The organism is Desulfobacula phenolica, from assembly GCF_900105645.1.
Lineage (GTDB): Bacteria > Desulfobacterota > Desulfobacteria > Desulfobacterales > Desulfobacteraceae > Desulfobacula > Desulfobacula toluolica.
On sequence record NZ_FNLL01000010.1, the window covers coordinates 115343 to 173013 of the forward strand.

At 43.4% G+C, this 57671-nt stretch carries 43 protein-coding genes (2 of these 43 running past the window's edge); 25 read left to right on the forward strand and 18 right to left on the reverse strand.

Annotated features, from left to right (window positions below):
* The 5 genes in view from BLT94_RS16245 to BLT94_RS16265 are tightly spaced (at most 8 nt apart) and all read left to right on the forward strand, a layout consistent with a single transcriptional unit that may run on beyond the window.
* Positions 1 to 95 carry the 3' portion of a helicase-related protein gene (locus tag BLT94_RS16245; RefSeq protein ID WP_175530381.1) on the forward strand. 3352 nt of this gene lie to the left of the window's left edge, so only the last 95 of its 3447 coding nucleotides appear in the window; its start codon lies off the left edge, out of view; the stop codon is at positions 93 to 95.
* Positions 95 to 2011, forward strand: a complete 1917-nt coding sequence (gene drmB / locus BLT94_RS16250) for a DUF1998 domain-containing protein (RefSeq protein WP_092236423.1) — start codon at positions 95 to 97, stop codon at positions 2009 to 2011. The genes BLT94_RS16245 and drmB overlap by 1 nt, the downstream gene beginning before the upstream one ends.
* An 8-nt stretch (positions 2012 to 2019) precedes the next feature.
* Entirely contained in the window at positions 2020 to 4065 is a 2046-nt protein-coding gene (locus BLT94_RS16255) for an AIPR family protein (protein ID WP_175530382.1), read from the forward strand.
* Positions 4066 to 4067: 2 nt separating this feature from the next.
* Complete coding sequence (locus BLT94_RS16260; protein WP_092236429.1) at positions 4068 to 5711, forward strand: DNA cytosine methyltransferase; 1644 nt, start codon at positions 4068 to 4070, stop codon at positions 5709 to 5711.
* On the forward strand, positions 5677 to 6048 hold the full coding sequence (locus tag BLT94_RS16265; RefSeq protein ID WP_245743156.1) for a very short patch repair endonuclease: 372 nt from the start codon (positions 5677 to 5679) through the stop codon (positions 6046 to 6048). Before BLT94_RS16260 ends, BLT94_RS16265 begins: the two co-directional genes overlap by 35 nt.
* A gap of 1275 nt (positions 6049 to 7323) precedes the next feature.
* On the opposite strand, the gene BLT94_RS16270 is transcribed toward BLT94_RS16265, so the two are convergent.
* On the reverse strand, positions 7324 to 7815 hold the full coding sequence (locus tag BLT94_RS16270; RefSeq protein ID WP_014959578.1) for a DUF3795 domain-containing protein: 492 nt from the start codon (positions 7813 to 7815) through the stop codon (positions 7324 to 7326).
* A gap of 114 nt (positions 7816 to 7929) precedes the next feature.
* Entirely contained in the window at positions 7930 to 8787 is an 858-nt protein-coding gene (locus BLT94_RS16275; protein WP_092236435.1) for an RNA polymerase sigma factor, read from the reverse strand.
* A gap of 850 nt (positions 8788 to 9637) precedes the next feature.
* Between BLT94_RS16275 and BLT94_RS16285 the strand changes: the two genes are divergently transcribed.
* The 12 genes from BLT94_RS16285 to BLT94_RS16340 all read left to right on the forward strand — a co-directional run bounded on the left by BLT94_RS16285 (position 9638) and on the right by BLT94_RS16340 (position 26226).
* Positions 9638 to 10297, forward strand: coding sequence for a DUF2959 domain-containing protein (locus BLT94_RS16285; protein ID WP_092236440.1), 660 nt, complete (start codon positions 9638 to 9640; stop codon positions 10295 to 10297).
* 27 nt (positions 10298 to 10324) lie between these two features.
* Positions 10325 to 11431, forward strand: coding sequence for an S-methyl-5-thioribose-1-phosphate isomerase (mtnA, locus tag BLT94_RS16290; RefSeq protein WP_014959575.1), 1107 nt, complete (start codon positions 10325 to 10327; stop codon positions 11429 to 11431).
* A gap of 99 nt (positions 11432 to 11530) precedes the next feature.
* Entirely contained in the window at positions 11531 to 12001 is a 471-nt protein-coding gene (gene ahbB, locus BLT94_RS16295) for a siroheme decarboxylase subunit beta (protein WP_014959574.1), read from the forward strand.
* Positions 11991 to 13388, forward strand: a complete 1398-nt coding sequence (locus BLT94_RS16300; protein ID WP_014959573.1) for a B12-binding domain-containing radical SAM protein — start codon at positions 11991 to 11993, stop codon at positions 13386 to 13388. The genes ahbB and BLT94_RS16300 overlap by 11 nt, the downstream gene beginning before the upstream one ends.
* A 181-nt stretch (positions 13389 to 13569) precedes the next feature.
* Positions 13570 to 15243 (forward strand): Na/Pi cotransporter family protein, encoded by a 1674-nt coding sequence (locus tag BLT94_RS16305; RefSeq protein WP_092236443.1) that lies wholly within the window; start codon positions 13570 to 13572, stop codon positions 15241 to 15243.
* Between the two features lie 3 nt (positions 15244 to 15246).
* The gene (locus BLT94_RS16310; protein ID WP_014959571.1) at positions 15247 to 15678 is read left to right on the forward strand and encodes a DUF1178 family protein; all 432 of its coding nucleotides are present in this window, start codon (positions 15247 to 15249) and stop codon (positions 15676 to 15678) included.
* Positions 15679 to 15919: 241 nt separating this feature from the next.
* Positions 15920 to 16567 (forward strand): OmpA family protein, encoded by a 648-nt coding sequence (locus BLT94_RS16315; protein ID WP_092236446.1) that lies wholly within the window; start codon positions 15920 to 15922, stop codon positions 16565 to 16567.
* A gap of 949 nt (positions 16568 to 17516) precedes the next feature.
* A complete protein-coding gene (locus BLT94_RS16320; protein WP_092236449.1) occupies positions 17517 to 18908 on the forward strand; it encodes a TolC family protein in 1392 nt (463 codons plus the stop codon).
* Positions 18905 to 20476, forward strand: a complete 1572-nt coding sequence (locus BLT94_RS16325; protein WP_092236452.1) for a TolC family protein — start codon at positions 18905 to 18907, stop codon at positions 20474 to 20476. The genes BLT94_RS16320 and BLT94_RS16325 overlap by 4 nt, the downstream gene beginning before the upstream one ends.
* Positions 20477 to 20504: 28 nt before the next feature.
* Complete coding sequence (locus BLT94_RS16330) at positions 20505 to 22013, forward strand: efflux RND transporter periplasmic adaptor subunit (protein ID WP_092236455.1); 1509 nt, start codon at positions 20505 to 20507, stop codon at positions 22011 to 22013.
* Between the two features lie 122 nt (positions 22014 to 22135).
* Complete coding sequence (locus tag BLT94_RS16335) at positions 22136 to 25627, forward strand: efflux RND transporter permease subunit (protein ID WP_092236458.1); 3492 nt, start codon at positions 22136 to 22138, stop codon at positions 25625 to 25627.
* Positions 25624 to 26226, forward strand: coding sequence for a hypothetical protein (locus BLT94_RS16340; RefSeq protein WP_092236461.1), 603 nt, complete (start codon positions 25624 to 25626; stop codon positions 26224 to 26226). The genes BLT94_RS16335 and BLT94_RS16340 overlap by 4 nt, the downstream gene beginning before the upstream one ends.
* Before the next feature lie 145 nt (positions 26227 to 26371).
* Here BLT94_RS16340 and BLT94_RS16345 read toward each other — a convergent pair whose 3' ends face one another.
* The 4 genes from BLT94_RS16345 to hcp all read right to left on the reverse strand — a co-directional run bounded on the left by BLT94_RS16345 (position 26372) and on the right by hcp (position 30435).
* Positions 26372 to 27163: a 4Fe-4S dicluster domain-containing protein gene (locus BLT94_RS16345; protein ID WP_092236464.1), complete on the reverse strand. Its 792-nt coding sequence runs from the start codon at positions 27161 to 27163 to the stop codon at positions 26372 to 26374.
* Positions 27160 to 27897 carry an ATP-binding protein gene (locus BLT94_RS16350; RefSeq protein ID WP_092236468.1) on the reverse strand — a complete coding sequence of 246 codons (738 nt, stop codon included), beginning with the start codon at positions 27895 to 27897 and terminating at the stop codon, positions 27160 to 27162. Before BLT94_RS16350 ends, BLT94_RS16345 begins: the two co-directional genes overlap by 4 nt.
* A 67-nt stretch (positions 27898 to 27964) precedes the next feature.
* Positions 27965 to 28699 carry an HD domain-containing protein gene (locus BLT94_RS16355; RefSeq protein ID WP_092236470.1) on the reverse strand — a complete coding sequence of 245 codons (735 nt, stop codon included), beginning with the start codon at positions 28697 to 28699 and terminating at the stop codon, positions 27965 to 27967.
* Positions 28700 to 28791: 92 nt separating this feature from the next.
* Positions 28792 to 30435, reverse strand: coding sequence for a hydroxylamine reductase (gene hcp, locus BLT94_RS16360; protein WP_092236473.1), 1644 nt, complete (start codon positions 30433 to 30435; stop codon positions 28792 to 28794).
* A 242-nt stretch (positions 30436 to 30677) separates the two neighbouring features.
* Between hcp and BLT94_RS16365 the strand changes: the two genes are divergently transcribed.
* Complete coding sequence (locus BLT94_RS16365; RefSeq protein WP_322787298.1) at positions 30678 to 31301, forward strand: Crp/Fnr family transcriptional regulator; 624 nt, start codon at positions 30678 to 30680, stop codon at positions 31299 to 31301.
* A 288-nt stretch (positions 31302 to 31589) separates the two neighbouring features.
* The gene (locus tag BLT94_RS16370) at positions 31590 to 31973 is read left to right on the forward strand and encodes a response regulator transcription factor (RefSeq protein ID WP_092236604.1); all 384 of its coding nucleotides are present in this window, start codon (positions 31590 to 31592) and stop codon (positions 31971 to 31973) included.
* Between the two features lie 40 nt (positions 31974 to 32013).
* Here BLT94_RS16370 and BLT94_RS16375 read toward each other — a convergent pair whose 3' ends face one another.
* From BLT94_RS16375 to BLT94_RS16415, 9 genes are all read right to left on the reverse strand, one after another.
* On the reverse strand, positions 32014 to 33504 hold the full coding sequence (locus BLT94_RS16375; RefSeq protein WP_092236476.1) for a hybrid sensor histidine kinase/response regulator: 1491 nt from the start codon (positions 33502 to 33504) through the stop codon (positions 32014 to 32016).
* Positions 33494 to 34966 (reverse strand): ATP-binding protein, encoded by a 1473-nt coding sequence (locus tag BLT94_RS16380; protein ID WP_092236479.1) that lies wholly within the window; start codon positions 34964 to 34966, stop codon positions 33494 to 33496. Before BLT94_RS16380 ends, BLT94_RS16375 begins: the two co-directional genes overlap by 11 nt.
* Before the next feature lie 24 nt (positions 34967 to 34990).
* Positions 34991 to 35914: a methylenetetrahydrofolate reductase gene (locus tag BLT94_RS16385; RefSeq protein ID WP_014959556.1), complete on the reverse strand. Its 924-nt coding sequence runs from the start codon at positions 35912 to 35914 to the stop codon at positions 34991 to 34993.
* A gap of 41 nt (positions 35915 to 35955) precedes the next feature.
* A complete protein-coding gene (locus tag BLT94_RS16390) occupies positions 35956 to 36342 on the reverse strand; it encodes a (Fe-S)-binding protein (RefSeq protein ID WP_092236482.1) in 387 nt (128 codons plus the stop codon).
* A 63-nt stretch (positions 36343 to 36405) separates the two neighbouring features.
* Entirely contained in the window at positions 36406 to 37107 is a 702-nt protein-coding gene (locus BLT94_RS16395; protein ID WP_014959554.1) for a hypothetical protein, read from the reverse strand.
* 95 nt (positions 37108 to 37202) lie between these two features.
* Entirely contained in the window at positions 37203 to 37874 is a 672-nt protein-coding gene (locus tag BLT94_RS16400) for a methylenetetrahydrofolate reductase C-terminal domain-containing protein (RefSeq protein WP_092236485.1), read from the reverse strand.
* Between the two features lie 34 nt (positions 37875 to 37908).
* Positions 37909 to 38328 (reverse strand): cytochrome c3 family protein, encoded by a 420-nt coding sequence (locus BLT94_RS16405; RefSeq protein ID WP_092236488.1) that lies wholly within the window; start codon positions 38326 to 38328, stop codon positions 37909 to 37911.
* Between the two features lie 411 nt (positions 38329 to 38739).
* Entirely contained in the window at positions 38740 to 38925 is a 186-nt protein-coding gene (locus BLT94_RS16410) for a hypothetical protein (RefSeq protein ID WP_014959551.1), read from the reverse strand.
* A 195-nt stretch (positions 38926 to 39120) separates the two neighbouring features.
* On the reverse strand, positions 39121 to 40113 hold the full coding sequence (locus BLT94_RS16415) for a YhdH/YhfP family quinone oxidoreductase (RefSeq protein WP_092236490.1): 993 nt from the start codon (positions 40111 to 40113) through the stop codon (positions 39121 to 39123).
* A gap of 332 nt (positions 40114 to 40445) precedes the next feature.
* On the opposite strand from BLT94_RS16415, the gene BLT94_RS16420 reads away from it, so the two are divergent.
* The 3 genes from BLT94_RS16420 to BLT94_RS22055 all read left to right on the forward strand — a co-directional run bounded on the left by BLT94_RS16420 (position 40446) and on the right by BLT94_RS22055 (position 43090).
* Complete coding sequence (locus tag BLT94_RS16420; protein ID WP_245743154.1) at positions 40446 to 41549, forward strand: MFS transporter; 1104 nt, start codon at positions 40446 to 40448, stop codon at positions 41547 to 41549.
* 96 nt (positions 41550 to 41645) lie between these two features.
* Positions 41646 to 42851, forward strand: a complete 1206-nt coding sequence (locus BLT94_RS16425) for a THUMP domain-containing class I SAM-dependent RNA methyltransferase (RefSeq protein ID WP_014959547.1) — start codon at positions 41646 to 41648, stop codon at positions 42849 to 42851.
* 71 nt (positions 42852 to 42922) lie between these two features.
* Positions 42923 to 43090 carry a hypothetical protein gene (locus tag BLT94_RS22055; protein ID WP_175530383.1) on the forward strand — a complete coding sequence of 56 codons (168 nt, stop codon included), beginning with the start codon at positions 42923 to 42925 and terminating at the stop codon, positions 43088 to 43090.
* A 111-nt stretch (positions 43091 to 43201) separates the two neighbouring features.
* On the opposite strand, the gene BLT94_RS16430 is transcribed toward BLT94_RS22055, so the two are convergent.
* From BLT94_RS16430 to BLT94_RS16440, 3 genes are all read right to left on the reverse strand, one after another.
* Entirely contained in the window at positions 43202 to 44209 is a 1008-nt protein-coding gene (locus BLT94_RS16430) for a molybdopterin-dependent oxidoreductase (protein WP_175530384.1), read from the reverse strand.
* Between the two features lie 85 nt (positions 44210 to 44294).
* A complete protein-coding gene (locus tag BLT94_RS16435) occupies positions 44295 to 46466 on the reverse strand; it encodes a TonB-dependent receptor (protein WP_092236496.1) in 2172 nt (723 codons plus the stop codon).
* 441 nt (positions 46467 to 46907) lie between these two features.
* Positions 46908 to 47993: an alkene reductase gene (locus BLT94_RS16440; RefSeq protein WP_092236499.1), complete on the reverse strand. Its 1086-nt coding sequence runs from the start codon at positions 47991 to 47993 to the stop codon at positions 46908 to 46910.
* Between the two features lie 497 nt (positions 47994 to 48490).
* Here BLT94_RS16440 and recC point away from each other — a divergent pair, with 497 nt between their 5' ends.
* The 3 genes in view from recC to recD are tightly spaced (at most 2 nt apart) and all read left to right on the forward strand, a layout consistent with a single transcriptional unit that may run on beyond the window.
* On the forward strand, positions 48491 to 51997 hold the full coding sequence (gene recC, locus BLT94_RS16445) for an exodeoxyribonuclease V subunit gamma (protein ID WP_092236502.1): 3507 nt from the start codon (positions 48491 to 48493) through the stop codon (positions 51995 to 51997).
* A 2-nt stretch (positions 51998 to 51999) separates the two neighbouring features.
* Positions 52000 to 55758 carry an exodeoxyribonuclease V subunit beta gene (gene recB / locus BLT94_RS16450; RefSeq protein WP_092236505.1) on the forward strand — a complete coding sequence of 1253 codons (3759 nt, stop codon included), beginning with the start codon at positions 52000 to 52002 and terminating at the stop codon, positions 55756 to 55758.
* Positions 55742 to 57671 carry the 5' portion of an exodeoxyribonuclease V subunit alpha gene (gene recD / locus BLT94_RS16455; protein WP_245743155.1) on the forward strand. Its footprint extends 59 nt past the window's final position, so the window shows 1930 of its 1989 coding nt (coding positions 1-1930); the start codon lies at positions 55742 to 55744; the stop codon falls past the right edge of the window. Before recB ends, recD begins: the two co-directional genes overlap by 17 nt.

A 57671-nucleotide genomic window follows, 5' to 3' on the forward strand; every position in this document is an offset into this window, starting at 1 on the left:
GGGCGACTCCAACTTCAATGAGAAATGTCGATGCCGAATGCCAGATGGATATAACGACTATGTACATAAGTGATGAAGAAGGAGAAGAGGAATAATGCCCGGACGCGGCCCTTTAAGACAGTCTCAGGTAATAGCCCCTTTTGGACCGGGGGCAATTCATACGGACAGATTCGGCGTTTCACTCATCTGTTGTGGACTTGATCACTGGTTCAGCAAGATTGAAAATGAAACCGATTGTGATGAATTCAAAATAATTGATGAATGGAGAATAAACAGAAGTCTGGGAGTCGATCATCTTAGAAAACCACCGGACTACAGAAATACAATCCCCGGTATAGACGTACCGAATATCGGTATGACCATTCCATTTCTCAGGTTTCCCACATGGCATTACTGCAGCAATTGTGGCCATATGAAAAAAACTTCACTTACCTATCAGGGACTGAAGGATAAAAACATATGTCCGGTCTGTTATACTGAGAAGTCTTTCAAAATACCCCTTGTACAGGTCAGATTTGCAGTCGTCTGTGATCATGGCCACATCCATGATTTCCCCTGGAATGAATGGGCACACCAGGATTTTTCCCCTGACTGCGGTGAGGATAGCCTGCGGCTGGTTGAATATGGTGGAGGGACACTGGATAGTATTGAAGTAATCTGTACGAAGTGTAAAAAAAGAAAAAGACTGGGGGGAATTACATCTGGTGAACTGAAGATAAAAGGGGAACCATTTCAGTGCAACGGCAGGAGACTCTGGCTGCATGACAATGAGGGGATCGGTTGTGGTAGACCTGTAAGAGGTGTTCTCAGAAATTCATCAAATATTTATTTTTCACAAATTTTCAGTTCAATATTCCTACCGAAAATAGATAAAAAAACAGATGTTGAAATTGAAGAAATAACCCGGATTCTCGAAAAACCGGGAATCTCAGATTTAATAGACGTCCTGATTTCCATGGATACACCCATTGAGACCATACTGGAAAAAATCAAAGGGCAGTATGGAAAATATTTTCAGGAATATAATGAAAGACAGGTTTTGTCAGCTCTCCAGGCTTATCTGAATACAGAAAAAGAACCACAGGACTGCGAAGCATCATCAGGCGATTCCTATGACAGAGAATCTTTCCGAAGAGAAGAATACCGTATACTGGCTGAAGAATGGGACATACCATATCTGAATTCAGAAAAGGTTGACCTTGAGAAATACTCTGATGCAGTATCCTTAATTTTTTCAAAAATCATGCTGATCAAGAAAGTGCGGGAAACAAGGGTGTTCACAGGCTTTACCAGACTGGACCCTCCGGAAGACCAGAATTTTTTTGAATTGAGAAGAAGTCTGTGGCTTAATGACCCTGAACCATCAAACTCATGGCTTCCAGCCTCAATTGTTAATGGTGAGGGACTTTTTCTGGAGTTTAACAGAACTACTCTTGTGCAATGGCTTGAAGGGCCTGAAAAAGAAACAATAGGAAATCGCATTTCAAATCTTCGTCGCAATTATGAAAATGCTTCAAGGGAAAGAGGCGGGTTTGGACTTTTCAATGAACTTCATCCGGTTTTTATTCTCATCCACACAGTTTCCCACCTGTTGATGAACCAGCTCACCTTCGAATGTGGATACAGTTCGGCCTCTCTCAGGGAAAGACTTTATTTTTCGACAGATGAATCATCCCCAATGGCTGCACTCCTCATTTACACAGCGGCTGGTGATTCGGAAGGGACCATGGGAGGGCTTGTGCGTATGGGAAAACCCGGCCTGTTTGAGCCTATGCTGAAAGATGCTGTCCGGAAATCGCAATGGTGTTCTGCTGATCCGGTGTGTATGGAACTGGGAGATATGGGTGGTCAGGGACCCTACTCCTGTAACCTTGCAGCCTGCCACAACTGTGCCTTGGTACCGGAAACATCCTGTGAAGAGTTCAACAGATTTCTGGACAGAGGTCTTGTTACGGGAACGGTTGAAAACAGGGCACTTGGATTTTTAAATGTAATTTTTGATCAGGTATGATGATGAATATGAGCAGTAACAACAGCACAGAAGAACTTCTTGAAAGTATCAACCGAGAAATTAAAGATATACTGAAACATTCCGGAGATGAGACTTCATGGGAGGAGCAGTTTGCTGAATTGATGATAGAGCCTCTGACAGAAGCCGGAGAGCTGGATGATGGTGAAATATGCGAATACAAAAGAAGAGAGATCAAAATAAACGGATACAGTTATGGTAATGACATTGATTCCATTGATCTTTTTACCGTTTTTTGCAGCAGGAAATCCCCATCGGCTTCAATCAGTAAAAAGCAGATTCAGGCTGAACTGAATAAAACCCTGAATTTTCTGACCAAGTGCATGACGGAAGGATATTTCAACCTCATTTCGGAAGCTTCACCTGTACTGGATCTTGCCCTTCTTCTGCACGAAAGGCGTAACAAGCTTAAAGAAGTCAGAATCTTTCTATTCACAGACTGCAGATCAAAACCTTTATCCTTCAAGGAACTTGAGAAAGGTGATCTGAAAATTTCTTTCCATGTCTGGGATATTCAGAGGTTCAGCCAGATAATCAGCTCAGGCAGCAAGAGAGAAACCATCGAGATTGATTTCAGGAAAGAATTTGAAACAGCTATCCCCTGCCTGGAGATTAATGACAGCAGCACGGATTACAAAACCATACTGGCGGTATTCCCCGGAGAAATACTGGCAGATCTTTATGAAAAATATAATGCCCGCCTGCTTGAAAGAAATGTCCGAGCTTTTCTCCAGGCCCGAGGTAAAGTCAACAAAGGAATCAGGGCAACTCTCAATACTGAACCGGGTATGTTCCTTGCTTACAATAACGGGATTACCGGAACGGCTGAGAGTATCGTTCTGGAGGACCTTGAAAGTGGTGGAAGGGGGATAACTTATCTCAAGGATTTCCAGATTGTTAATGGCGGACAGACGACTGCATCACTTTTCCATACAAGAAAAAAGGATAAGGCAGAGCTCTCTTCTGCATTTGTTCAGGCAAAATTGTGTATAATCAATGATGAAAAAAAGCTTAACAAAGTTGTTCCGCTTGTATCAAGGTACTCAAACAGTCAGAATAAAGTAAACGATGCAGATTTTTATTCAAACGATCCGTTCCATGTTGAAGTTGAAGAACTGTCACGGACAATCTGGGCACCTGCTGAAAGTGGTACAAACCAGCTTACGCACTGGTTTTATGAACGGTCCAGAGGGCAGTACAATGATGAAAAAGCGAAATTGACACCTGCCCAGAAAAGAACCTTCAACCGTGAGAACCCGACCCGGAAACGGTTTTCGAAAACAGATCTGGCTAAATTCGAAAATACCTGGCTCCAGTTGCCATGGATTGTAAGCCTAGGTGCCCAAAAAAATTTTAGAGATTTTACTGTAAGACTCAGCGAACGAAAAGGATTCAAGGCAAACAAGGAGTATTTCCAGAAACTGGTCGCCAAAGCCATTCTTTTCAAAGAGGCCGAGAAAATTGTTTCCGGTCAGAAATATGGTGGGTACAGAGCCCAGATAGTTACTTATTCTCTATCCTGGCTTTCATTTTTTTCATATCAGAGAATCAACTTGGAAAAAATCTGGAAAAATCAAGGACTCAGTGCTGAATTATCAGAAGGTATCAGAAAAATATCTGAAACAGTCCATGCCCATATCACCAACCCACCCGGCGGAAAAAATATTACTGAATGGTGCAAGAAGAAAGATTGCTGGGAAAATATGAAAGAGCTTGACATCCCCATAAAGCTTTCTGATATAGCTACAGACCAGATTGAATCAAAGGGCTTCCGATCCAGTTCTCCTGAAAAGGGAATTGAGGGGCCGGATGAAAATGATGAGAAACTGATAACGGAGGTCATGAAAACCCCTTCTGAGAAATGGTTTGAGATTGCCCACTGGGCAAAAGAAACCGACAACCTTCAGGCCTGGCAGAGAAGCATATCTTTCAGTATCGGTAGACTGATGGCAAGAGGCTCGAAACCATCCCGGAAACAGGCATTCCAGGGAAATAAAATAGTAGATGAAGTGAGAAAGCTGGGGTTTCCGATCTAATTATGAATAATATTGCTGTTGTTGATCTGTTTGCCGGTCCAGGCGGATTGGGTGAAGGTTTTTCATCTTTACGGGATGAATATGGAAATTCTGTATTCAAAATAGCTCTGTCTATTGAAATGCAGACAGATGCACATAAAACACTTCTGCTGAGGAGCTTTTATAGAAAATTTTCGCAGGATAAAGTACCATCAGAATATTATGATTATCTGAAAGGAAAAATAGACACTCAGGAAACACTTTTCAGTCTTTACCCCGAAGAGGCCGGAAAAGCAAAAAAAGAGGCTTGGTGTGCAAAGCTGGGTTCAAACGGTTCACTGAATCATGCAGTTGATACCCGGATAAGGAAGATAAAAGAAGAAAACGGTGATCGGTGGATTTTAATCGGTGGTCCCCCGTGTCAGGCATACTCTGTCATAGGACGTTCAAGGAATAAGGGAATAAAAGATTATATTCCTGAAAAGGACCCCAAAAACTACTTGTATAAAGAATATCTGAGAATAATTGCAGAACATCTCCCGGCTGTCTTTATTATGGAAAATGTTACGGGTATGCTTTCCGCCAGATTGAACGGTGAGTCAGTTTTTGAAAAAATACTGAGTGATCTGAGAAGCCCGCTGAAAACACTGATGGCTGATGGTAATCAGAATATCGATTCAAACAATGATTATGACATATATCCATTGATTCGGCCTAAGGATGGTGATGCTGCAATACCTGACTTTTCAAATCCAAGAGATTATGTGATTAAGTCGGAGAACTTTGGAATTCCTCAGCGAAGGCACAGAGTTGTATTGTTTGGTGTGAGGAAAAAATATTCATCCGTCAGACCTGATACCCTTAAAGAAAAAAAGAATACGATTGCCGTTATGGATGTAATAAGTGACCTTCCAGAGCTGAGAAGCGGGCTGTCAAGGAATAAAGACTCCATGGAAAAATGGAAAAACCGGGTTCTTCAGCTTGAAAGGAACAAATGGTTCCAGGAATATATGAAAGAAAAGGGAGATGTGCAGAAATGCATGCGGGCTGCTCTGAAAGATATTGAGAACCAGGATAATCTTGAAACCGGGGGGCAGTTTGTACATGGAAAGAGAAACTGTAAACCGGAAAATTCCTGGTGGTACAAGGATGAAAGACTTGACGGTGCCTGCAACCATCAGAGCAGATTGCACATGACAGGCGATCTTCATCGATACATGTATGCTGCATGTTTTTCACGCTGTTTTAGAGTGTCTCCAAAAATTCATGAATTTCCGAAGGAACTGATGCCAAAACACAAAAATGCCAGAACCGGAAAATTCAACGACAGGTTTCGAGTGCAGGTCAGCGATACCCCATCAACTACGATTACAAGTCACATTTCAAAGGACGGGCATTATTTCATTCACCCCGATCCTTCCCAGTGCAGGAGTTTTACCGTAAGAGAAGCTGCACGACTGCAGACCTTCCCGGATAATTATTTTTTCGAGGGAAGCAGAACCCAGCAGTACATACAGGTGGGAAATGCAGTCCCTCCTCTTCTGGCCAGACAGATTGCAGAAATTGTATATCAAGTAATAAAAGAAACGAAAGATTATGGATACCCTGACTCCAGAAAAAAGAAGCTGGAATATGTCTCGCATAAAAAGTCGAGATACGAAGCCTGAGATCCGTTTGCGCTCATTGCTCCATAATTTGGGGTACAGATTCAGGTTACATAGAAAAGATCTCCCGGGCAACCCGGACATAGTGCTGCCGAAATACAGAAAGATTATATTTGTTCATGGCTGTTTCTGGCATCGTCATGAAGGCTGTAAGATGGCATATAAAGTCAAAAGCAATATTGAAAAATGGGAGAGAAAATTTTCTCAAAATATTAGAAGAGATAAAACAAATAAAGAAAAATTAATAGAGCTTGGGTGGGACGTTCATGTTATCTGGGAATGTGAAACTAAAAATGATGAGATATTATTAAGAATAATTAATAAGATATTTCAAAACTGAAAGATGTGTTCATGACATAACTTTCTCGACAGGCTGTTACGGAATGCACAATTTGCAAATTTCATCACAATATATAGTGGTTTATTGAAATAAACATTAGCGTATATGGTAGTTTTGCGAAGACATCTTTAGTCCTGTAACAGCCTGTCGAAATGCAATTTTAAGTGTTCTTGAGAGAAAAGCGGGCTTGTTGCAGTTAAGTATTATGTATTATCCAATTCATAATTATTGCTTGGTCTGTAATTATCAAAAATATTAGTTTTGAGAAGATTTTCTGAGACAGCAAAACCCCCGGACTGTGTATGATTTTTCCCTCCCAATGCTGGATTTAAAACCCCGGACTATTGGCAAAAGTCCGCAGTCTTCTTCTGACAAAAGGTCATGCCACCATGAATCACACGGTCTAAGCCATCCTTTATTTTTTTCAATTCGTTTGCTAAGCTTTATTATTTTATTCCTTTAATATTTTTTCAGCCTGTTCCGTGGTTAAATCCCTGTAATATTCTTCAAGATCAGGACCTGCTGGCCAAATTGTAATTGATTTTTCAAGGCCGATCATTCCAAGATTTTTTTTAACACTCTTGTGATTCTGCTGTTGTAATTCATTTTTGGATTTTCCTTAGTTAAGCAATAGCCTTTCTTCCAAGACTTTTAACCGACCCTCTATCTCTTCAATCTCAAGGATTTTCATTTCTTTTCAGGGGCATTGGCGATGCACACATGGCCGTGCTTTTCCTGGTTTGCCGTCAAAATATGCCTTTCCATAACATTTGCCGGTTCTTTTGCAGCAAGCAGGGCAGGTCCCTATTTCTGGTGTCTTTTTCTTGCGATTATCTGTCCAGGGGATAACCCCTTTTTGATTTGGATCTACCCCGCAGTGGTACCATAATCCTGCTGGGCATTCAGTAAGATCAAAAATCCATTGGTTATTTCTGGTACATACCTGATGAAGTTCTTTCACAGAGAGGAGACGGCAAGGTTGTGTCATTGATAATGATCATTGTGAAACGTACCGGTTTTGGACGCACTTTTTTTCCCATGAAGATTTAAAAAATATTTTAAAAGAAAACCATTTCGGGCTCATTGAATTTTATGAAAATGTTCTGCCTGAAAGTGACACATGGAATGGGCACAATGTGACGTTCTGTATAACTTCAAAAAACACATGAGCCAATAGCTCAGAAGCATCATTTATTTGAATTAAAAAAAGTAAATCCCTTCTTAACCGGAAGGGATTTATATACAGGCTAACAGGATACAATCCCGTCAAAAAAATCAGTCCAGGTCCAATACTTCTTTGCACTTGTTACATTTTACAGCGCCTCGAAAAACCTTATTCCCGCATCCGGGGCAAAAATAACGGGCTTCTTCATCTTCTACCCATTTTTTTGTTCCATATTTTCTTCTGTATGGAACAGACCTTAAAATAACTTTTTTGCCGACAGCCATTGAAAAATTTTCAATGTATTTACATGGAAATTCATCACACTGGTGACATCCGCTATATCCTTTTTCTTTAACACAATCTCTTATTTCACACTGTTTGCAGTGCATGAAAAGATTATCAGACAGGCACCCACTGCATTTAATATCATTTGTTGTAAGATTCCGGCTGTTGGGCAGTGTCCCTTTTCCGGGAACACCTCCTTGGTACAGCTTGACAAGTCTTTCTTTGAATTTTTCGTTGTTGTCGCGATCAGCTATGTGAATTGCACAGACGCCACAGTAAAGTCCGCATGGTGAAACAAAATTCGGATTTATTGTCATACCTTAAAACCTCCCTTTTATACGATTTTTTCCTATTTAAAGTGTATCCTGTTCACAGAATCCAACCATATCCCCGATTTATGATCATTGCAGAGTTTTCCGGTCCATGGCAGTTTATGAGAGCTTGGGATCTGAAATGATTCTGTATAGGTTGTTTTGAAAATTAATTTTAACAACATCAACAAAATCAAAATTTGATGGAGAGATTGATTTGTAAACAGCTGACAACTTCTTCAATTCATCCATTTCCTTCAAATAGCTTCCCAGTTTAGTCGGTATTTCCCCGTCATCTTTTTTTCTTACAAATATTGGTTTTTCAGGATCAATCCAGCCCTTTTCCAGGTAGGCAGGCAAAATATGCTTGCATCGGCAGCGGTTCGAACTATTGAACAAAGCACAATTATTTACCAGAAAGTCTTTAATTCGAGACCTGGCCCTTGACAGTCGCTTCCGATATGCGGCCGGTGTAATATCTAATATCTGCGCTCCCTCTTGACTGCTGACTTCCATCACTACGCCTAATATGAAAGCCAGTCTGTGAGAACGGTCCAGGCACAGCAGCAATGCATGTGTGCAAACGGATCGTGTCTCCGCCTCAAGATAGGGTTCCGGTATTTCCCGAGGTTTTGAAAACCATCCTTTGGCTTCATATCTGTCAAGAATTCCTTCCAGGTTATCAATGTTAGACATTTTTTTTTCTGCATATGATTTGCGAACATTTTTTAATTTATTGACAGCAATTCGCATTGCCCATGCTCTAAAAGGTCCTTTGTGGCGATACCCATGCAAATTGGTAATAATTGTAATCAATATCTCCTGGGCAGTATCTTCGGCATCCTCCGGATTAAACAGCATCCTCAGTGACAGTGAATAAACAGGTTTTTGTATTCGGCGGATTATTTCTTCCAAAGCATTTTTAGATCCCCGGACGGCTTCTGAGACGAGTTGTTCTATTTTTTTATGGTTTTTCATGTTACCTTTTTATCTGTTCAATTATCAGATCCCACATACCAGCCTGATTTTAAAATACCAGGTTGAAGATTATTGGATTCATTTCTTGCCGCTCTAATAATATTGAGCAATTTTTCGACCTGTTGTGACTGAAAAATTTATTTTTAAATAATCTAATTGGATAACGTACTGATTTTTATTAACAAAAAAAATAAAAAAATCATATGGTTTAACCAAATCAGCAAAGATAATTATGTGTAATCTGGATTTTTGAAATACCTTTACACCTTTCATGAATGTTGTTATGGATTTTTCCGACAAAAGTTTCAAAAAATAATGCTGATACAATATCATTCAGATCTGCATGGTATGCTGTCAGGCATATTCAATTATTAAAAAATAATGATGATCCGGCCTGAAGAGTGAACCGGAAAATAAATATAAGGACGAACGGATGACAAATAGTCCAGAGAAAAAAAATAAAGTTTGCAAAATCAAAATTTTTTCAAAACTCTGATAAAAAGCTTACCCGGTTCGGCCTGGGCGGGGAAGGTATTCTTCGGACAACAGGACAAAAAGACCAGGCGCAGGCTTTTATTAAGTAGGCTTATGAACATGTTATCACCTATTTTGATTCAGCTCGGGTATATATGGACAGTGAAATCTTTTACGGGAATTAAATGATTTAAAACAAATTGATTCAAATTTTCGATCAATCGCTAATTCAATGAAAATAAAATACTGATTTAGTAAATGAAATACAAACGGAAAGCAATACAAGAAAAAGATTAATAAAAGCCTGAATTTTTGGTATAAGAATTTTTTAGAATCAGTAACGAATATCAAAAAATCAATGGGAGCGACAACTTAAATGATGAAGCCTGCAAACTTTAAAACCATCACAAAATTTTTTCTGATATGGGCGGTTCTTTTTTTTATATCCGGATGCGGCACGGCCTACTATGCCACCATGGAGAAATTGGGCAAGGAAAAACGGCATATTTTAATTGATAATGTTGAAGATGTTCAGGAAAGTCAGACAAAAGCCAGGGAAGAGTTTAAAGACGCATTGACAAATATCAAGGAACTTTATTCCTTTGACGGCGGAGACCTGGAGGCTTTTTATAATAATCTCAAGGACAGCTATGAAGAGTGCGATTCCAGGGCTGATCAGATTGAAAATCGGATCAACGATGTGGAGCAGGTTGCCGGGGATCTGTTCAAAGAATGGGAACAGGAGATCACACAGATCAATGATGCCAGGCTGAAAAACAGCAGCAAACGATCGCTTCGGGATGCAAAAACAAAATATCAAAAACTTGAAACAATTATGAATACATCCACAAAAAGAATGTACCCGGTTCTGGACAAGCTCAAAGATTATGTTCTTTATCTGAAACACAATCTCAATGCAAAAGCGGTCGGGTCTTTAAGTTCCGAAGTGGTTTCCATTGAAACGGATGTGACAAGGCTTATCAAGGATATGACGGCGTCCATAGAAGAAGCACAAAATTTTATTAAGAATTTTTAAAATCCTATTGCTATTGGAGAGCTTACGATGAAGGTGGATGGAAAAGATATGAGACCTATCTGGTTTGACAAGAAATCTGAAACGGTTCAAGTCATTGACCAGCGATTTTTGCCCCATGAATTGATCATAAAAGATTTGAACACCGTTGATGACACCATCTACGCCATCAAAGAAATGGTGGTCAGAGGCGCTCCTTTGATTGGTGCCACCGGGGCATTGGGGGTGTATATCAGCCTTACCCAGGAAAACAACAAAGGTGCTGATAACGACTACCTGAAGTCGGAATGCAAACGGCTCAAGAATGCCCGGCCCACGGCCATGAATCTTTTCTGGGGGGTTGACCGGGTGTTGTCTGCGGCATTACAGCAAGCCGATTATGGGGCCAGGATAAAGGCAGCATTTGATGAAGCCCTTGCCGTTATTGAGGAAGAGGCAATCAATTGTCAAAAAATCGGTGAGTATGGCCTTAGCATTATTGAAAACATCAGCAAAATGAAAAATGGGGAACCGGTCAATATTCTGACCCACTGCAATGCCGGATGGCTTGCATGCATTGAATATGGCACGGCCACAGCCCCCGTTTATACGGCCTTTGACAATGGCATTGATGTCCATGTCTGGGTGGATGAGACACGGCCCTTAAACCAGGGTTCCCGTCTTACGGCCTGGGAGTTGGGCAAACACGGGGTAAACCATACTGTTATCACGGACAATGCCGGGGGGCATATCATGCAGCACGGCATGGTGGATCTGGTTATCGTGGGAACCGACCGAACCACCCGGGCCGGGGATGTGGCCAATAAAATCGGGACCTACTTAAAAGCCCTTGCCGCCAAAGACAATGACATCCCCTTTTATGTGGCACTTCCATCCTCCACCTTTGACTGGGACATCACGGACGGGATTGCCGACATTCCCATAGAAGAAAGAGATCCCGATGAAATCAGATATGTGCAGGGACTTTGCCATGGAAAAATTAAAAGAGTTCTGATTCCTCCCGAGACCAGTTCGGCTGCAAATCATGCTTTTGATGTGACCCCTGCAAGGCTGGTCACAGGGTTTATCACGGAAAGAGGTGTGTGCCGGGCAACACAACAGGACATCCTGTCTTTGTTTCCTGACAAGAAAAAATAATAATTTAAAAAAATAACAAGATCTTGACAATATGCTGAAAAAAAGTTCACATTGTTTTTTTTATATTAACCTTGAAAAATGAAAGCCATAAAATCGCTTATGCTGACAGATTTGGAAAAAAAAATAATAGCCCTGCTGCAAACCGATATTCCGGTTGTCAAGCGGCCGTTTCTTGAAATGGCCCAACAGATCGGCATCACCGAAGATCAGTTTTTAAGTGTGTTAAAAGATCTCAATGATCAAGGGATGATCCGGCGCTTTGGTGCCACACTAAAGCACCAGAAATCCGGGTTTAAAGCAAATGCCATGGTGGCATGGAAAGTGGACGAAGACCGGGTGGAAAAAACCGGGAATATTATGGCCACATTTCAGGAAATCACCCATTGCTATAGAAGAAATCCCGCTCCAGGATGGAAATACAACCTGTATACCATGGTTCATGCCGCAGATGAAGATGAGTGTTATGCCATTGCCAGAAAGATTTCCAAAGCCACGGGAGAAGATGAGTATGAGTTGCTGTTCAGCAGACAGGAACTTAAAAAAACATCCATGAGATATTTTGAAGACTGATTCCCCCCACATTCTGTGTGTAAACCCCTGGATTCATGATTTTGCCGCCTTTGATTTCTGGGCAAAACCTTTGGGGCTTTTAACCCTTGCCGCCATCATGCGTGAAAAAGGGATAACAGTGAGTTACATTGACTGCCTTGACAGGTTTCATCCCAGGGAACCCAGTCAGATGAAAGTGCTTTGGGACGGCAGGGGGCCGTTTCGGAAAACTCAAATTGATTTGCCCCAGGGGCTTGAAAACACAGGTAAAAAATTTTCCCGCTATGGCATCAAACCCCAATGGTTTAAAGAGGATCTGGAGCAGATAAACAAACCTGATATTATTTTTGTCACTTCCCTGATGACCTATTGGGCTTCAGGGGTTCAGGAGACCATAGAAGCAGTCAAAGAGGTTTATCCTGATATACCGGTTGTTTTGGGGGGAATCTATGCAAGCCTCTGCCATGATCATGCAGCCAAAAACACCTTGGCAGACCTTGTGATAAAAGGCCCTGGCGAGCATCAATTGAAAAATATTATCCAAAAGTTTACAGGGTTTGAACTGGATGCCGGCAATTTGCCTGATGTTAATATACCTGATGTTGAGATATCCGGTGTGTCTGATGTGCCTGGTATATCTAATAGAGTGAATGACCTGGATGACTTGCCCTTTCCTGCTCTTGATCTTCAAAATAAAATTGTCTACGCACCTGTTTTAACATCAAGGGGATGCCCTTTTTCCTGCGAATACTGCGCCTCCTCATACCTGGAGCCAAAGCTTAGGCGACGATCTCCTGAAAATGTGTTCAAAGAGATAGAACACTGGCATTACAGCCATGGGGTTAAAAATTTTGCCTTTTATGATGATGCCCTGCTGGTGAATGCCGGAAAATATGCATTTTTGTTGTTTGAAAAGATCATCGCATCAAAAATGGATCTCTTTTTTCATACCCCCAATGCCCTCCATATCCGGGAAATTACAAGAAAGGCTGCGGATTTAATGTTTGAAGCCGGTTTTAAAACCATCCGCCTGGGTCTTGAAACCACTGATTTCTCAGCAGACCGAAGCCATGATGTAAAAGTTGCGGAAAATGAATTTTTTAATGCAATTGCCCATCTCAAGGCTGCCGGTTTTGAGGAAAAACAGATCGGGGCCTATTTGCTGTGCGGTTTGCCCGGACAAAATCTGGATGATGTGGAAGCCTCTGTTCAGGTTGTCAAACATGCTGGGATAATTCCTGTGCTTGCCTACTATACTCCCATTCCCCACACCCCCATGTGGTCGGATGCAGTCAAACAATCAAAATTTAATCTTTTGGAACATCCTGTTTTTACTAATAATACGCTTTTTCCCTGCGTAAATTCAAGCCGTGATCTTGCGCGTATTTCCCAATTGAAAAATTCATAGATTTAAGATATAACCCTCCTGGTTTGTTAGGATTTTGTTGGAGTTTTGTTAGCAACAATAGTTGTAACTGCCACGGGCACTGCCTGACAGTGTATCCGGGTTTGCTTACAATAAGATATGAGGGTCTTTGTTTGATTTTTTTTAAGACTTTCATAGAAAAAATAAACAAAGAGGAAAGAAATTGAACATAACAGGCATAATAATCCAAACCCTTGGCGGACTTGGTCTCTTCATTCTTGGAATGAAGATGATGACCGAAGGCCTTCAGGCTACGGCAGGTCAGAAAATCAGACGAATTCTGGAAGCAATCTCTTCCAACAGATTTATGGGATGCGCAACTGGTGCGGGGGTTACGGCCATGGTTCAATCGTCATCCGCCACTACCGTAATGCTGATCGGGTTTGCCAGTGCCGGCATAATGTCTCTTGAGCAGACCGTGGGAGTGATCATTGGTGCCAATGTCGGGACCACCATTACCGGGCAGATGATCGCATTTGAGCTGACGGCAGCAGCTTTGCCTGCCATTGCCCTTGGTGTGGGCCTGAAATATTTTTCAAAAAAAAGAAACTACAGATATATCGGTGACATTATTTTAGGTTTTGGACTGCTTTTTTATGGCATGACCGTCATGAAAAATGGTCTGGCACCCATAAAAACCGATCCGCAGTTTATTGAATTTTTTACAACATTCAGTACGGACAGTATCTGCGGTATTCTGCTGTGTGTCTTTATGGGCACAGTTCTGACGGTTGCCGTTCAATCTTCTTCAGCCACGGTTGGATTGACGATGACCCTTGCTTCATCCGGGCTCTTAGGCTATCCGACCGCCCTTGCCCTTGTTCTCGGCGAAAATATCGGCACCACAGTGACAGCACAATTATCCACCATCGGCTCAAACAATACCGAGGCCCATAGAACGGCCAACGCCCATACGATTTTCAACGTCATGGGGGTGGGCATCATTTTACTGATTTTCCCTTGGTTTGTTGATGTGGTTGAAATCATTACATTAAAATTGGGTGCCGGAGCAGTAAACCATACTGTAAACAACGAATATGTGAATGTTTCAAGGTACATTGCCAACGGCCATACGATTTTTAATGTTATCAATGCCATGGTATTCCTTATTTTTCTTCCCAGACTCATTCAACTGACACTTTTAATATCCCCTAAGCCTTTTAAATCACAAGAAAGATATAGATTGCCTGAATTTGATTCGAGTTTTATTGATTCACCCATTGGTGCGCTTGCAAAAGTTAAGGGTGAAATCATCAAAACCATGGTGTTTGCCCATATGAATCTAAAAAAAACATCCACCTGTCTTAGGGTGCGAGACGATGACATACTCGGGGAAAGAGACGCCATTGAAGACCATCTGGATGACTCTCAGAAAGTGATTATCAAATATTTGACCTCAATTTACCAAGGAGAGGTCAATGAACCCGAAGCCAAAGAGATATCTGAATTAATGAGAATCACCAATAATATCGAAAGATTGGGAGATTCCATGGAAAATGTATCTAAAATACTTGAAAGAATATATGATAATAAATTTGAATTCAGTGAAAAAGCCAAACAGGATCTTGTGGATATATCAGAACAGGTGGATATCTTTTTAGGTTTCATCATTGATGAGTTTCAGGAGAAAACCGAAGGATTTTATCAAAAAGCACTGGCCATGGAAGATTTGATTGACCAGATGCGTGAGAATATGAGATATCAGCATATAGAAAGATTAAGAGCAGGAGAATGCTCGGTGGATGTCGGAGTTTTCTTTATTGCCCTTGTTTCAAATTATGAAAAAATGGGGGATTACTGTTATAACATCGCCACGGGTGTAAACAGAATTATTTAAAATATGATAGTATTTGACCTGAAATGTTTAAACGGTCATGCCTTTGAAGGGTGGTTTGAGGACAAAAAAGATCTGGACCAGCAACTGGAACAGGGTCTTTTGGCCTGTCCGGTTTGCGGCACCACATCAGTTGTCCAAAAACTTCATCCCATAGCCATTAGAAAATCTTCCCATACGGAAACCAAAAGAGCCTTGCAGGCAAGCCGGGAAGTTGTGTCCGAACTGACCGAAAAGGTGGCTGAATATGTTGAAAAAAATTTTGAGGACGTGGGAACAGATTTTACAAAGCAGGCTTTGAAAATGCATTATGGAGCAGAAGAACACAGGAATATCAAAGGGACAACAACAAAAGAAGAAGATAAGGTACTTGCCAAGGAAGGTGTGCCCGTGTTCAAGGTTCCGGTGACTAAAAAATCAAAAGATGATTTGAATTAAGGCGCTGCCTGAATTCTGGTTTCAATTTTTTCGTGATCAATACAACTTTGTGGTATATGCATGGCAACCTCTTATGGAGGGGCAGTCAAATCTGAAGTATTTTAAATAAAATATTGTAAAAAGGCCTTGAAACTTATAGGAAATTTTTTATTGCATTAAAAAATGAGTTTTTTTTGATTTTTGGTGTCATTATATAAGAAGATTAAAAAAGTTTTTTTAAATTTAACAGGAGATTCTATTGATGAAAAAAATTATTTTCACGGTTTTAAGCATGATGATATTGACAATGATGTTTTCCTGCGCAGGCATGCAAACCAGGCAGGAACGAGGTACTGCTGTCGGAGCAGGCGTTGGTGCAGGAATCGGTGCCATTCTCGGCCAGGCCATTGGTAATGATACGGAATCCACCCTGATCGGGGCAGGCATAGGCGCTGCTATTGGAGGACTTGCGGGGAACCAGATCGGCCGTTATATGGATATGCAGGAACAGGACTTGAGAAGTGCCCTGGCAGCTTCTGAAAGTGCGGCCATTTCAAGAGAGCAGGATATTTTAAGAGCGACCTTTAAAAGTGAGGCTTTTTTTGATTTTGATTCAAGCAGGCTTAAACCCGGTGCTTATGAAGAGCTTAACAGGGTATCGGATGTCTTGAATAGATATCCCAGGACAACCATAGAAATCGGGGGGCATACCGATACCAGGGGTTCGGAAGAATATAACCGGATGCTTTCCTTAAAAAGAGCGGAGGCCGTGAAAACACAATTGATACAAAATGGCATTTCTCCTGAAAGAATGAGGGCGGTTGGGTATGGTGAAAATCGTCCCATATCATCAAATCATGCTGTAAACAGGCGGGTTGAAATCATTATTGTTCCCATACGACAAGGCTAATTTAAGTCAAGGTGATCCTAAGACAAAGCCATGTTTAAGTATAAATAACTATTTAATTAATTCTGAATAATTTTAATGTTTATCTGCTGGTTTCACGGGCAGTCATTCACAGAAATGACTGCCCGGTCGTTATTTGATACCATGAATAATGTCTATGCAAGTATCCATAATGGGAGTAGGATATTTTATAATTATACAAATTTTGTTAAAATGCTTGTGTTTGGCATTTGATATAAAAATCAATTTGTTATCATTTTATCTCCTCTGGTAGTTTTTATGCATTGATTCTTGTGAAAAGATATTTCATATCATCTGCTCAAATGAGGATAGAATCGTATGCAAACCCAAACCCTTCAGCAACGCATTGTAATTTTCATTCTAATACCCGTGCTTTTTATTCTGGCAGGGATGGGCCAATTTTTCATACAAGAATATTGAGATTTGCGCTTGTTGCTTTTATTGCGATAAAACCTGAAGGGACTATTTTGATATTATAGAATTTTTGGATGATCCTGGAAAAAAATGTTGAAAAAGTGATTCAAGAATCAATTTTACTTTCATCACAAGAGATTGTAAACTCAATTATATTTGAAACGGAAAAATTTCGCGGTGAAATCCGGCAGAATGGTGATATCACGTTGTTGGTTCTTAAATTCCTATAAAAGTTTTTATAAAAAATGTTCGCCATGCCTCATAAAGAGTGAAAAGCTTTAAAGAGCAGTTTTTTTATAGATAAGATAAAATCAAAAGATTTAATTTTAAATTGTAGAATAATCAAAAAATGTTGTGCAATATTCTACAATAACCCATGCTATTAAAAGCAGTATTTCGTTTCTTTGCCTATAAAATTTAATAATCATAAAGAGTTGCAGGCTTTGGTACATAAAATGCTTTTAATGTCCATTAAGCTGAAATTTTAAAAGGGGTTGAATGGAGGAAAACAACGAAAATGAGAAAAATAATTGTGTTACTGATTTTATTGAGTCTCAGTATTATGTTGCCGCACCACTCTTTTTCTTTTGCAGACAGCAACGAAGAAATTTTTAAAGAAGAAGCTCTGGCAATTGAAAAAAAATTTTCAAAAACCCTGTTCTTGTCAGATCTGCTCAAGTATGCTTATGTATCCAACCCTTCAATCACAGCTTCAAAAGAATCATGGAAAATTTTTATTGAAAATTACCGTATCGGTAAAAGTTATCCCGATCCTCAGCTTATGGCCACCTATTTTCCGTCGCCCATAGAAACTCGCTTAGGACCACAAGATTGGAACATAACGCTGTCACAGGCAATCCTTTTTCCCGGAAAACTTACCCGTCAAGGCAAAATTCTGGAGGCGGATACAAAAATTTCCAAGCTCAAGCTGGACAAGACCATAAAAAATATTGTGACATCAATTTCAGCCTCATTTTATGAATTGATTTACATTCAAAAAGCTGTGAACATTGCACTGGCTAATTTAAATTTAAACCAGGAATTGATAAAAATAAGTGAAACCGCATATGTTCAGGACAAGGCATTGTTTTATGATATTTCCAAAGCCCGTGCCCAGACGGCACAGATCCGGTATGATATTCTTCTTTTGAAAGAATTGGAACAAGCGGAAAAAGCACGGATAAACACCCTGTTAAACAGAGCGCCGGATGCTGTGCTGGGCAAGGCTTCAGATCTTGTACTCAGGGATGTTGCGTACGGACTAAATGAAATTTACGCTCTTTGCATGATCCACCAGGAAGATGTTTTAATTGCCAAAGAAACAGTTCAAAAATTTGATGAAGCTGTTAAACTGTCCGGGTATGAATCCCTTCCTTCCTTTAAGCTGGGGCTTTTTTATGCTTCCATTGGTGATCCCGATGTGCCAACGCCTCCAAAAGATGCTGGAGATGATGCGATCGGAGTTCAGCTCGGGTTGAGCCTCCCGTTATGGTTTGGGAAAAATAAAAGTCAAATATCCAAAGCCACAGCGTCCAAACGAAAAGCCAAAGCAGATCAACTTGTCATCGCAAATCAGATAAAAGAGAAAATCAGCAGGCTCTGGTTCAAACTTCAAAATTCGAAACGATTGGTGACTTTGTACGAAAAAGAGCTGATTCCTCAGTCCATACGGTCTGTTCAAACCGCTGAAACCTGGTTAAGGCAAGGCGAAGGCAGCTTTGCCGATTTGCTTGAAATCCAGGCAACCGCTTATAATTTTCAATTGTCCCTTGCCCGGGCAAAAGCGGATTACGGCAAAATCCTTGTTAAGCTTGAACAATTGGCAGGTGTTGTCCTGGACAAACAGATAAAGGACAAACAGATAAAGGATAAAAAGATCAAGAAAAACAAAGGAGGCCGTGATTCATGAAAATAAAAACAGCGATCATGTTGACCCTCGGGTTGTTTTATATGTCTCCTTTGTCTGCAGAGTATTCAAAAATGACCCGGGCACTGGAAAATTATACCCCCCCGGGATATTACACCCGGGCATTGGAATTTGAGGCACAGAGCTTTGACTCTCCTGCTGCATCAAGCCCGATTGAATTAAATCATTTTGAATTAAGCCAGGATAACGAGGCGGTCTTTTCCCGGATTAAAGATTTGAAACAGGCTTATGAGAAAAAAATAAGCAACGGCCATGAGATTTTTTTCCTGTCCGACATTGACACAAAGACATTTAAACGGCTGGCGGAGATTGCTTCAGACCCGGAGGCGGTCCGTCAGATAATCAATCAAAAGTTAAACATGCATGAAATAGCAGTCATTGCCGGGTTGAGAAATCCAGCGGTTCTTGCGGCACAAAAAAAGATAAAGGCTGAGCTGGAGTCGTTTAACCAGGTGATGGCTCTTGATGAAACTTTAAAGCAATACACGGCTTTTACCGAGGGCATTAACAATAAAATCGGGCCGCTTAAAATGAAGGGGTCCATGAAACAAACTTATCCTTATCCAGGCTTGACCTCTCTTAAAGGCGGGGTCATTCATCACCAGGTAGCTGCATTGGTGGAAAAAATGAGGATAGCGCAAAAGACTGTTATCACACAGACTAAAAACGCCTACTGGGATATTGTTTTTATCGGGCAATCAATGCGCTCAACGTCTGAAACCCTTGATGCATTTGACCGGCTTAAAGATGTTGCAACCACATTATACAAGAGCGGCAAAACCAGTTTCCAGGATATTATTAAAATCAATATCAAGATTGAAGTCTTAAAAGAAGATCTTATAACGCTTGCATCCAAAAAGAAAAATTTTGAAGTACGGCTTTGGGAACTTTTAAACCTTGAGCCGGACACCCGGATGGGGGAAATAGTGTTAAGCCAGCCGGATAAACACCTTCCTGACCCTGAAAACCTTTACCTCCTGGCCCGGCAAAACCGCCAGGAACTAAGCTTTGTCCGGCATCAGATTCGTAAAGTTAAAAATATGGTGGAAATGGCGGAATCCATGATACAAGAACCTTTTACGTTTAGCTTTTCCTTGTATGAAGATGAGGCTATAAATTCTGTTGGTACGGGTGCCCCCAAACCCTCTTTTCCGGAAAAAACCATGGCATCCATGAAAACCGGCAGCCCGTTAAAACCCTGGTACGGCATTGATGGCCCATGGCTGAATCAAACAAGGCAAAAGCTTTTGAGCCTGGAGCAAACCCTTGTTCAACAGGAAAATGCCACGGATCGAATGGTAAGAGAAGCCTGGTTTGAGGCGGATAAAAACAAGCGTGAACTTGCTCTGTATAAAAAAAAGATTCTGTCCTTGTCCCAATCAGCCCTGGATGTTTCCATCCGGGAGTATGAATCCGGTTCAATCCCTTTTTCCCAGGCAATAGATTCTTACACAAACTTGCTGGTTGTACAACTGACCATCGCGAAAAAACAAACAGACCTGGGCCGTTCAATGGCAGCTCTTGAAAAGATCGTTGGCAGCGGTTTTTAAATGATGAAAACCTTAGAGGAACGTTAACATGGAACAAAACAACAACAAAAAACGTATGATCTTTACGATTTTAATCACTGCCGTAGTGACCGGTTTGGTTTTTTGGACGATATTCGGTATGATGACCATGTATAAGGGTCAAGGCAAGCATGGCAATGAAGATGGCAATACATCCGGCCCGGTTGAATCGCAAAACACAGGCCCGGCTGAACGCAAAATTATTTACTGGCGCGCTCCAATGGATCCCATGGAAATTTATGACGAGCCTGGCCAAAGCAAAATGGGCATGGATCTGGTTCCGGTTTATGAGGATGATGTTGCAGGGGATTCAAAAAGCAGCGAGCGAAAAATCGTTTACTGGAAGGCACCCATGGACCCGACTGAAATTTATGAACAGCCCGGGAAAAGTAAGATGGGAATGGATCTTGTGCCGGTTTATGAGGACGAGCTTGTGGGGGGAGTTGACATAAAGATAGACCCTGTTGTGGAACAGAACATGGGTCTGAAAATTGAAAAAGCAGCAAAAAGCTTACTTCACCATACCATAAGAACCTATGGCCATATTACCTTTGACGAAACCAGAACCGGTATGATAACCCAGAAGGCGGGCGGATGGATAGAAAAGCTGTATGCCGATTATACAGGTTTTTTTGTGACAGCGGGACAGCCGCTGTATGAAATCTATTCTCCTTCTCTTCTGGCCGCTCAGGAAGAATATTTGTCCGCCTTTAAAAATGTTCAAAAAAGTAATACCCGCCTTAACCTGGACTTTCTTGTATCAGCCAAAAAAAGACTCACTTATTTTGATATTGCAGACACGGAAATCAAGGCCCTTGAAAAAAGCGGAGAGGTAAAAAAAACTTTGATTGTCCGGTCTGCGTTGACAGGCGTTGTCACTCAAAAGAACATTGTTGAAGGGTCTTTTGTCAAGCCCGGCACCCCTATGTTTACGATTTCAGATCTGTCGCGTGTCTGGGTGGAGGCCCATATTTTTGAGTATGAGCAGAACCTGGTATTCAAAGGCCAGGAAGTTGAAATGACCCTGTCGTATCATCCCGGGAAAATTTATAATGGAAAAATATCCTTTATTTTTCCCTATCTCCAGCAAAAAACAAGGGATGTCATCATCCGGATTGATTTTGACAATAAGAATGACGACCTCAAGCCGGATATGTTCGTGAGAATAAAAATAAAAACCGGAGCCGGCAAGATCGGGATCTCAATCCCGTCGGAAGCCGTGATTCATTCAGGAGAAAAAAAGATTGTTTTTGTGGCCAGGGGAGACGGAAAATACACCCCCCGGGAAATACAGACCGGTATTTATCTGGATAACGGCCGGGTGGAAATTTTAAGCGGTCTTGCCCAGGAGGACAGCGTTGTGATTTCAGGGCAGTTCCTGCTGGATTCGGAATCAAAGTTAAAAGAAGCCATTCAAAAAATGATTGAATCCAAATCCGCTCCCGAGAAACAAGAGGTTCAGGATGATTTTTTTGAGGACATGGAAAACAATGACGACTTTTTCAAAGATATGGAATAACCGCCACGAGCAGACTTGCCCATTTTTTACAACAATCTGGTCATCCTGGTTTGTCAACAACTATATATGAAACACTGACTTTCTTATAAGAAAATGTGGAATAATAAGGGGGGAGATATCCCATGATAGATAAGATAATCGAATGGTCTGTCCATAACCGGTTCATGGTGATCCTTGCCACCCTTTTTATTATTGCCGCCGGAGTGATCGCCATGTTGAAAACTCCGCTGGATGCCATTCCGGATCTGTCTGATGTCCAGGTGATTATTTATACCGAATATCCGGGCCAGGCACCCCAGGTGGTGGAAGACCAGGTTACCTATCCTTTGACCACGGCCATGCTAAGTGTTCCTTTTGCAAAAGTTGTCCGAGGGTATTCATTTTTTGGAATTTCCTTTGTATACCTCATCTTTGAAGATGGTACGGATATTTACTGGGCAAGATCCAGGGTAATGGAATATCTCAATTTTGTCTCCGGCCGTCTTCCCGAAGGCGTTATGCCGAGCCTTGGGCCGGACGCCACAGGGGTCGGATGGATATACGAGTATGTACTGAAAGACACGAGTGGAAAAAATGATCTTCAAAAGCTTCGCTCCATCCAGGACTGGTTTTTAAGATATGAGCTGACAGCGGTTCCAGGTGTTTCGGAAGTTGCAAGCATTGGCGGCTTTGTAAAACAATACCAGGTGGAAGTGGATCCGAACAAGCTTATGGAGTATAATATTCCCATCCAGAAAATCAGAAACGCCATCAAACGGTCTAATTCTGATGTGGGGGGCAAACTGATTGAAATGGGAGAAACCGAATTTATGGTGCGGGGTTTGGGGTATATAAAATCGGTTGAAGATATACAGAATATTGCCGTTTCCTTTGATAAAAAAGGAACCCCTGTTTTATTAAAAGATGTTGCCAATGTTCACATCGGACCGGAACTTCGGCGCGGTATCCTTGAGTGGAACGGGCAAGGGGAAACCGTTGGCGGTATCGTGATCATGCGGTATGGAGAAAATGCCCTTGAGGTCATTAAAAAGGTCAAGCAAAAATTAAAAGACCTTGAAAAAGGGCTTCCCCCAGGAGTTGAGATCATTACCGGCTATGACCGGTCAGCACTCATTGAACGGGCGGTTGAAACCTTAACAAGAAAACTGACCGAAGAGATGATCGTTGTGACTCTGATCTGCATCCTTTTTTTATTGCATTTCAGGTCGGCTTTTGTGGCTATTTTTACTTTGCCAGTGGGTATTTTAATGTCTTTTTTAATCATGTATCCCATGGGGATTAATGCCAATATCATGAGCCTTGGCGGAATCGCCATTGCCATCGGCGTGATGGTGGATGCATCCATTGTCCTTGTTGAAAACGCCCACAAGCACCTTCAACGGGACAAAGGGAAAATAAGCCACACCCAGATTATTATCAATGCCTCAAAAGAAGTTGGTCCGGCCCTTTTTTTCAGCCTTTTGATCATTACCATTTCTTTTTTGCCGGTGTTCAGTCTGGGAGAACAGTCCGGACGGATGTTTCGACCACTGGCTTATACAAAGACAACAGCCATGGCAGCGTCCTCCCTTCTTGCCATTACGATAATTCCCGTTTTGATGACGTTTTTTGTACGCGAAACCCCCATTGATCCTGAATTGCCGTTAAGTAAAAAACGCCGAATCTGGATTTTTGCCATTGCGGGACCACCTGTCGGCGTTATCTTGGCTGGTTTGCTTGGCGTGAATCTGCCTGATTTAAGTCTGGTTGCGGCAGTGACGCTTTCAATTTTTCTTTTTTTCTGCCTGAGTCCCCAGAAAATTATTTCAGAAAAGAAAAATCCCATCAGTCGGTTTTTGATATGGGTTTATCTTCCGATCATCACCCTTGTATTAAAATGGAAAAAAACAACTGTTCTGGTATCCCTTGCTGCCGTTTTAATATCTTTATATCCAATGACCCGAGTGGGAAGTGAATTTATGCCGCCCCTGAACGAAGGGGATCTTTTGTACATGCCCACGACCCTGCCGGGAATTTCCATCACAAAGGCCAAAGAGCTGTTGCAGCAGACCGATAAGATTATTCAGAGATTTCCGGAAGTCAAAACCACCATGGGTAAAATAGGCAGGGCAGAAACATCAACCGATCCTGCACCCTTGTCCATGATTGAAACCGTTATCGTGCTAAGACCTCAGGTTGAATATGAAACCATAGAAAAACTGCGTTTTTTTTCAGGCTGGTCCGGATGGGTAAAAAAACCATTGACATGGATCTGGCCTGAAACAATAAAGGGTGAAAAACTCCATGAATGGCGAAAGAAAAAAAATGACCGTTTTTTTTCAAACTGGCCAGGATTTTTAAAAGCACCGCTGTCATGGGTTTTGCCTGAAGAGCGCTATATTACCATCAAAGAATTGACCGATGACCTGGAGCGGGCGGTCCGGTTCCCAGGATTGACCAATGCCTGGACCATGCCCATCAAAACAAGGATCGATATGCTTTCCACCGGGATTAAAACACCCGTGGGCATTAAAATCATGGGGCCTGATCTTGCAATCCTGGCTCAAATCGGAGAAACCATTGAGGCTACTTTAAGGAACTCCCCCGGAACCCTTTCGGTTTTTTCAGAGCGTGTTACCGGCGGAAACTATCTGGATTTTAAAATAAACAGGGAAAAGATCGCCAGGTACGGTCTTGTGGTGCAGGATGTACAGGATATCATCAAGACGGCCATTGGCGGAATGAATGTGACCCATACCATTGAAGGCCTTGAACGATACCCGGTTAACTTAAGGTACAACAGGGAACTGAGGGACAATATTGATATGATCAAGCGGGTCATGGTGCCTACACCGGCCGGAGCCCAGGTTCCCTTGACTCACCTGGCGGATATTTCCATCCACAAAGGCCCTGCAGGCATCAAGAGCGAAAATTCAAAACGGACGGCCTGGGTGTATGTTGATATCAAAGACGTTGATCTGGGAACTTATGTTAAAATGGCCAAAGAGCTTGTGAACAAAGATGTGGATCTGCCGGCAGGTTATTCCATTCTTTGGGCCGGACAGTATGAATACATGGAAAAAGCCAGAAAAACCTTGAATATTATTATTCCGGCTACTTTGCTGGTTATTTTTATTCTTCTGTATATCCATTTTAATAATATTATGGAGGTTATCATCGTCATGGCCAGCCTTCCGTTTGCTTTGCTGGGCGGAATCTGGCTTGTGTACCTGCTGGGTTATAATATGTCAGTTGCCGTGGGAGTAGGGTTTATAGCTCTTGCAGGGCTTGCAGCAGAAACAGGGATTGTCATGCTGGTCTACCTGGATGAAGCATTTAACCGAAAAAAAGGATTAAAACGGATGAACTCTTTAAAAGATCTTCACGAATCAATCATTGAAGGTGCCGTGGACAGGGTTCGTCCTAAAATAATGACTGTTGCCACAACGTTAATCGGTTTATTGCCGGTCATGTACGGCTCCGGGGCAGGATCACAGATCATGAAGCGCATTGCCGCCCCCATGGTCGGCGGGCTTATCTCTTCAACCGTCATGACCCTGGTTATCATACCCGTAATTTATAACGTGTGGAAAACATGGAAACTAACTTCCAAACAAGAAAGGAAAAACCAATGAAAACATTTTTTAAATCCCTGATTGCCGTATTTTTTATCGCTTTTTTTTCTGCCGGTGCTGTTTTTGCCGGCGATATGCCAGCTCATGTCATGCAGGGTCATGACATGAAAGCGCCGGACATGAAAGACCACGGCATGAAAGACAATCACATGCAGGGTCACGATATGAAGGTGCCGGATATGAAGGACCATGGCAAAGAGATGCCGGGCAGGTTCGGCGATCTGATTCATGAATCTGTCGTTGACGGCTATACCATGTCCTACTATTTTATGGATATGCGGGATATGAAAAACGATACCAATGATAAGGACTCCATGGATATGGACAAGTCCAAATCCCATGGTATGGCGCAAATGGACAAACCCCACCATATCATGGTGTATCTAACTGATCAGAATCATACCCCTGTTTTGAAAGGGAAAGTGGGTTTTGTGATAAAAGATGCCCGGGGCAAGGCCCAGAAAATCATGGGTATGTTCATGAGCAACGGCTTCGGAGCAACCGCGGATATGAAGAAAAAAGGCGTTTATACCATTACAACCAAAGCGGTTCTGGGAAATAAAAAACTGATGGACCGGTTTGATTATGAAATAAAATAATTTTTTACCTGCAGTGCAAACACAAAGGTGCTGTTAACCTGGAAGTTGGCGGCACCCTGACCACCCGCCGGTTATCCTTTAAACCTGGATCGTGAGTTCGAAGCTCACCATCTTCGCTTTTTTTTATGGGGAGAGCTAAAACATCTTAATTCCGTATCACCTGACCCACAGAGGAGAGGATATGGGAAAATCGTTGACCGTTTTTTGAGTTTTTTTTATAGAGTTTCAGGCAGCTTTGAACAATGTGCAATACATCGTCATGGGTGTGTAATCCTACAACTTCCATGGCAAGCCTGGGATGGCGGCCCAGTCTTCCGCCCAGCATCACCCGGAAGCCTTTTTCTTTTTGCTGCAGGGTTCCGCCGGGACAGGCTGTTATGCACTTGCCGCACATCAAACAATGCTCATCACCAATCAAAGGGATAACATCCCCTTTATCAAGTGTAATGGCATTTTCATCACAAACATCCACACAGTTTCCGCAAAAAGTACACGGTTCATCACAAATTCCCGGAAATATTGCTCCAATAATACCGATATCAACGATCTGCGGTCTTGAACAGGCATTGGGGCAGTCGGCAAGCACCACCCGGAATTCATGATGAAATTTTAAGTCTCCGCTTACATTTGCTTTTAAAAATGCAAGCAAATTTTCTTTTTCAAAAATTATCTCAATATCCGCTGCAAGTCGGGTACACGAATTTGCCGTATTTGGACACCCTGAACTTCCAAAACAGGTAGAGACCTCATACCCTTTGATCTCTTTTTCCATGCCGCCCCTGGACAGGAATTTTTTTTTCAATTCCGTCACATCAGAAAGGCCAACCAATGTCTTTCCTTTTTGCACGGCAAAGGACTCCACCTTTTTCTTTACTTTTTTCCTTACAAAAAACGGGACTTTTTTAATTTCATCATTAGCTTTTCTGGACCATTTCATGAAATAATTTCCCCTTGGGCGCTGACCACGATTTCCTTAAACGGTATACCCACACCGGACTTTTCAAGGGCTTTTTTAATAATCATGGGCATGGCTGAACAGCAGGGAACTTCCATGATTACGGAAGTGATGGTTTTAATCCCTGAAACCTTGAAAACCCCGGCAAGTTTTTCAACATATTCTTCTGCATTATCAAACTTTGGACACCCGATCATCACGGCCTTTTTGTCCAGAAAATCAGCATGAAAAGTGGGATAGGCCACGGGCACACAATCTGCTGCAATTACAAGATCCGCATCTTTGAGAAACGGTGCCCCTGCAGGAACCAGCTTGATCTGAACCGGCCAGTGCCCCAGGCGTGATTTTTCGCCGGATGCCTGACGTACCGGTTTGTTGGCACAGGCACAAGCTTTTTCCTCGGCCATTGGAAAGGTTTTTGTTTGAGATGAAGGACACCCGCAGGCAAGGGGCGCTGCCTTTTTTTCTTCTTTTTGTTTTAGCATCTCTTCAACAGCTGCTTCATCAAAATCATCTGCCTCTCGTTCTATTATTTTTAAAGCATCCTCGGGACAATCGCCAATACAGGCCCCAAGACCATCACAATATTTATCCGCGACCACCTTGGCCTTGCCGTTGATAATTTCAATCGCACCCTCGGCACAGGCAAGAACACAATTACCGCATCCATTGCAAAGCTCTTCGTCTATTTCTATTATTTTTCTGGTTACTTTCATGGTATTCTCCCCATCATATATAAATTTGAATAAGGTTTTTATTTTTCGTCATATTCAAATATATTTTTTATTTTATTTTTATCAATACCTGCCTGGCAAGCTCATTTCCGGCGGCCGTTAAAAATAATCTGTCAAGCTTGGCATGAAATTTTTTATCATCCACGCTGTCTTTTTCTTTGCAGGCTGCCATATGGGCGAGCATGCCTGCATCATGCAGTACCTTGCGGTTTATACCATCATCTTGTGCCGGACGATTGCGATGTTTGATTGTTTCAATGACTTCGTTGATCAAGGATTCTTTGGCACCCAGTTTCTCCATGAGTTCTCCGGCTACTTTCGGGCTCTCTTTTTCAATGTATTCCAGCTCCTCTGAATCGTATTTTTCCCGGGCATTTTTTACGCCGATATCAGACAGATAGGCAGCGCAAAGAACCACGGCAAGGTTGGCTTTCTCTTTTTTTCCTATTTTTTCTGCAAAATTTGCCACTTTTGCTGCATGCCCGATGCTTTTGAAATCCGTTCCAAGGTATCTTTTCATTTCCACTGCCACACGGTCTTTTAACAGATCATCTCTTTTGGCAACAAATTCTTCAGGCAGGGTGCCAAGACATTGTTCTGCAAATTTGCAATAAGAGGCACAGCCAAAATCCATCTTGGGATTAACAATTTTTTTCTTGCAGTTGGCGCATCTTCGAGTGGCATCATCCTTGAAAAATTCCATGGGATGACCACATTCCGGGCATTTAGTGTCAAAGATGGCATCTCCATTCCAGTATTGAGTATCTTGTCCGGGACATTTCATTTTAAGCCTCCTTTAAACAATTTTCCGGTTAAAAACCGGTTAAAACCGGTGCATGACCCATTCATGCACCGGCCAAACTTTCTTTTTATTTGTTATTTGCCCTGCATCATGGCTTCTACGTCGGCATCAGGCTCTGTAATGAGTTTAATATCAAAGTTTTTCACAAGCACACCCAGTACGGCCGGGGAAACAAACGCCGGCAAAGATGGACCAATGCGGATACCTTTTACACCCAGGTGCAGAAGGGCCAGAAGCACGGCCACCGCCTTTTGTTCGTACCAGCCGATGTCAAAGGATAATGGCAGATCATTGATATCCTCAAGTTCGAAAACCTCTTTTAGCTTAAGGGCAATCACGGCCAGAGAGTAACAGTCATTACACTGGCCGGCATCCAGCACCCTGGGAATACCTCCGATATCACCAAGATCAAGCTTATTGTACCTGTATTTTGCACATCCCGCAGTCAGGATAACTGCATCTTTGGGCAGTTTTTCAGCAACTTGAGTAAAGTAGTTTCTTCCCTTTTGACGACCGTCACACCCGGCCATCACAACAAACCGTTTGATGGCACCTGATTTTACGGCTTCCACAACCTTGTCCGCCAGAGCTAATACCTGGTTGCGTGCAAATCCGCCGACAATTTTACCTGTTTCTATTTCTTTGGGTGCGTTGCAAGTTTTGGCAAGGGCAACAATGTTTGAAAAATCCTTTGCACCGCCATCTGCCCTGTCCTGAATATGTTTTGTGCCGGGATAGGAGACAACACCCGTTGTGAAAACCCTGTCTTTATAAGTGTTTTTCTTTTTCATGGGGATGATGCAATTGGTGGTCATGAGAATGGGACCGTTAAATGTTTCAAAATCTTCATTTTGATGCCACCAGGACCCCCCGTAATTGCCCTTAAGGTGGGCAAACTTTTTAAAGGCCGGATAATAATTGGCGGGCAGCATTTCACCATGGGTATAAACATCCACGCCGGTTCCTTCGGTCTGTTTTAACAACTCTTCCATGTCTTTAAGATCATGTCCTGAGATCAGTATTCCGGGATTTGATCCAACGCCGATATTGACTTCGGTCAATTCCGGGTGACCATAGGCCGTGGTATTGGCTTCATCCAGAGCTGCCATTGTGGTGACTGCCATTTCTCCGGCCTTAAGTACCATACCGACCATCTCATCTACGGTAAGATCCCGGGTGGTGGAGGCAAGGGCTTCAAACATGAAGTCATAAATTTCATCTTTTTCAATTCCTAAAATGGCTGCATGATCCGCATAGGCGGCAATCCCTTTTAACCCGATGACCAAAAGCTCTCTTAAGGATCTGATATCCTCATTGTTCGTGGCAAGGATTCCAACACTCTCAGCCTTGGTTTTAAAGGTTGATGCATCATCGGAATACCAGACGGCACTTTCATGGAGATCAGTCCCCACTTTGTCTTTGACACTTTCAAACAATTCTTTTTTAACTTTCTGGGCCTGCTGAATCCAATCAATCAATTTTTCATCGTTAAAGTTGACATTGGTGATAGTGGTAAACAGCGCCCGGGCAACAAACAGACCTGCATCTCTGGGTGTTGCCGTACCTTGAGTTCTGGCCTTGTTTGCAATAACCGATATCCCTTTGAGGTTGTAAATTAACAGGTCCTGAAGAATGGCTGTATCATTTTCTTTTCCGCAAACACCTTTTATTGTGCAGCCTTGATTTTTCGCTGTCTCTTGACATTGGAAACAAAACATTTCAATTTCTCCTTATATTTGCCTTATATTTAAATTGACGAACAATTGATCTTTACTTCCTGATTTGAACTTATTATAAAAAAGGACACAAATCCTTGATATAGATCAAGTGAGCTGTTTTTTTTGATTGTTTTTTAACTGTTAGATTATTTTTTAATTATTTTAGAACCTTATCCGGAGAAGTATACGCCATTAAAAACTTAAAAACAATTCCTCTTTTTTCAGGCCTTTCCAATGAACACCTGGAACAAATAGCTGCCATTGCCTCAACCCTTAAATTTGCCAGGGGAGAAATGATTTTTCATGAAGGTGACAGGGGCGACGGGTTCTATATGGTTGAAAAAGGCAAAATCAAGGTGTTCAAGCTTTCGTTTGACGGTAAAGAGCAGATCCTTCATATTTACGGGCCTGGACATATTTTTGGAGAGGTCCCGGCATTTGAAGGCAAAAATTTTCCTGCTTCGTCTATGGCTCTTGAAAAATCAGATATTCTGTTTCTTCCCAGGGATAAATTTGTAGACTTGATTACCCGTACCCCCGGTCTTGGCATGAACATGCTGGCTGACCTTTCCAGACGCTTGAGGGAATTTACCGTACAGATTGAAAATTTAAGCTTAAAAGAAGTGCCTTCCCGGCTTGCCGCTTATATTATAACCCTTTCAAAAGAACAAAAAAATGAACAACAGGTGATCCTTCCCATATCAAAGGCCCAATTGTCCAACCTGATAGGAACAACGCCCGAGACCGTTTCCAGGATATTAAAAAAAATGATGGCTGCTTCCTTTATTGACGTTCAGACCAAAACCATTTTTATTAAAGACCTTGAAGGGCTGCTTGATCTGTCAAAATCCGGAAGCCTTTCTTGAAATCCGCTATCCGCCTTTTCACGGTCGGTTCGTTTGTTTTGAAGGCTTCTGTCAATATGACAAATGGTATCGACACGGATTCATTATCATGTTATAAATTTAAACTAGGTTTGGTAATAATATAGCTATGTTTTTGTAATAACTGCCACGGGCATACTTGGTTTTTGCTTAAATTTGGGTCTTTGCCTAAATTTGGGGCTTTGCCTATATTTGCCCACAACAAAACATGAAAGTCACGGTTTGGATTTTTTAAGACTTTCTATAAAAAAATTAAGGATGGGGATCAATATGAGCAAAAAAAGAATTTTGGTAGTGGATGATGAGCCTGATTTTGTAGCCGTGGTTAAAGCAAATCTTCGGCAGGAAGGATATGATGTGGAAGTTGCATATAATGGTGTTGAAGCCCTTGAAAAAGTAAAAGCCAACCCACCGGATGCAATCGTATTAGACGTCATGATGCCTGAAAAAGATGGGTATACGGTCTGTTCGGAACTTAAACATGATGATAAATACTGTGATATCCCGATAGTTCTGCTGACGGCTGTTGCAGAAAATGTAACTTCCAGCCGCTATTCCCATTCAAGTGGTATAAATCTGGAAGCAGATGATTTTTTGTCAAAACCGGCATCACCTGAAGAGATATTGAAAAGTTTAAAAGCATTGATGGATTGATCAAATTATAGACAAATCAGGCTCAAAGACAGATCAAACATCAGTTTTTGTCTGCCGGTAAAAGGACGGTAAACTCACTGCCTTTACCAACCTGGCTTTTAACAAGAATTTGTCCGTTCAAGGCATCAACAATGGCTTTGGCAATGGGAAGCCCTAATCCTGTCCCATTGATAAAGCGGGTGTTGTCATCTTTAATGCGATAGAATTTTTCAAAGATCCTGCTAATATGCCGCTGTTCCATGCCGAACCCATTGTCTTTTACAATCACCCGGACATAGTTGTCCTTGGTATCGATTGAGATTAAAATGCTTCCCTGCTCCCGGGTATATTTTATGGCATTTTCAATCAGGTTTCCAAAAACACTTTCAAGGGCAATGGGATCGGCGACCACCGGCGGAATATTTTTTGCAGCAATGTTGAATTTAATTGACTGCTGCTTTTTCTGGGCTGCTGCTGTTAAAAATTCAACAATTTTTCCGATCATATCATCCAAATGTACCTTTACCAGCATCTGTCCTTTATTTCCGGTTTCAATTTTTGAAATATCCAAAAGATCTGCAATCATGGTGATCAGGCTTTTGGTTTTTTCTTTTGCCCGGCCAAGGATGTATTGGTTGTCATCAGAGGAGTCAGGAGCATTGGCTTTGAGAACCATGGCAAGCTGTTCATGAATGACCGATAACGGAGACCTAAGTTCATGGGAAACCTTGGCAACAAATTCGGTTTTGAGGCGATCAAATACTTTTATGGCTGAAATATCCGACAATATCACTACAGCGCCCATACACTCGCCATCCTCTCCTTCAATAGGCCTTGCCTGGGCAAGGACATATCTTTCTTCCGACAGTGAAAATTCGTAATTCTCCGGGGGTTTGGTATCTGTCAAACTGCATTTGGACACCCCCATGATATAGTCACAAAGGCCTTTATCAGCAATATAATGTTCGATTTTTTCCCCGACGCACATATTTTGTGAAAGGCCCAGGTATGTTTTTGATAACGGGTTTATCAGCACAACCTGACCTGACAGATTGGTGACCAGCAGACCATTGGGAAGGTTCTCAATAATTGTTCTTATCCGGCTTTGTTCCGTTTCAAGATCTGCCAGATTTCGTTGTCGCTCAAGTTTTAAGCACTCTGCCTGCCGGGTAAGGCGTATTTTTTCTATGGCCCTTGTAATATTAATTCTCAGTTGATCCGGTGTAAAAGGCTTGGACAAAAAATCATAAGCACCTTTTTTCATGGCCTCAATGGCGGTTTCAACCGTACTGAACCCGGTAATCATTATCACAAGAATTGATTCATGGGTTTTTCTGATTTGGGTTAACACCTCAAGCCCGTCCATCCCCGGCATTTTGATATCACACAATACAATGCAAATTTTTGATTTTTCAAGGATTTCAAGCCCTTCTTTACCGCTTGCAGCAGTTAAGACCTTGCAGCCCATGCGCTGAAGAATCCGTTCACATCCATCACGGATATCTTTTTCATCATCTATGACAAGGATGTCAATGTCATCATCAATTCCCACTGATAACTCCTTTCATGCCAGGAGGATCCAGCAGCAGCTCAATGATGAATGTTGTACCGCAGCCGACCCGGCTTTCCGCATTAATTGTTCCCCCATGGTCTTCAACAATCCTGTAGGCCAGACTCAATCCGAGTCCTGTCCCTTTTCCCTGATCTTTGGTTGTAAAAAAGGGATCAAATATTTTTAACAGGTTCTCTTCTGATATCCCTGTTCCCGTATCCCTGATTTTAATCACCACCCGGTCTTTTAAAGGCCCCAGTTGTGTTGAAATTGATAACACTCCTTCTCCGTCCATGGCATCGGCTGCATTAAGAATGATATTCATAAAAACATGTTTTATCTTTTGAATGTCAACCGGGATAAGGGGAAGGTTTTTTTGAAACTTTTTTTCAATGGAAATATTTTGAAAAAGAGTTTGATTTTCAACAAGAAATAAGGTTTTTGACAAGGCATGATTAATATCCTGGGGATGCATTTCATTGCCGGTCTGCCGTGAAAATTTCAGCAGTTCTTTCACAATGTTGCTGCAACGCTGCGCATCCTTGAAAATTCGTTTCAAATCATTTTTTGCACCGGCGGGCAGGTCATATTCTTCCATGACAAGCTGGGTGAATAAAGTAATACCGCCCAGGGGATTGTTTAACTGATGGGCAACGCCTGCGGCAAGTTCCCCGAGAGACGACATTTTTTCGGCTTGAAGCAGTTGAATCTGGGTTTTTTCAAGTTCAGCCTCCATTTTCAATGTATCTCTTAAGTCATGAAAAAATCCAAGGGTTGCCGCTTCCTTCTCATCATGGTAAACAATGGCAGCATTCATATTGATGGGAATGAGTTCCCCTGTTTTTCTCTTAATGTTCACCCGAAACGATCGAACTCTTCCTTTTTCTCCATATTGATCGCTTCTGAGCATACGCATGACCTGTTTTGCACCATCACCTGGATAAAGCTCGCGAATGTCCTTTTTACCGATGACTTCATCCACTTCATACCCGGATATTTCACATGCAGCATCATTAAAAATAAGAATTTTTCCTTTCATGTCCGAAGCAATAACACCGTCCACAGCACTTTTGATCAGTTTGTTTAAAAACTCATCAGACTGGTGAAGTTTTCTCTCCATTTTTTCCATTGTAGAGACCGGAAACTCCATGATGACAAGAGAAATAATTTTTTTGTTTGAAAAAATCGGATATGAATAAAGGTAAGACAATTTTTCAGGCGCACATGGTGCGTCACGACATCTTTTTATGACTGATTTGCCTGTTTGAAGAACTTCTTTGGCCGGACAGTTATAACAGGGAATTTTTCTGTTGTAGAGTGCTTTATAGCAAAGCTTTCCCTGTATAACTGATCCGGGAATAGTCCGGCCCCGGTTGCCGGACAATATCTTAAACTCCGGGGATATAACAATGATTGATGGCTTGATGGAATCAATAGCTTTTATCAGCAGATCCTGTTCCATACCAATCCTCTTATGGGGTGTTTATCAAACTTCAGGTCTTGGTAAAACCTTTGCCCTTTCAGCAATTTCAGGAACCTTATGTTCCCATTCAATGGCCATTAAATGAACGCCTGCCACACCTTTCATCTCCTTGAATTCTGCAATCTGCTCACAGGCGATTTTAATCCCCTCATCAGCCACTTTTTTCCTGTCAACACCTTCAAGGCGCTTGATGATCTCATCCGGCACATCCATTCCAGGTACTTTGTTTTTCATGTACTTGGCCATACCAAGGGTTTTCAGGGGAGTTACGCCAGGAAGGATATACACTTTTTCTGTCAGTCCCATATCATTGGCCATTTTTATCCATTCCCTGATTCTTTCCATGTTGTAGACACACTGGGTCTGGATAAAATCCGCACCAGCAGCCACTTTTTTTGCCAGACGGTGAATACGCCACTCAAAAGGCTGGGCAAAAGGATTTGCAGCAGCCCCGATAAACATTTTCGGTGGTTCGTCAATATCATCGCCACCAAGGAACTTGCCTTCATCCCGCATTTTTTTTACCATGGCAACAAGCTGGATAGAGTCAATATCAAATACGCCTTTGGCATTGGGGTGATCCCCGAATTTCTGGTGATCGCCGGAAAGACAGAGGATATTTCGAAGACCAAGGGCATATGCCCCCAATATGTCTGCCTGCATTGCCAGGCGGTTCCTGTCACGGCAGACCATCTGGTAATTTGGTTCAAGGCCTTCTGCGGCCAGAATCAGGGCTCCTGCCCAGCTGGACATCCTGACCATGGCAGTCTGATTGTCGGTAATATTGACCATGTCCACCATGCCTTTGAGAGGTGCGGCTTTTTCCTTAATGACCTGAATGTTGCTGCCCCGTGGTGGTCCAAGTTCTCCGGTAAAAGCAAAATGGCCAGCGGTTAATATTCTTTCAAGTTTACTTCCTGATTTCATTTTCAAAGATCCTCATAAATTTTTTTTTCATCAACAGCATTTTATTCTTTGTCATATTGTGGGTAAACACCCTGGCTTCTGCAGATTCGCCTGGCCAGTGAAATCATCTCGGGTATATCAATTCCCATGGGGCAATAACAACGGGTACACAAAACACATCGTTCCCATACAAGATCCCTTATCTCCCCAAGATCCAGTTTGTCCACATTTCCTTTTCTTTTATATAAAACGCCCACTGAATTTAAAAATTTATATGACGGCATGTATTTGGGATCTTTATCCCGGCTCATAAATAAAAAACAACTCTCCGCACAAAGAGAGCAGTGGGCACATGCCTTTAAAGACAATTTCATCTTTGCCTTTTTTTCATCCAGTATGGCGCGTATTTCATTGCTGTCAACGCCAGCAGTATTTTTTTTTCTAAACATTTGATTCTCCGGTCTGACATTAGTTGAACAAATAAAATCAGTTGAACAAATAAAAAATACAGTTTACCAAGCTCTGTCTCCGTTGCCGAGACTATACTCACCGTCAATTTTGAAACGGATGATCAATAAAAAGATCATATGAATGAATTTGGTAAACGGCACCGCCATCAACATGAGTTCTCCGGATAAAATATGAAGCCCGATGACCAGCTTGTAATTTGCAAAAAACTGTTCATACGCAAGGAATCCGCTTATAAAGGGAATCGCAGCAAGGAACAAAAACAGGTAATCTTCAAAGCTTGTAATGAGCCGGACACGATATAAAAATATTCTTCGGTACAGAAAAATCAAGGCGCACAGGATCACAACCAGGGTTAGTCTGTGGGATATGTTTTCCGGCAGGGATACCATACTGATTCCAAAGGCATTGTTCAGTAAAATATTGTGACCCAGGACAAATATGGGCAAAAATAATAACAGAATATGAAAAACCGTAGTGACAATTGTCATGAACGGATTAACCCCGGCAATGGATAACTTGAACCGCAGAGACCATGGCTTTTTGTTTTCAGGGGACGGGGGAGTTGAAATAAATTTTCCAGGTCCTGCACTGAGCTGTATTCTTTCCGGTTTGGACATCAAAGAAGAAATCCTGAAAATCTGAAACAAAGTTCCAAAGATGAATACAATAAAAGAAACCCATACCATGGGGCCTTTTATAAAATCATAGGCAAATGCCCATGAAAAAATGGTTGAAAATTCCATAATATACAATTCATTTAACAATTAGGGTTGACAGTATAGCCTGAAACGATTGTCAGACTGTAAAACGTCTATATTTTCTTGGCCCATAAAACCTGTCAGGCCAGATACCTTTTCTCGTAAGGTTCCTGAACAATGGTCCTGGGGGTCTGGTTCTGCCACATCATTGGCGGCTGTACCTTCAGGATATCATCCAGGCGGTCCTGCTCTTTTAACCGGTTGTAGATATCCTGCCATGCACAGGGTATCTCCGGGCTGATTTCACAATATCCGTTATTGGTGCCGCCGCACGGGCCATTGAACAATCCTTTGGAGCATCGGGTCACAGGGCAGATACCACCGGTATACCCCAGGACACAATGACCGCATGCTCTGCATTTTTCTTCATACATGCCAAGGGCCCTGTCAATTCCGATGGAAACCGTATTGACAGCCGGGTGAACCGGAATCATGGGGAAACGTTCTGCCATATTCTGAACACCTGCACCACAGGCCATTGAAAGGATACAATCGTATTGACCCACCTTTTTCTCAAGCTCTTCTAAAAATTCTTCATTGCATTGGCGTTCTACTGTATATGCATCAAACCGCTTATGGATGTTTTCTTTTTTCAAAGAAAGATCAAGTTCCAGATTTAATGCATTAACTTCTCTTTGACCACCGGCAAGACAGACGGAAACACACCCTCCGCAGCCGACGGTCAAGATCTTTTCGTACCCGTCTATGGCTTCTTTAATTTCTTCCAGGGGTTTTCTTTTTGCTTTTACCACTTTTTAATCTCCAAGGTGTTAGCTGTTATTGGTATTATTTTTTCTGGGTATGACATTCACCGCAAAGGGTCGGGCCTTTCTCTTCAGGCGCAAAGCTATTCTGATCATGGCATTTTACGCATTGATGATGAAAGGCTTCTTTTCTCTCTACTTTTGATTGTTCCTGGTGACAGGAGGCACACAAAATATCAGGATTGCCTTCTTCAAGATCCGACTCATCCAGTACATTTTCTCCATTTTCCATAACATGGTGGCACTCTAAGCACTCAAAGCCCTCCATATGAAGTTCATGGGGAAATGCAACAGGACCGCGAGTCTTAGTTCCGCCAAGTTCGATGTTCTCGGTGTAAGCAAATACCCCTGACACAAACACATAACCGGACACAAAGATACAACCTGTAAAGATTAAAAGGCATTTCAAAATGATCAAACTGATTTTGTTTTTATAAATCATTAATTTTTTACTCCATAAAAACTATTTTTATAGTTCAAGCCAAGGTGTCTTGTATAAATCATAATCTTTAAAATTTCAAATATTTTTATTTAAGGTTTAATTAATTAGAGCGGTAAGTTTTTGCAAATATCTTTCAAGCTTTCTGCGAATTTAAAGCAGCAGATGCTCAGTGATCACACAATAAAAGGCAATAACTATTTTAATTTTTTTTTAAAAGGATAGAACGGAGTGAAAAAAAACGAAGCCGTTCTTTATTTTGCAGTTATGGACGACTCACTATGATTGTTGAATTATCCGGGATCGTTGTATTATTGGGATTTACGACAAACATCCTGATTTTTTATCCCTTTAAACTAAAAGGGATTGGATCAAGGGATAAAAACCAGGATGTTATTTGTTGAAAATTTTAATTTAGTTGCCGGCATCATAGGTGCAGGAGGTAAAATCTATCTCCTCACCGCAATTGTCACATTTATGGGGTTTATCAAACTCATCTGAAAAAATTTCTTTTGGCGTGTTGCATTTGGGGCAATTACATGTAAAGGATTTTAAGCTTTTAAACTGTTCAAAACCTGGGCAATGTTGTGGGGTGGTCATAACATCCTCCTTTTGGATTTAATTTTTCATATAAAAGTCTTTAAAAATCAAAACAATAATTTTCATGTTTTGTTGTGGGCAAACAAATGAGAAATACCAAGTTTGCCTTTACCTAATTATTAAAACACGAAGCTTGACGAACATTAAATATTAATTTGTCATAATAGACAAGCTAAAACAAAGCTTTAATTTAATTTAATCCAAATTTAAAAGGGTTCTTCCTGTAAGCCCTCCTTTTAAAATCAATTCGATTTTATCTGTTACTTTATCCAGAGAGATTTCCTCATAAATTTTTTCAAGATAATCAAATTTCCAGTCTGAACCTAGTTTTTCCCAGATTTTTAATCTAAATTCCATGGGGCAAGTTTGTGAATTTATCCCCAGGAGGGAAACCCCCCTTAAAATAAACGGAAATACATTGATAGGCAGATCCGGCGATGCCACATTTCCGCAGCAGGTAACAATGCCGCCGGTTTTAGTTGATTTTATGGCAGCTGCCAGGATTTCACCGCCCACAGTGTCAATAACACCGGCCCATCTCGGCTTTAAAATGGTCTGAGCTGTGTTTTTAAGAAACTCTTTTCTGGCAATGACGGTTTTAACGCCCAGCTTGTCCAGCAAACTGGTGTCTGTTTTCCCGGAGACAGCGGTTACTGAATATCCAAGAAGGGATAAAATACCTGATGTAAGGCTTCCAACTCCTCCCGTGGCACCTGTGACAAGAATGTCCCCATGTTCGGGCCGTATGGTTTGTATCAGTTTAAAAACAGACATGCCGGCGGTCAATCCGGCCGTTCCCCATATCATGCTCTGCTTCAGGCTTAGCCCATCCGGCAGTTTGACCACCCAGGCTCCTGGCACACGAATATACTGCCCAAAACCTCCGGGCGTGTTCATGCCCAGATCATAACTTGTCACAATGACCTTTTCTCCTTTTTTAATCGTGTCAATACGGCTTTTTTCAACAATGCCGGCCGCATCAATTCCTGGAGTATGAGGGTATTGTTTTGTGACGCCGCGATTGCCAGTGGCTGACAATGCATCCTTATAATTCAAAGAAGAATAACAGACCCGAATCAGAACCTCGTTATCCGGCAGGTCATTTATAAAGGCCTTTTTTACCTGCTGCGCGAATTCATTTTTTTTAGTTTCTTCAACAATCAATGCATTGTATGAAAGATTATCCATATCCGTCATCCTTGATGATGTTAATGATTGGAAGCTGTTAATGATCCGTATGGTTATAATCTATCAGAATTTTGTTTAATGTCCAAATTTTTTATAAATTTTTTATAAATTTTCTATGAAAATCTTTAAAAAGCCAAACAGAGACTTTCAATTTTTGTTGTGGACAAACCAAGGGGATCAGATTTTTGTATAAAATTGCCAGGTCTGACCGTGGCAGTTATTTGAAAATCAGATAAAAAATGCCTGGTATAAATCTTTTTACTTTCATAAATAAATTTGCTACCTATGCCGGCATGAAAACTAAAAACTTCCAAACAGGCCGGGTAACATTAGTGGCCTTCTCACATTTTATCCATGATGCATATACAAGTTTCCTTGCCCCTTTACTGCCTTTGATCATAGAAAAACTTTCACTGACCTTAAGCCAGGCCGGGTTGCTGTCAACGGTTATGCAGATTCCGGCACTGCTCAATCCCTTTATCGGGCTGTTTGCAGACAATAAGGGTCTGGCAAGATGGATGGTTGTGCTTTCACCAACTCTTACGGCAATTCCAATGAGCCTTATTTTACATACTTCATCATATTCTCTGCTGCTTGTTCTTGTTTTTTTTGCAGGAATCAGCGTGGCGTTTTATCATGTCCCGTCACCTGTTCTGGTTGCAAAATATTCCGGGAAAAGCAAGGGCCTTGGTATGAGTGTTTTTATGACGGGCGGAGAAACCGCTCGAACCATAGGGCCCATGTTTGCAATCCTGGCAGTATCTTTACTGGGAGCTGATCATTTTTATGCTGTTATGGGATTTGCTTTTTTTACCTCTGTCCTGCTCTATTTTACTCTTGAAAAAGAAGAAGAAAAAATCAGGATCAAAAAAAGCGGATCTTTAAAATCAACCTATGATGAAATCAAGCATGTGATGATTCCCCTGTCCGGTATTTTAACGGCACGATCCTTTATGCACGCATCCATGGGGGTTTTTCTCACTGTTTTTGTAGAAAGACAAACAGGAAGCCTATGGTATGGAGGCGCAGCCCTTGCATTGTATGAGGCGTTTGGTGTGGCAGGCGTTTTAAGTTCCGGAACGCTCAGTGACTGGCTGGGACGGCAGAGGGTCTTGTTATGGGTATTGACCATTGCACCTGTTGCCATTCTGCTTTTTGTGTTTACAACGGGCATCCTGAAAATTGTTATGCTGGTTATAACGGGATTTACCGTTCTTTCAACCACACCTGTCATGCTGGCCATCATCCAGGAAAACGCAAAATTCAATCCTTCGGCAGCCAATGGTCTGTTTATGATGATCTCTTTTGCCGTCAGATCCATTGCCGTTTTTTTTGCCGGTATCATTGGTGATATTGCAGGTCTTGAGAACATGTTCGTCGTGAGTGCGTTGATCGGATTTTGTGCCATCCCGTTTTTATTAAAACTGGAACATTAAACTTTTTTATTTTTGTGCAGGATATTTTAAAACTGATGGAATCCTGATATACTCTCGCCTGTTTGTTATGTATTGAATAATCAGAGGATTTAAAAGTTGAATACAGGTAAAAAAAGCATCCTTCAAAAAGGAAAAGGCAAGACAAGACGACAGGCAAAACTTGCGTATTTATACGAAAAAGAGTCACAATATTTTGCCCAGGTTGCCGAAAGTATAAAAGACATTGCCATAAAAGAACTCAAAGAGCTGGGAGCCTATAATTTACAACCGGTTTTCAGAGGGATATGGTTTTGTGCATCCAAAAAGGATTTTTATCGGATCACTTATTTTTCACGACTTGTCTCAAGGGTTCTGGCACCACTTGTTTTGTTTGAAGCCCATGACAAGGATGAACTGTATAAGGCTGCCAAAAAAATAAGATGGGAAGAGTTTTTAACCCCTAAAAAAACATTTTCCATTGTGGCCAATGTGTCTGAATCGGAAATTACACACTCCAATTTTGCAGGATTACGGATCAAAGATGCCATAGCCGATTATTTCAGGGACAGGTCTAATAAAAGACCCAGTGTGGATGCAAAAGACCCTTATATCATTATTAATCTGCACCTTCACAGAAACATGGCCACCTTGTCTATTGATGCATCTGGCGGGGCGTTGCACAAACGCGGTTACAGGGAAGAATCCGTATCCGCTCCCATGCAGGAAACAGTTGCCGCATCCATTATCCGGCTGTCTGAATGGGATGGAACCGTCCCTTTATACGATCCCATGTGCGGATCAGGCACGCTTTTGTGTGAAGCGCTCATGGCCTACAGCAGGATACCTGCACAGGTATTCAGAACCCGGTTCGGGTTTGAGCGGCTGCCTGATTTTAATGCCGATTTATGGGAACGGATCAAACAAGAGTCCAGGGATAATTTCAGGGAATTAAAAGCCAACATGATTTTGGGAAGCGATGTGTCCGAACATTCGGTGAATGCCGCAAGAACCAATATTATGGGACTTCATTTCGGCAGTGAAATCAACATTGAACTAAAGGATTTCCAGGATATAGACGCCATAGAAGACAGTGTGATCATAACCAATCCACCCTATGGTATCAGGATGGGAAAAGATCAAAACCTTAACGAGTTTTATCAAAATCTGGGGCTTTTTTTGAAAAACAGGTGCAAAAATTCAAAAGCCTTTGTCTATTTTGGAGAACCCAAATACATTAAAAAAGTTCCCCTTTCCCCTTCCTGGAAACGTCCGTTGAAAATCGGGGGGCTTGACGGCAAACTTGTAAAATACGACCTGTATTAAGACCGTACCAGGATTCAATAATACCAGGATTAAAACCAGACCAGGATTTAATAAGACAGGAAGAGTTCACAATGGAAAAACCAAAAACCGGTGGAAAATACACCTGCTATGAATACAGGGAAGAGATGATCCTTTTGGGATTACAAAAAAAACTGTCTTCCCCTGAGCTGACACCTGAAGAAAAAAAAGACCTGCTAATGGAAATTGCCAAAGTTGAAAAGCAGATGGGAATTGATTAGCGGGGTCGAATATAATTTAATGATAAATCATGCCTTCATGATGTATTAAATCCTTGAAGATTGGGGGACAGAGTCCCCCAAAAAGAGTGGTCATCGCGCAGGATGGTCAGGTTAAAAAATAATAATATTGCTGATTCTTTTAACAGAGCGCCCGCCGGTATTATCTTCTCCTGCCACCATCATGAGAAAGCCTTCATCCGGAGCAAGCATTTTGCCATCTTTTTTATATGCCATGACAATATTGTTGCCCAATTTGGAATTAAACAGTTCCCCGATTGAAAAGGTTGCGCAAAAGCCGTTTTCACTGTGAACTGCCACATATCGATCATAAAAATATGGCTGTGATACAAACTGTTGCTTTTCCAAAAAGGACCGCAATGTAACGCCCTCATAGGAATAAACCCCGTGAAATCCCTCACAGTCGCCGATCTGCACCTTATCATGAATTTGTAATTCAGGAAGACCTGTAAGATCCTCAAATGTAACTTTTTGGGTATTACCGCTTTTCTTGTCAATGAGTTCAAGATATGATGTAGACGGCTGAAGTATATTTTTTTTCCTTTCCTCATACACCTTCATTTTGATATCAACCCGTTCAACTATAATTTCAGTTACCGCTTTAATTCTCCGACCGTTTCTAATATCATTGGAAACGATGAGTCCGGGACAGCCGTTTGAAGAACCGATTAATTTTCCATCTTTTCGATAGGTAAGGAGAGTGCTTCTTCCAATGCTTGAGTAAAATATTTCACCAAATGAAAAAATAACTTCTTCATCTTTTATGCCTTTTACCCTGATAAAAACAGCCGGTTCCCATTTCCGCTTATATTTCATGCCGGCCTTTTCCAATATATCCCGCAATAATACGCCTCCGTAATCGGCCACCTCAATCAGCTTTTCCTTGTCGGCTTTATTTTGTTTTTCTTTCAAAATAGAAACGGCATTTATATGGAATTCCGACATTGCCTGTATCTCTTTTAACGTCAGATTAAGCGGCTCTTCAACTGCACCGTGAATTTTTATTCTCTTTTGAGAAGCGTAACTGTTTGTCTGGAAAAAAAACAAACAGACTGCTGCTGCAAGAATAACAAGTTGACATTTTATCATTATTGACTTCATGAAGACGTTCCCTCCCATAAAAAATTCAGTTTTTCCTTGATTCAGTTTTATAAAAAAACAAGTAAATCTATTGATTTCACATTGGTTAGAGCGCTATCTTTACTCCAACCCAGGCGCTGATTCCCGGCGCGGGAGATAAATACAGCTCCTGGTAATCTTCATTCAAAAGATTTTCAACGGCGCCGAACACCTGGTAATGTTTATTGAAATCATACGTTATTTTCGTGTTCAATAAAAAAAAGCCGTCCAGGCTGTTTTTTTCTGCCACAAATTTACTGTTATCCGCTGAATCAGCATGATTGTAATATGTTTGATCAGATATCCAGCTGCCGTTTAGATGAAGCTTAACGCCAAAATCAAAAGATTTGGTCAAGTCCATGTCAATCTTATGTTTTGGCCGGTAAGGAATCTCATCGGGTTTGTAAATCAAATCGTTTTTAAGATGCTCTGTTTCAATGATCACGGTGGAGTCATCGTTCTCTGCCACCAAAAAGGTGTAGCTGAGTCTTCCGGTCAGATTTGCCGTAAATTTAGCAAGCAGGCTCAACTCAGCACCATAAATTTTTGCATTTTCATACTGCTCGAAGCGCCCTATCTGATTGTCAAAAAGTATCAAATTTTTAATATCATTATAAAACAAAGCCCCTTCAAACGTTACTTGATGGTTTATCCGCCACTGGCCCCCAAATTCATAGCTGAACGTCTTTTCTTCCTTCAGGTCAGGATTTCCTTGCGGGCCGATCACACCGTTTGCATAAAGATTTTTCATGGTTGGAAAACGGATTTTTTTGCCGGCAGATGCATAAAGATTGAGCGAATCCGAAACATCATAACTGATCCCTGCATGGGGGTTAAATGAATTGATATCATCACCTTTTGCAGAATTGAAACTTTGCCGGCGATCTTTTTGCTCAAAAGTGTCATAGCTTGCACCTATTGTAAACGTAAGTTTTTCACTGATATCCATACTGTCTTCCAAGGCAGCGGAACAGGTATGGGAAATGAGTTTTTCATATTCTGATGGAGAAAGGTAGAACGTGTATTCAGATTCGTGTACATCCCGCTTAAAACTGTAGCCTATGCGAATATGATGATTTTCAATTCCATCCCAAAACCCATAGAGATTAAACCCTGTATTGTAGTCGTCATATTTAGAATCAAAGGACGGTGCGCCCGCAGTGCGAAACTGGCTGGTGTATGTATTATCGTCATAAGCATTAAGGACACTTTGATAGTCGTCATAAAAAAATCTTCCTTTGAGCTTTATGGACTTGGACACCTTATATTCTTCAGTTACATTTATCGTATAACGTTCCCAATCATCAAACCTCCAATAACGCGGATACCAGTGAGCAGTTCCCCCAGCGCTCCTGGTTTCACGGTAAATCGCTGCCGCCGGAATACCGTATTCATTATTATAATATTCTAACGACAGACCAAGAGTATTGTTGGGAGTTGAATCCCAGGTCCCTGTGAACGTTATCGCATCACGTTCATAATCGCTGTTGTCTCGCAGGCCGCTATCGGTTTTTATGGGAGTATGAGGTATCGGAGTTGGCGCTTGGGCCATCCCGGCAAGAATGTCCGAAGGAAGAGTGAAATTTTCCGCCAGCTTGAACCCATCGGATTCTTTGTGACTTGCCCCCATGAAATAACTTAAGCTGCCGATTTTCCAGCCATGGGTTGCCTCGATATGCCGCGTGTTGTAATCACTGACCTGGCAGGATAACGAAGCCTCAGGATCGCGACCGCCTTTTTTGGTTATAACATTGATGACACCCCCCATTGTATTCGGGCCATATAGGCTGGATGATACACCTTTAATCACTTTGATTTTGGCAATATTCTGAGCAGGAATATCGGTGAGATTTACCAGACCTTCATAGGGTTGATAAATGGGCATGCCATCCAACAGTATAAGTACTTTGTCCTGTTCAAAACCTCTCACGGTTGCATAGGATTCCTGCTTGACCCTGCCTTGACGAAGGTACACCCCCGGTAATAACTTTAAGGCCTCTCCCAGGTTTGAAGCATTATACTTCTCAATCTCCGCACCGGAAACTTCTGAAATGGTAGTCGGGCTTTCTTTTGTTTCTCTTTCACCTGTGACGATGACCTCTCCTAATTCATATGTCTGATACTTTTTCTCACCTTCTGCCATTGCCGGATTCAGGCCTGGATTAAGGAAGGCTGGAAAAATGATAATAATTATAAAAAAAAAGACATTGGGCATGCTTGATTTAAAACAAAAGTTCATTTTCCTCTCCAGCAATTAAGGGTTTTAAATGCTTCAATCTAACCTTTCAATACTGCTAATTCATAGCCGGAAACCATTTTACGGCAGTCATAAAGCTGTGCTGCAATATCATAGGGGATTACTATGATTCAAATATATAATATCTATAAAAACAGCGGATGAAATAGAAATTTCTGATTTAGTTGAACAGGCCTGTAAGGTGCGCTGCCTGGCTTGAGCAATGCGTTTGCTGACCAAGCATGATGTGCATAAGTCATGCAACCGATTTCAGCAGATCAATATGGATATTCACTTATTCCGAGGCAAAGGTCTTTGATAAAAATGAAAAATTGATCGCTCATGGGATCTCCGACTCATGGCATTGAAGGGAAAAAAAATGAAGCTGAATGCCGGAAAGTTTCTTTAAAAGTCCTGAAAGACCAGTACCCCCCGGCCTTTTAATCATTTAAACGGCGAATAATCCGTATACCCTTTGGCTCCCGGGGAATACCACAACGTCATGTCTTCGGCAGGACAAAGCGGCCAGTTATTCTTGAACCGTTCGGGCAGGTCTGGGTTTGTGATAAACGGTCGGCCAAAGGCAATCAAATCCGCATTGCCTTCGTCTATTCTTTCTTGGGCAGATTTTTTGGTATAACCGCAATTGCCGATAATGATCCCTTGATAAACCGGCCTGAATTCAGCCAGGGTCATTGGTTCTCCTTTGTCATGGAAACCAAAGGCCAGGCCGTCCATAATATGCAGATAGCCAAGGTTGAATTTATTTAATTCTTCCACCACATAAAGGTAAGTTTCTCTGAAGTCATCGCTGCCCATGTCATTAAATACACCGTTCGGTGAGATACGGGCACCGACCTGATTTGAAGGCCAGACCTCCAGAACAGCCTTCAGCACTTCTTTAAAAAAACGGAATCTATTTTCAAGGCTTCCCCCGTATTGATCATCGCGGTGATTGGTTTTTGAATCAAGAAATTGATTTACCAGATACCCATTGGCTCCGTGAACTTCCACCCCTGAGAAGCCTGCCTCTTTGGCATTCACCGCTGCCTTGCGGTAATCATTAATGGTTGCTTTGATTTCATCCACGGATAATGCCCGAGGTGTTTCGTAAGATTTTTTGCCAAGAGGAGTGTGGATATAATCGCCGTTGAGCTTGATTGCCGAAGCAGAAACAGGAGGTTTGCCATTATGAAAATCACTGTGCGAAACCCTGCCGCAATGCCAAAGCTGCAAAAAAACAGGCGTACCGGTTGGTTGAATTTTCTTCGTGACTTTCCGCCAGCCCTCGACCATTTCTCTGGTGTAGATTCCCGGCGAATCAATCCAGCCGATACCCTGCTCTGACACTACGGTTGCCTCGGTTATCAGAAGCCCGGCAGAAGATCTCTGGTGATAATATTGTGCCATCAGATCATTGGGTATACGATTTGACCCGGCACGCCCTCGTGTCATGGGTGCCATAACTATTCTGTTTTTCAAGTCAAATTTTCCTAAAGAGATGGATTGAAACAAGCTGTTTGTTTTCATTTTATTTTCTCCTTAAAATAAAAAATTGTCAGGATAGAAAGATTTGCATACTTATGCATCAAAACCGATTTTTTAGAATTTTTACATGACCATCATATCAAAAAAATAACACAATGACAGATAAATTTATTTATGCAAAATAAAAAAGATCTGATTCCAACAGGTTAAAAGAGCTTTCATATAGCTGCCACGGGCAGAACTGTTCTTTCATCCTGGTTTGCCCACAACAAAACATGAAAGTCACTGTTTGGATTTTTGAAGACTTTCATATGAAAATGCAATTGCCGATAATAACCCTGTAATGAACTTGCATGAATTCAGGCAGGTTCATCTGTGCAAAGCATTGGAAAAGCAAGATGAAACCCTTCCTGATCAAAAGCACCCAGAACCTACTGCGTTCATATAAAATCTTTACAAGCATTGCGAATATTGGTAATGGCTCCTTTCAGGGAGATTCAGCATAACTTCAACCGGCATAATCCGTTCAGGAGCGAACCATGGAGAACCATAAGATCAACAGCGTACAAGAAATTGTCCCCGGCCTTTCCATTATCCATTCCAACCACCTGGAAGACTTGAGAAAAGTGGCTGCAGGCTGGATCAAGGCCCATCCCCTGAAGGTGCTGGAAACCGAGCAGTTCATCGTTCAGAGCAACGGCATGGCCCAGTGGCTCAAGCTTGCCCTGGCTGATGACGACGGGTGCGGCATCAGTGCCGGGCTTGAAGTTCATCTGCCCGGACGCTACGTCTGGACCGCCTATCGTTCCGTACTGGGAAATGACAGTATCCCCGTGGACTCTCCCTATGACAGGGATCGGCTGGTTTGGCGGTTTTTCAGGCTCTTGCCCCTGCTGTCGGAGGAGGAGGCGTTTCTACCCCTGAACCGGTTCCTTGAACACGATGAGGACCAGCGCAAGCAATACCAGCTGGCCTGTCACCTGGCAGACCTCTATGATCAGTATCAGGTCTACCGGGCCGACTGGTTAGAAGACTGGTCAAAAGGCAAAGATCGGCTCAAAACCGGCAGGGGTGAACCCGTTGAATTGCCCCTGGAACACAAATGGCAGGCCCAATTGTGGCGCAGGCTGAAAAACGATATTCCAACACAATTTCAGGAGATCGGCCGGGCAGACCTTCACCAGCGGTTTCTCAGGCAGATTGCCCAAATGGATCACCGGCCCGACACCCTGCCGCCCCGGGTAATGGTATTTGGGATCTCATCGTTGCCCCAACAGGTGCTGGAAACCCTGCATGCCGTGTCCCGCCTTTGCCAGGTGCTGCTGTTTGTACACAATCCCTGCCGCCACTTCTGGGCAGATATCATTGAAGACCGTGACCTGTTGCGCATCGAACATGCCCGTCATCGCAGCAAGGATTCCATGCCGGACCCTCTTGATCCGGAACTGCTGCACCAGCACGCCAACCCGCTGCTTGCGGCATGGGGCAAACAGGGCAGGGATTACATCGGCCTTCTTTACGGATATGACGAGCCTGATACCTATCAACAGCAGTTTGCCCAGATAGACCTGTTTGATGATTTTATTGCGCCGGGCACAAACGGCAGCCTGCTGCAACAGGTTCAGCAGGCGATCCTCGACCTTGTTCCTTTGCCCGGTGAAAAAGAAGACAAACAACAGGTGACAGAAGATGACCTGTCCATAAGTTTCCAGCTGGCCCACAGCCGCCAGCGGGAGGTGGAGATCCTTCAGGACCAGCTCCTTCATTGCTTTGAAACCATTGAAGGCTTAAATCCCAGGGATGTCATTGTGATGACTCCGGATATCGAGGCCTATGCACCCCATATCGAAGCTGTGTTCGGCAACCTTGCGTTTCATGATTCACGGTTTATTCCCTTTACCATTGCGGACAAACCCGGCAGGGAAAGCGTTCCTTTGCTCAAGGCCCTTGAAAAACTTCTGCACCTGCCCGATTCGCGCATGGCTGTCAGCGACCTCATGGACCTGCTGGAGGTTCCGGCCTTTCGAAACAGGTTCGGTGTTAAAGAAGCCGACCTGCCAAAGCTTCACCAATGGATCAAGGGCGCAGGCATAAGCTGGGGATTGAACCCGGATCAGCGCACCGGTTTTGGGCTGCCGCCCGGTCTTGAACAGAACACCTGGGAGTTTGGCCTGAAAAGAATGTTGCTGGGCTATGCCGTGGGTAAGGCCCAGGAATGGAACGGTATTGAACCCTATGATGAAGTGGGGGGGCTTGAAGCCGCCCTGATCGGCCCCCTGGCAGCCGTGATCGAGCAGATGGAAAGCCTATGGAAGATATTGAGCAGGCCGGGGTCTCCTGAACAATGGTGTTTGCGCATCCGATCTCTTGCAAAAAACTGTTTTCTGCCCGAAGAAAGCCGGGACCGACTGATTTTCAACCGCCTGGACGAGGTGCTGGACAACTGGCTCGACGCCTGTAGCCAGGCCGAACTTGACAGGGAGCTGACCCTTGCCGTTGTACGGGATTTTTTTCTTGGAATGATAATACAATCCAGTATCTCCCAGCGATTTCTTGCCGGGATGGTCAATTTCGGCACCCTCATGCCCATGCGTGCCATTCCCTTTAAGGTGGTGTGCCTTTTGGGAATGAACGACAAAGAATTTCCAAGGAGCCATCCGCCACTTGATTTCGACCTTATGGCCCAAAAAGGTCTTTATCGGCCGGGAGACAGGTCCAGGCGGGAGGATGACCGCTATCTTTTTCTGGAAGCCCTGCTCTCGGCTCGGGAAAAATTTTATATCAGTTATGTGGGAAGAGATGTCAGGGACAACAGCCCCCGCATGCCGTCGGTTATGGTGGGCCAGCTTCGGGACTATATAAGCGCAGGCTGGAGCCTTGAAAATTGTGGGGATGACGACAATGAAAAAAACACACTTATAGATCAGCTCACCTGTATTCATCCACTTCAGCCTTTTGGCAGTGCATATTTTCTCAAAACGCAACCCAGGCTTTTTACCTATGCCCATGAGTGGCGAAGTTCCCTTGAAGTTAAGGAATCCGGGATCATTGAAGATTCCCTGGAGAAGACCTTGTTTGATGAAATTCTTAACCTTGGTTCGCTGATCCGGTTTGTGAAAAATCCCGTGAAATATTTTTTCAACCAGCGCCTGTCCATATACTTTGATCAAATCCGTGTTGTAAGTCAAGACCAGGAACCTTTTGTCCTTGACGCCCTTGCACCTTTCGGGCTTGGCAACCAGCTTCTGGAAGCAGGGCTTTCTGCCGATCCTGCACAGATGCAAAACGCTGTTTTAAAAGAAGCCGAGCGTCTGACCCGCACGGGAGAACTGCCCATGGCGGGATTCGGCCTGCTGGCTGCACAACAGCTTTCAGAACCGGTTATGCTCATGCTCAAGCACCACCAGGCCCTCTTGTCCAAATGGCCGCTAAAGTGTGACCCCATGGAAATATCGATTCCCCTTGATCCTGAACGGTCTTTGGTAACTGCTCTGGACGACTGGCTGGATCGGCTTTATCAAACAGATTCCCCGGACGCTTTGCCACGTTTCGGGCGGTGGGAATTTTATCCCAAATCCATTCTGGACAAAAAGGGAAATGTTTTGCGGATTTACTGCCTGATTCCCCTCTGGATACGGCATGTTTCAGGCTGCGCCCAGGGCATAAATCTTGCCAGTTTCCTTGTTGCCCCGGACGGGATTGCAAGCCTTGATCCCCTTGAGCCTGCAAAAGCCATGGAAATTCTCATGACCCTTATTGAACAGTTTTGGACAGGGCTTACCCGCCCGCTTGCCGTGACGGCCAGGACGGGAATTGCCTATGTTGACGCTCTGATGACAAAAGATGCTCAAACAGCAAAGAGCAAAGCATTAAAAACTTATGAAGGAGACGGTTTCCAATCAAAAGGAGAGCTTGGCTATGATCCTTACCTTCAACGAGCCTTTCCTGATTTTGACGCACTCTGGCAGGCACGGGACAACAGCTTTGAACGGCTTTGTCAAACTCTTTATAAACCTTTGGTCAATGCCGTTAGAAAGGAGGCATGATTATGCCGGAAAAATTAAATCCCCTGACCTTTCCCCTTCACGGCACCCGGCTCATTGAGGCCAGTGCTGGAACGGGCAAGACTTACACCATTGCGGCTCTTTACCTGCGTCTTGTTCTGGGGCACGGCAAAGAGAACGGTTTTTTTCGCCCCTTGATTCCGCCGGAAATACTGGTGGTCACTTTTACCAATGCAGCAACTGAAGAACTCAGAGAGAGGATCAGAAATCGCCTTACCGAGGCTGCGGCTTTTTTCCGGGGGCAGGGTGATGGAGATGAATTCCTGGAAAATCTTAAAGCCGAATACGATCCCGACCACCTGCCGGGCAAGGCACGGCTGCTTGACCAGGCCGCTTTATGGATGGATGAATCAGCCATCCATACCATTCATGCCTGGTGTAGGCGCATGCTTCGCCAGCACGCTTTTGACAGTCTCTCGCTTTTTGATTTGGAGCTTGCACCCAGCGACCAGGATTTGATGGAGGAGGCAGCCTGCGATTTCTGGCGTGAAAGCTTTTATCCCCAAAGTGTGGAGACAGTGGCATTGTTAAAGGCTGTTGCTGCAATCACCACCCCCCAGGCCCTGTTGAAACAGGTTTCGCCCATTATCAATGCAGGAATACAAGTCAATGCCGATCCGTTTGAGGTGTTGGAAAACCGCAGGCAATCAATTGAAGATGCCCGCATTATATGGGCGTCAGACTTTGAAGAAGCTGTTGACCGGGTGCGCAAGGCCCAGACAGACAAAACCCTGAACAACAACAAGTACAGAAAAGCATCACTGACAGGCTGGATAACCCAGATGGATCTGTGGGTCAACAAAGGCGGCCCGTTGCCGGACGATCAGGCCCTGGAAAAATTTTCAGCGCAAGGCCTTGCCAACGGGGTGTCAAAAAAAAAGAGTCCTCCCATGCACCCTGCTTATGACGCTCTTGATCAAATGAATGAATGTATTGATTCTCTTGATGTCAAACAAGCTCTTGTGTCTCATGCCGCAGTCCGGATCAACAATCGTATCACAGCGGCAAAAACCAGGCTTTCCAGAATGGGGTTCAACGATCTTTTAAGCCGTCTGGCGCAGGCTTTGTCCAGGCCTGACAGCCATCTGGCCGAAGTAATCCGTTGCCAGTTTCCCGTGGCCATGATCGACGAGTTCCAGGACACTGATCCAGTGCAATATGACTCTTTTGGCACCATCTATCTGGAACAGGAACAGGCAGGCCTGTTTATGATCGGAGACCCCAAACAGGCGATCTATGCCTTCAGGGGAGCCGACATTCACACATATCTTGCGGCCAGAAAAGACACACGGGGGCGTCACTACACCCTGGAGAAAAATTACCGGTCCACAAAAGGCATGGTGAATGCCGTCAACCGGATGTTTGGCCAAGCTTCCGGGTTTCCCGACGGAGCGTTTTTATTTAAAGATGAAATCTTGTTTGAACCGGTACTTGCCCGCGGAAGATCCGAGCAGTTGATGGTGGATGGAAAAGAGGCCACTCCTGTGACCCTGTGGCAGATGGACCAGGAAGAACCCGTTGTCAAGACCGGCCCTGACGGCTATCTTACACGGATGGCAGATGCTGCGGCAGGCAGGATCGTCCGGCTTTTGAATCTGGGGGGACAGACTCCCTGCCGCGCAGGGTTTCAAACAGAAGATGGGCAGATCACACCTCTTTGCCCCTCGGACATGGCTGTTCTTGTAAGAGACGGCATGGAAGCCCGTGCTGTTCGCGCTGCCCTTGAAAAAAGGCGGGTCAGATCGGTCTATCTTTCGGATAGGGAATCCGTGTTTGACACTCAGGAGGCTGTTTGTCTGCTGTATCTTCTCCAGGCCTGCATGGAGCCTTCCAACGAGCGGATGTTGAGAACTGCCCTGGCAACACCTGTTCTGGATCTGCCTCTTAAACTGCTGGACAAATTAAACCGCGATGAAATTGCCTGGGAAGCCGAACTTGTACGGTTTAAGCTGTTTCAGAAAATCTGGCGCAACCAGGGAGTGCTGCCAATGGTACGCGCCCTGCTTCTTGAATTCAATGTGGGGGCCCGCCTTTTGTCAACACCCTCAGGAGAACGGCAACTGACTAATCTGCTGCATCTTGCCGAACTGCTCCAGACAGCGGCCGCAACCCTGGACGGAGAGCAGGCACTGATCCGGTGGCTGGCAGGGCAGATTGAGCAGTCTGCAGGCGGTGTTGATGACGAAATTCTGCGCCTTGAAAGCGACCGGGAACTGGTAAGGGTGGTGACCATACACAAATCAAAGGGTCTTGAGTACCCTCTGGTGTTTTTGCCTTTTATTTGCAGCTTCCGCAACCTTACAGCCCGCAACACACCCATGGTTAAGATCCATGATGACAAAGGCAATTTCCGGCTGGAGGTGAATCCGGGAGAAGAAGAACTTGAACTGGCAGATAAGGAAAGGCTGGCAGAGGATCTTCGAATGCTTTATGTTGCCCTGACCCGCTCCTGCTTTGCCTGCTGGCTGGGCATTGGGGTGATGGGAAAAACAACCAAAAAATCCGGGGAGACCACAACCCTTCACCAGTCGGGCATGGGATACCTGCTTTCCGGGGGCAGGATGATTCAGACAGCCGAACTTTCTTCAATCCTGACGGGTTTTAAGGCGGATTGTCTTGACATGACTATTGAACCGCTGCCTGTGCCTTCCCTAAATGTTTTTCAGCCCGGCCCGGAACCACCCGACCTGTCCCAGGCAGCTGTTTTTGAAGGTATCATTCCCCGTAACTGGCGAATTACAAGTTATTCTGGAATCTTGTCCGGTGCTGCCATGCCCCGACAGGAAAAACATTTTGCCGGCTATTTAAATGAGGTAAACGAGGCAAATCAGGCAAATCAGGTAAATGAAGGAATTGATTCCCCGGACAGTGCGGCCCAGGATCAGCTTCTGGAAGGAGAAACACAAATAAATCTTGCACCCCGGATCATGGCTGATGCCCGCTCCATCCATTGTTTTCCAAGAGGCCCTGAGCCGGGAACGTTTCTTCACGATATTTTGGAATGGGCTGCAACCCATGGATTTGACAGGGTCGCACAGGATCGGACAGTCATCCTCAAGCGGATTGCAATGCTTTGTGCGCGGCGGGGATGGGACGGCTGGGCAGAAGTTCTGACCGACTGGCTCATGGAATTTGTCACCGTGGTGCTGCCCCTGCCGGACAGTCCCATGCGGCTGTCAGACCTTGTCTTGAACAATTGCAGAGCCGAGATGGAGTTCATGTTTGCAGCTCATGATGTGGATGTGTGTGTGCTGGACAGCCTGGTTACAAACAATATTCTGCAGGGAAGGGTGAGGCCCCTGTTGCAGGAGAATCTTGTCAACGGCATGCTCAAGGGATTTATTGATCTTGTTTTCTGTTTTCAGGGGCGCTATTTTGTACTGGATTACAAGTCCAACCACCTGGGCGAAACCCAGGACGCTTATGGAACAGAGGCCATGGCACATGCCATGCTGGAACATCGATATGATCTTCAATATGTGCTGTATACCCTGGCCCTGCACCGCCTTCTCAAGGCAAGGCTGGATGATTATGACTATGACCGTGACGTGGGCGGGGTGGCCTATCTTTTTTTACGGGGGGTTACGACTTCCGGCCAGGGCCTGTATGCTGACAAACCCTCAAAAAAGCTGATCACCACCCTGGATACATTGTTTCAAAAAGGCGAACGGTGCCAAAAAGGCAAATTGTTACAAGAAAATAAGCAGTTTCAAGAAGGAGATCCCCATGATACTGACCGTTGACCCCCATGATCTGGTTCAAACCTGGACGGACAGAGGCTGGCTGAGGCCTTTGGATCGTGCCTTTGTTATGTTTCTGGGCCGACAGGAAAAGGACGCCTCTGCCCTGGTGCTGATCGGAGCGGCTCTTGCAAGTCATCAGCTGGGCAGGGGCCATGTTTGCCTGGATCTGCGTGCCGCCCTGGCTGATCCTGATGCCACCTTGTCCCTTCCTCCCGAGGGGGAGACAGGGGAGTTAATGCCGCCAAAACCCTCCCAGGTTCTTTGCAATATCACGCAAGCTCAATGGGAAGAGAGCCTTGGTGCTTCATCCCTTGTGGGAACGGACACCGCTGCCACCCCTTTGGTACTGAATTCGGGCCGTCTTTATCTTCGCAGGTACTGGCATTATACCCGGAGGGTGGCCGAAGAAATTTTGTTTCGTGTCGGTCAAACATTTCCAGTGCCGGACAATCTTGAAAATCGCCTTGATAAACTTTTTGCTCCGTTGAGAACACCCATGGAAACACAAAAAAAACAAGTACACTGGCAGAGCATTGCAGCAGCCGTAGCCGCAACCAGTGCATTCAGCGTGATTTCCGGGGGGCCGGGCACGGGCAAGACAACCACTGTGGTTCAATTGCTGGGGCTTTTGCAGGGCCTGGCCATGGAAAAAAACAAAGTCTTGAGAATTCGTCTTGCCGCGCCCACGGGCAAGGCTGCAGCACGCTTGACCGAGTCCATCAGCAAGGCCATGGACCGTCTGCCAAAAGAGATCGGGGCAAAGATGCCCACCAAGGTATCAACTCTTCACCGGCTGCTGGGTTCACGTCCCGATTCCCGCAATTTTATTCACAACCGGCACAATCCACTCCATGTGGATCTTTTGGTGGTGGACGAGGCCTCCATGATCGACCTTGAGATGATGGACGCCCTGCTTGGGGCGCTGCCGTCAACGGCAAGGCTGATTCTTCTTGGCGACAAAGATCAGCTGGCATCGGTGGAGGCAGGATCTGTGCTGGGGGATCTGTGCGCAAATGCTGCCAACCCCTGTTACAGGGCTGAAACCGTAAATTGGATACAGCAGTCAACCGGCTTTGATGTGTCGGCATTTTCCGGTCCTGGCAGCGATCTTGACCAGCAGATCGTGGTATTGAGAAAAAGCCATAGGTTTGGTGAACAAAGCGGAATCGGCGCACTTGCCCGATCCGTTAATCAAGGCGATAAAAAGCGGGTGGTTGATGTCTGGAACCAGAGCTTTCCCGATATTGTTCATCTTATGATCAACACTTGTGATGATAAAGGGTTCCGGCATCTTGTACTTGATGGTAATCCCAATGCATTTGCCCCAAAAAAGGATCAGGACAGGCCAACCGGTTACCGCGCCTTTCTTGAGATCATGGCCCAAGGTCCGGGAAAATGGGAATCCGAGACTGCCTGGCTTTGGGCAGTACTGGACAATTTCAATCGATTTCAGGTGTTGACTCCACTTCGAAAAGGCAGCCGGGGCGTTGAAGGTCTGAATACAATGATCGCCAATATTCTTTACCAATCAGGACTGATCCGTTCAACCCGGGGGTGGTATCCGGGCCGTCCTGTCCTGGTGACCCGTAACGACTATAGCCTCGGGCTGATGAACGGGGATATAGGCATTGTGCTTCTTGTGATGGACGAACACAATCCAGCAATCCGGGGATTAAGGGTTGTTTTTCCCATGGCTGACGGTTCTCTTAAGCGGGTTCTGCCATCCCGTCTCGGAGAGGTGGAAACGGTCTATGCCATGACCGTTCATAAATCCCAGGGGTCTGAGTTTGACCACACGGCATTGGTACTGCCTGACACCATGAGTCCGGTGCTGACCAGGGAGCTTGTCTATACGGGCATCACCCGGGCCCGTTCCTGGTTTACCATGGTAGGTTCCCATGACAATATCCTGT

Coding starts and splice junctions, on each gene's coding strand:
- drmB (WP_092236423.1), top strand. CDS start 95: ATGCCCGGACGCGGCCCTTTAAGACAGTCTCAGGTAATAGCCCCTTTT.
- BLT94_RS16255 (WP_175530382.1), top strand. CDS start 2,020: ATGAGCAGTAACAACAGCACAGAAGAACTTCTTGAAAGTATCAACCGA.
- BLT94_RS16260 (WP_092236429.1), top strand. CDS start 4,068: ATGAATAATATTGCTGTTGTTGATCTGTTTGCCGGTCCAGGCGGATTG.
- BLT94_RS16265 (WP_245743156.1), top strand. CDS start 5,677: ATGTCTCGCATAAAAAGTCGAGATACGAAGCCTGAGATCCGTTTGCGC.
- BLT94_RS16270 (WP_014959578.1), bottom strand. CDS start 7,815: ATGACAATAAATCCGAATTTTGTTTCACCATGCGGACTTTACTGTGGC.
- BLT94_RS16275 (WP_092236435.1), bottom strand. CDS start 8,787: ATGAAAAACCATAAAAAAATAGAACAACTCGTCTCAGAAGCCGTCCGG.
- BLT94_RS16285 (WP_092236440.1), top strand. CDS start 9,638: ATGATGAAGCCTGCAAACTTTAAAACCATCACAAAATTTTTTCTGATA.
- mtnA (WP_014959575.1), top strand. CDS start 10,325: ATGAAGGTGGATGGAAAAGATATGAGACCTATCTGGTTTGACAAGAAA.
- ahbB (WP_014959574.1), top strand. CDS start 11,531: ATGCTGACAGATTTGGAAAAAAAAATAATAGCCCTGCTGCAAACCGAT.
- BLT94_RS16310 (WP_014959571.1), top strand. CDS start 15,247: ATGATAGTATTTGACCTGAAATGTTTAAACGGTCATGCCTTTGAAGGG.
- BLT94_RS16315 (WP_092236446.1), top strand. CDS start 15,920: ATGAAAAAAATTATTTTCACGGTTTTAAGCATGATGATATTGACAATG.
- BLT94_RS16320 (WP_092236449.1), top strand. CDS start 17,517: ATGAGAAAAATAATTGTGTTACTGATTTTATTGAGTCTCAGTATTATG.
- BLT94_RS16325 (WP_092236452.1), top strand. CDS start 18,905: ATGAAAATAAAAACAGCGATCATGTTGACCCTCGGGTTGTTTTATATG.
- BLT94_RS16330 (WP_092236455.1), top strand. CDS start 20,505: ATGGAACAAAACAACAACAAAAAACGTATGATCTTTACGATTTTAATC.
- BLT94_RS16335 (WP_092236458.1), top strand. CDS start 22,136: ATGATAGATAAGATAATCGAATGGTCTGTCCATAACCGGTTCATGGTG.
- BLT94_RS16340 (WP_092236461.1), top strand. CDS start 25,624: ATGAAAACATTTTTTAAATCCCTGATTGCCGTATTTTTTATCGCTTTT.
- BLT94_RS16345 (WP_092236464.1), bottom strand. CDS start 27,163: ATGAAATGGTCCAGAAAAGCTAATGATGAAATTAAAAAAGTCCCGTTT.
- BLT94_RS16350 (WP_092236468.1), bottom strand. CDS start 27,897: ATGAAAGTAACCAGAAAAATAATAGAAATAGACGAAGAGCTTTGCAAT.
- BLT94_RS16355 (WP_092236470.1), bottom strand. CDS start 28,699: ATGAAATGTCCCGGACAAGATACTCAATACTGGAATGGAGATGCCATC.
- hcp (WP_092236473.1), bottom strand. CDS start 30,435: ATGTTTTGTTTCCAATGTCAAGAGACAGCGAAAAATCAAGGCTGCACA.
- BLT94_RS16370 (WP_092236604.1), top strand. CDS start 31,590: ATGAGCAAAAAAAGAATTTTGGTAGTGGATGATGAGCCTGATTTTGTA.
- BLT94_RS16380 (WP_092236479.1), bottom strand. CDS start 34,966: ATGGAACAGGATCTGCTGATAAAAGCTATTGATTCCATCAAGCCATCA.
- BLT94_RS16385 (WP_014959556.1), bottom strand. CDS start 35,914: ATGAAATCAGGAAGTAAACTTGAAAGAATATTAACCGCTGGCCATTTT.
- BLT94_RS16390 (WP_092236482.1), bottom strand. CDS start 36,342: ATGTTTAGAAAAAAAAATACTGCTGGCGTTGACAGCAATGAAATACGC.
- BLT94_RS16395 (WP_014959554.1), bottom strand. CDS start 37,107: ATGGAATTTTCAACCATTTTTTCATGGGCATTTGCCTATGATTTTATA.
- BLT94_RS16405 (WP_092236488.1), bottom strand. CDS start 38,328: ATGATTTATAAAAACAAAATCAGTTTGATCATTTTGAAATGCCTTTTA.
- BLT94_RS16410 (WP_014959551.1), bottom strand. CDS start 38,925: ATGACCACCCCACAACATTGCCCAGGTTTTGAACAGTTTAAAAGCTTA.
- BLT94_RS16415 (WP_092236490.1), bottom strand. CDS start 40,113: ATGGATAATCTTTCATACAATGCATTGATTGTTGAAGAAACTAAAAAA.
- BLT94_RS22055 (WP_175530383.1), top strand. CDS start 42,923: ATGGAAAAACCAAAAACCGGTGGAAAATACACCTGCTATGAATACAGG.
- BLT94_RS16430 (WP_175530384.1), bottom strand. CDS start 44,209: ATGAAGTCAATAATGATAAAATGTCAACTTGTTATTCTTGCAGCAGCA.
- BLT94_RS16435 (WP_092236496.1), bottom strand. CDS start 46,466: ATGAACTTTTGTTTTAAATCAAGCATGCCCAATGTCTTTTTTTTTATA.
- BLT94_RS16440 (WP_092236499.1), bottom strand. CDS start 47,993: ATGAAAACAAACAGCTTGTTTCAATCCATCTCTTTAGGAAAATTTGAC.
- recC (WP_092236502.1), top strand. CDS start 48,491: ATGGAGAACCATAAGATCAACAGCGTACAAGAAATTGTCCCCGGCCTT.
- recB (WP_092236505.1), top strand. CDS start 52,000: ATGCCGGAAAAATTAAATCCCCTGACCTTTCCCCTTCACGGCACCCGG.